The following is a 57671-nucleotide window of genomic DNA, read 5'->3' on the forward strand; positions in this document are numbered from 1 at the left end:
GGCGCCTCGGTCGGCTCGCCTCTCGAGTCCTGCCGCCGGTCGTCGTGATCAGCGCCTTGGCCGTCGCCCTGACGGTGAGCATTGCGCCGGCGTTGCTCGTGCTCATCGGCGGCGCGCTCATCGGCACCATCGCGCTCTTTTGGGCGAGCCTCCGTACGCTCGGCGGCGACGCTCCGTTGGCGGAGGACTTCGAAGCGTTGACGGTGCGCGTCGACAACCGGTCGGCGCTCGACGCCCGAAAGCGCTCGGCGCTCCGCGCGCTCAAGGACATCCAGCACGAGCACGCCATCGGCAAGATCGACGACGCCGACTTCGAGGTGCTCTCCGCGAAGTACCGCACCGAGGCGAAAGATCTCCTGCGCGAGCTCGACCTCGAGATCGAACCCTTCCGGGACCAGGCCGAAGCGCTGGCTCGAAAGCACCTCGAGAAGGCGGGCCTTGGTGCGACGGCGAACGCCGCCAAGGACGAAACCGCGGGCAACGCCAGCAAACCCGAGAAGGTCGCCGGCGACGCGAAGAAGGAGATGGCGACAGACGACGGCGCCGCCGACGCGCCCGCGTGCGCGACATGCGGGACGCGAAACGACTCCGACGCGGACTTCTGCAAGAAGTGCGGGAAGCGTCTCAAGGAAGAGAAGGCCGCTTCGGCCGAGAGTGACGATGCCTGATCGGAAGCTATTTTCCCGAGGTCTTCGCCTGGGCTTGGGCCTCGCCACCTTGTCCGTCACCGTGGGCGTCAGCGGCCTCGCCGTTGGCGCTGGCGACGCGAGCGCTCCGAAGAGCGTCGCCTCGAGTCGCCCCGCAAACAGCGACGCGGGTGCGGCCCCCAAGACGACAACGGCTTCGCCGGGCGAGAGCGGGCCGCCACGCGACGGCGTCGATCCCCACGGTGCCGGCGCTATGGACGTCGCCGACCCGCACGGCGGCGCCGATCCCCACGGCAGCGGCAACGCGGCTGGCGGACCCAAAACGCCCGCCGACACGGTGTCCGAAGATCCGGCGCTTCCCAAAGGAACCATCGACGTCGAGATCCGAGACGAAAACGATCGCCCGCGCGGCCAAGTGCCCGTCCTGCTCGGCATCGTTCAGAACTCCGTAGCCAAAGGAGAGAACCGTCAGCGCCTCTCGGCCTCCACGTCGGCCGACGGCCACGTGCGCTGGAACAACCTCGAAGGCGGAAGCCAAATGGCCTACCGCGTGTCGGTCACCGAGGGCGCGGCGCAGTTCGCGGCGAGGCCGTTTCAGCTCGACCCGACCAAGGGCACGCGCGTCATCTTGCACACGTTCCCGTCGACGAGCGACCTCGCGACGGCGCTCGTCGTCATGCAGTCGATCGTCTACGTCGAGCTCAAAGACGATCGCGTCCAGGTCCAGCAGGCCTTCAACATCTTCAACTTTGGCAAGATGGCCTGGGTGCCGAAGGACTTCGTCTTGCCGTTGCCGGCGGGCTTTACGGCGCTCACCAGCTCGCAACAAATGAGCGACCAAACCGTCGAGGCAGCGGAGGGTCGCGGCGCGAAGGTCAGCGGCACCTTCGGCCCGGGCCAGCACTCCATCGAGTATCGCTGGCAGCTTCCGTTCGGGGGCGAGCCGAACCTCGACCTCGGCATCGGCATGCCGGGCAACGTCGCAGCCGCGCGCGTGATGGTCGTCGCGACTTCGCAAATGAAGGTCTCCGTCGATGGCTTCCCCGCCATGCGCGCCGGCCGCGACGGCCAAGGCAACAACATCCTCGAGACGGAGCGTGAGATGCGCCGCGACGAGGCGCCCCTGCGCAGCCTACGAATCGTCTTGGCGGACATTCCCGGTCCGGGGCCGCTCCGCCTCTACGCGGCCGGCATTTCGACCGTGGGCGTCCTGCTCGGGCTCTCCTACGCGAGCCGGTCCCGCAAAGATCACCGCGGACGCGAGACCGACCGAAAGAAGGAGCGCGAGCGACTCCTCGCCGAGCTCGAGGAGCTTGAGCGCGCCCATCGCGTCGGTGAGCTGGGCCCGCGGACCTACGAAAAGAGCCGCCGCGAGCTCATCGACGCGCTCGCGCGGACGCTCGCCGCCGACGCCGCAACGACGTGAACGAAGGCCCTCTGACGGGCGCTTACGGGTGAGAAGAGCGCGCCCGCGAGAGGCGCCTTTCTTCGCACAAACGGCCTGTGGGTAAGCCTTGGAGTTGAGGGGGGAGCATCCCGTGGATTCCGGTGGGGGAAAGTCTCTTGACTACATCTGCCCCCATCCGCCCCCAGTCATCCCACCTTCGACTCCACATGACATACACGGTCGATGTTTCTGATGTTCAATGGGATTTCGTGGCTGTCCACATTTCCACAGGCTCTATCAACACTTCTAGGATTTAAATCTCTAAGAAGATCTGGAGAGAAGAGCACCGCGCCCTCTCGCCCGTGAGGCAGCTCCAGTGGAGCCAAAACATGGGGTGCCGAGGCTTGCGTCCCGCCCAAATCGCGACGATGTAGGTGAGCCCGTCGCGAGCTTCCAAGAGCCGCCGTCCTGTCTCCGTCTTGCCTGAGGGTCCCATGCTGGAATTGTCGGTTGCGAAGAAAGATCTGCTGAAGCTCGTGAGCCGCGTGCAAGGCGTTGCCGAGCGCAAAAGCACGATGCCGGTTCTTTCCAACGTGCTCCTCACGGCCGACAGCTCGGGCACACTTCGCCTCTCCGCCACGGATCTCTACCTGGCGATCTCCGGCAAAATCGCGGCCGAAGTTCAGAAAGCCGGCAGCGTCGCCGTCCCCGCGAAAGATCTCTTCGAGCGCGTGAAGATGATGCCCGACGGTCCCGTGACCATCGCGTCGGGCGACAACGCTGCGACGACGCTCAAGGCCTCCGGCAGCGCGCGCCGGTACACGTTGCGCGGCATGCCGGGCGATGACTTTCCGCCGTTGCCGGCCGCCGCCGAGGGCGCGCCGTCGCTCGCGCTCGACGTGGCCGTGCTCCAAGAGCTGATCTCGAAGACGCACTTCTCAATCTCCACCGACGAAACGCGCGCGCACCTCAACTCGGCGCTCTTCGAGTGGGACGGTGATGTCGTTCGCATGGTCACGACCGACGGACACCGCCTCTCGAAGATGGAGGTGAAGGTTCCCGGTCGACAGGCTTCGGCAACGATGCTCATCCCGCTCAAGGCCATCCACGAGCTGCGTCGCCTCGCCGACGACATGATGGGCGAGGCCGGCAAGGATCAAGACAAGCCGCAGATGCAGATCACGCAGAGCGGCTCGAGCGCGTTTTTCCAAGCGGGCACCACGAGCTTCAGCGTGAAGCTCGTCGACGCGCAGTTTCCGCCTTACGCCCAAGTCATTCCGCAAAACTCGGAGAAGCAGATCCGCGTGCCTCGCTCGGCCTTCGCCGACGCGCTCAAGGCCGTTGCCGTCGCCGCCAGCGAGCGCACGGGCGGCGTGAAGCTCTCGCTCGCGAAACACGCGATGCGAATCACCAGCGAGTCGCCCGAGACGGGCGATGGCTTCGATGAGATCGCGGTCGAATACGGCGCCGCGCCCATGACCGTTGGCTTCAACGCCAAGTACTTCCTCGACGTGCTCGCCGCGCTCGATGAGGACGAGGTCGTCTTGTGCCTCTCCGGCGAGCTTGACCCCGCCGTGGTGAAGCCCAACAGCGCGCGCGAGTTTCTGGCCGTCGTGATGCCGATGCGCATCTGACGATGGAGGCGGCTATCGAGATCGGTGACCGGCCGCTCGAGACGCGCGCCAACGATGGCGAGCAAAAGAGCCCGCTGATCATCGAGACGATTTCGCTGCGCGGCTTCCGAAACCTGAGCGACGTCGATCTCGCGCCGTCGCCGCGCTTCAACGTCATCGCCGGCGATAACGGTCAAGGCAAGACGAACATCCTCGAGGCCATCTACCTCGGCGGCACGACGCGGAGCTTTCGCACGACGAAGCTGGCGGAGGTCGTCGGGCACCACAAGACGCTCGCGACGTCGAAGCTCGTCGTTCGTGAAGGGCCTTCCGAGCACGACATCGCCCGAGAGCAGGTGGTCGGCCTCCAAGGTGGCGCCCGCTCGGTCAAAGTGGATGGCAAGAGACCCGCGTCGCTGGCGGCTTATGCCATCAAGACGCCGGTCGTCGTGTTTCACCCCGGCGAGGTGGCGCTCTCGCAGGGGCCCAGCGGAGAGCGACGTCGCCTCCTCGATAGAGCCGGACTCTACGCGGCGCCGGGCTCGTTGGCCGATGCCGATGCCTACGCTCGCGCGATCCGTGAGCGTCAACGCGCGCTCGAGACGCGCGGCGCCATGGCTCGCGATTTGGACCAGTGGGAGGCGCTCGCGGTGCGTCACGGCATGAGCATCATGGGCGTTCGTCGTCGCGCCAGCGAGGCGCTGCTCACCGCGGCGGAGCGCGCCTTCCGACGCATCGCCGCGCCCGACCTCACGCTCACGGGAGCCTTCGCGCCGAGCGCACCGGAAGACGAGACCGCGTACCTGAAGGCGCTCTGGGAGAGCCGCGCCGTCGACATGCGGAGAAAGAGCGCGAGCATCGGACCGCATCGCGACGAGCTCGCGCTCTTCATCAACGGGCACGCCGTTCGTGGGACCGCATCGCAAGGGCAGCACCGCGCGCTCGTGCTCGCGCTGAAGGCCGCCGAGATCGAGGTCATCGGGGATGCGCGTGGCGCGAGACCGATTCTCCTGCTCGACGACGTCTCGAGTGAGCTCGACCGGGAGCGGACGCGCGCGCTCATGGCGTTCTTGCGCGACCTCGAGGGGCAGGTCTTTTTGACGACGACGCGGCCGGAGCTCATCGTCCTCGGAGACGCCGAAGGTCTCTCCTTTGGCGACGAAACGCGGCGCGATTGGACCGTCCGCGAGGGCGCCATCGCGACGGCAGTAAATACCTGAAATCAAAGCCTAATTAGAGGGCCTTGGGGGTGGCCTCGAGGGGGGGCTTCGGGTATGCTCCGCGGCTCCTTCGAAGCGTGACTTTCCGCGCACGTTTCCGACGGCTTCGCATCACCGAGCCCCCATGACAGAGCCCATCGAAACTCCCCAGACGAACGCCCCCACCACGTCGAGCTACGGCAGCGACAGCATCACGGTGCTCGAAGGCCTCGAAGCCGTTCGCAAGCGGCCGGGCATGTACATCGGCGACGTGCACGATGGCTCGGGCCTTCATCACCTCGTATGGGAAGCCGTCGACAACGCCGTCGACGAGCACCTCGGCGGATTCTGTTCGCGCATGGACGTGACGGTGCACTTCGACGGCTCGCTCACCGTCGAAGACAACGGCCGCGGCATTCCCGTCGGCAAGCACCTCGAGGAGTCGCGCAAACTCGGTCGCGACATCAGCGCCGCGGAGCTCGTCATGACGAAGCTCCACGCCGGCGGAAAGTTCGACCACTCGAGCTACAAGGTCTCCGCCGGCCTCCACGGCGTCGGCGTCAGCGCCGTCAACGCCGTCTCCGAGTGGCTCAAGCTCGAGATCAAGCGCGAAGGGCACGTTCACTTTCAGGAGTTTCGCTGCGGCGTCCCCGTCGCTCCCCTCGAGCGCATCGGCGACAGCGACAAGACCGGCACGAAGGTTAGCTTCAAGCCCGATCACGACATCTTCACCATCACCGAGTTTCAATACGACATCCTCGCGAGTCGCCTTCGCGAGCTCGCGTTCTTGAACGCCGGCTTCCAGATCACCCTGACCGACGAGCGAGAGGTGACCGCCGGCAAGCCGCGTCAGGATCTCTTCTCCTACGGCGGCGGCATCGCCGAGTTCGTCGAGCTGCTCAACAAGGCCAAGGAGCCGGTGCACGATCAGGTCGTGAACATCAACGCCGAGCACACTCCCGAGGGCGCCAGCGCCGCCATTCAGGTGGAGCTCGCGCTCCAGTGGAACTCGAGCTTCAGCGAGCAGGTGTTCTGCTACACGAACAACGTCAACAACAAGGACGGCGGCACGCACCTCACGGGCTTGCGAGCCGCGCTGACGCGCGTCTTCAACGCCTACGGGCAGTCGCACTCGCTCTTCAAGGACGTGAAGAGCGGCCTCTCCGGCGAAGACATCCGCGAAGGCCTCACGGCCGTCATCAGCGTGAAGCACCCCGACCCGTCGTTCGATTCGCAGACGAAGTCGAAGCTCGTCTCGAGCGAGGTGAAGGGCATCGTCGAGAACGTGGTCGGTGAGCGGCTCGGACGGTTCTTCGAGGAGAACCCGCAGACGGCACGCAAGATCATGGAGAAGGCCGTCATCGCCGCGAAGGCGCGCGAGGCCGCCCGCAAGGCTCGCGAGGTCGTTCGCAAGGGCCAGATGGATTTCACGAGCCTGTCGGGCAAGCTCGCTGATTGCCAAACGCGAGATCCGCAACAAGCGGAGCTCTACATCGTTGAGGGAGACAGCGCCGGTGGCTCGGCCAAGCAGGGTCGCGATCGGAAGTTCCAAGCGATCCTCCCGCTCAAGGGCAAGATCCTCAACGTGGAGCGGGCGCGCCTCGACAAGATGCTCTCGTCGGCGGAAATCGGGACGCTCATCCAAGCGCTCGGCTGCGGCATCGGCGAAGGCAGCTTCGACATCGACAAGCTCCGCTACCACCAGATCGTCCTGATGACCGACGCCGACGTCGACGGCAGCCACATTCGCACGCTGCTCCTGACGTTCTTCTACCGTCAGATGCCGCAGATCATCGAGCGCGGATACCTCTACATTGCGCAGCCGCCGCTCTATCGAGTCCGGCGCGGCAAGAAGGACATCTACCTGAAGGATCAGCCGGCGCTCGATCGCTTCTTCTTGGAGCACGGCGTCGAGGGGCTCGCGCTCCGCGCCTCCAAGGGGCCCACGCTGTCGGGGGAGCCGCTGCTCCGCTTGGCCGAGCGCCTGCGCATGTTCCGCCGCGCGCTGTCGAAGATCGATCGCCGAGCCGACGCGAAGATCGTCGCGGCGGCCCTCCGCGCGACGGGCCTCGGCAAGAACGAGCTCCGCGAGCGTAAGCGCGTCGAGGCCGCCACGCCGCTCTTGAAGGCGTACCTCGAGAAGCGTTACCCCGACTGCGCGCCGATCTCGCTCGACGTCGGCTGGGAGGTCGAACATGGCGCCGCGACGATCCGCGTCGTACCGCGCCCCGGCTCCAACGCCCGCCCCACGGTCATCGACTGGGCGCTCGTCGAGTCGGCCGAATACGAGGAGCTCTACGCCATCGAGCAAGATGTCCGGTCCTTGGGTCCGGCACCCTACTTTGCGAAGACGATTCGCAAGCGCGACGACGAAGACGACAGCGACGCGAAGGAAACGGAGCTCGCCGACGCCGACGCTGTGTGGGATTTCATCGACGCGCGCGGCCGCAAGAGCACGCAGATCCAACGGTACAAGGGTCTCGGCGAGATGAACCCCGAGCAGCTCTGGGAGACGACCCTCAACCCCGATGCCCGCGTGATGCTGCAGGTGCGCCTCGACGACGCGGTGCAGACCGACCAAATCTTCAGTGTCCTTATGGGCGATCAGGTGGAGCCCCGCCGCCAGTTCATCGAAGACAACGCGCTCAGCGTGAAGAACCTCGACATCTGAGCGAGGCGCGACCCGCCCGGGTCGCAGTGTGGGACGTTAGGCGCAACGGCCCGGTGGCGTCAGATTCGTGACGCTTTCCCGCGGCGCCGCGCGATCGGCCTTCGCGGAATCAGAATGGCGTCGCGCATTTCGAGGCGCCCAGAGCGCCTTGTGTGCGCCTATTCGCAGACTTCACCTTCGGCCCGGGAGATGCTTGCATCGAGGGTGTGCGCTGGGTGATCGCCACGATGATGTCGGTTATCGCCTGCAGCGGCCAGGTCGACGACGAGTCTCGTGACGAACAGGCGAAGCTCGTGGCGCGCGGCGTGGAGCCACCGCCGGCGCCCGTTTACGCGAAGCAGGAGCAGCCGATCGCGACCACGCGCGTGACCAACCACGGCGGGCCCGTCCTCGCGAAGATGACGGTTCGTGTCGTCCACGTGGGCGACGTATCGGAGGGTGGAGCGTCGAGCGCCCAGCAGGCCGAACGCGACGCGCTCGTCGCCTTCACGCTCACGAGCGGCGCGGCCTACTGGGAGACTCTCGCTCAATATGGCGTCGGGCCAGGCCGGCTCGCGGGCGCGCAGCGCATCCCCAAAGCGCTCGCGTTTGCCGGCGCCATGGCGGCGGAGCCGCTCGTCAGCGTCGAGGCGCTCGAGGCGCAGATCAAGCTGCTGCTTCATCCGAAGAGCGGCGCGTCGATCGTTCCCCCAGCGGACGCCTACTTGTTCTTCTTGCCGAAGGGCACGGCCGTCTCGTTTGGCAATCGGGGGACCAAGGTGTGGAAGTCGTGCGTCGACGTCGGCGCCTACCACCGCCACACGGGCCTCGAGCCGTACGCGGTGTTTCCGCCGTGCGACCTCGGGCAGAGTCCCCGAGCGGTCTCGCACGAGCTCGCGGAGATGGCCACCGACCCGGTCGTTGGGACCGGCTGGATGAGCGACCGCGATCAGAACGTCGGCGTCGGCGAGATCGCCGATCTCTGCAACCAAGACGTGCCGACGCCGATCGGCGGCTATCGCCTCACGCAGCTTTGGTCCAATCGCGACGGGCGCTGCGTCCCCTTCTAAGTGGGCGTCGGGGCGCCTTCGTGGCCCAACGGCGCGCCACGAGCCGCGAGCCGGGGGATGGGATCGCCGCGACTGCAAGCTCCGCGCCCTTGCGCCGGCTCTTCGGCGATTTACCTTGGCGTGGGTCAGCGAGCGGCCTGCTCGCCGCGACCGAACCCGGTTGGGCCGGTGCGCAAGCGCCGACGACCACATTTCGTAGCCCACGTTTTTCGTAGGGAGCCGTACCCATGCGACCTGACCGTATGACCACCAACAGCCAAGCGGCATTCCGGCAAGGCGTCGACCTGGCGAGCCGCAACGGAAACCCAGAGCTTGTGCCGGAGCACGTCCTCGTGGCGCTTCTCGATCAAGAAGGCGGCGTCGGCGGGCCGCTCCTTCAGAAGGCCGGCGGCGATCTGAGCGCCGTTCGCGCCCTGGCGCAGAAGCGCATCGACGGCCTGCCCAAGGTGACCGGTGGCGCCGAACCGGGCATGTCGCGTCGCGTCCTCGAGATCATGCGCAAGGCAGAGGACGAAGCGAAGACGCTGAAGGACGACTTCGTGTCCGTCGAGCACTACGTCCTCGCCATGGCGAAGCACGACCGCGAGTGCCAAGGCCTCTTCGAGCAGAGCGGCGGCGTGAGCTACGAAAAGCTCCTGCGAGCCTTGTCCGCCGTGCGCGGGTCGCAGCGTGTGACCTCGAAGGATCCCGAGACGACGTTTCAGGCGCTCGAGAAGTATTGCCGCGACCTGACCGAGCAAGCGCGGAAGGGCAAGAGCGACCCGGTGGTCGGACGCGACGAGGAGATTCGTCGCGTCATGCAGGTGCTGTCGCGACGCACGAAGAACAACCCGGTCCTTATCGGAGAGCCGGGCGTCGGCAAGACGGCCATCGTCGAGGGCATCGCGCAGCGCATCGTCTTCGGCGACGTGCCCGAGAGCCTCAAAGACAAGAAGGTCGTCTCGCTCGACATGGGCGCGCTCGTCGCCGGCGCAAAGTATCGCGGTGAGTTTGAAGACCGACTCAAGGCTGTCTTGAAGGAGGTGGAGAGCGCCGCCGGGCAGATCATCCTCTTCATCGACGAAATCCACACGATCGTCGGAGCCGGCGCCGCCGAGGGCGCCATGGACGCGGCCAACCTGCTGAAGCCGGCGCTGGCGCGCGGCGAGCTCCGCTGCATTGGCGCGACGACGCTCGACGAATACCGCAAGCGAATCGAGAAGGACGCGGCGCTTGAGCGGCGCTTTCAACCGGTCGTGGTGGCGCAGCCGTCGGTCCTCGACACCATCGCGATCCTGCGCGGGCTCAAGGAGCGCTACGAAGTCCACCACGGCATCCGCATCCAGGACTCGGCGATCGTGGCCGCGGCGACGCTCAGCGATCGGTACGTGACGGAGCGCTTCCTGCCCGACAAGGCCATCGATCTCGTCGACGAAGCGGCGGCCAAGATCAAGATGGAGGTCGACAGCATGCCGTCGGAGATCGACGCCGTGCAGCGTCGCCTAACGCAGCTCCAGATCGAGCAGCAAGCGCTGAAGAAGGAGCGCGATCAAGCTTCGAAGGCGCGCCTCGACGTCGTTAAGCGCGAGCTCGCCGAGCTGGAGGAGACGGCCAACGGCATGCGAGCGCAGTGGCTTCGCGAGAAGGAGGTCATCGAGCAGATTCGCGCCATCCAGCCCAAGGTCGAAGACCTGCGCGCTGAGTCCGACAAGGCCGAGCGGGCCGGCGAGCTCGGGAAAGCCGCCGAGATTCGCTACGGCAAGCTGCCGGAGCTGGAGAAGCAGACGGAAGATCTGCGACGCGCCCTCGCGAAGGTGCAAGAGAAGACGTCGTACCTCCGAGAGGAGGTCACCGATCAAGACATCGCGGGAATCGTCGCGAAGTGGACCGGCATCCCCGTGAGCAAGATGTTGACCGGCGAGACCGAGAAGCTCCTCCAGATGGAAGAGGGGTTGCGTCGCCGCGTCGTCGGTCAGGAGTTGGCCGTCACGGCGGTGGCCAACGCGGTGCGCCGCTCTCGCGCGGGCCTCTCCGATGAGCGAAAGCCCATCGGGAGCTTCCTCTTCCTTGGTCCGACGGGAGTCGGCAAGACGGAGCTGGCCCGCGCCTTGGCCGAATTCCTCTTCGATGACGAGCGCGCCATGATTCGCCTCGACATGAGCGAGTACATGGAGAAGCACACCGTCTCTCGGCTCATCGGCGCGCCGCCCGGTTACGTCGGCTACGAAGAGGGCGGGCAACTCACCGAACCGGTTCGCCGCCGCCCCTACGCCGTGGTGCTCTTCGACGAGGTCGAGAAGGCTCATCCCGACGTCTGGAACACGCTCTTGCAGGTCCTCGATGACGGTCGCCTCACCGACGGCCAGGGCCGCACCGTCGACTTCAAGAACACCGTCATCATCCTCACCAGCAACGTGGGCTCGCAGGCGCTCACGGCCATCGAGGAGAAGAGCGGCCTCGAGCCGGACGACAAGCGGGAGCTCTTGCAACGAGCCGCGATGGAGGAGATCGGCAAGATGTTCCGTCCCGAGTTCGTGAATCGACTCGACGAGGTCGTGGTCTTCGAGCGGCTCCGCCGCGACGAGCTCCGCCGCATCGTCGACATTCAGCTCAAGCGCTTTGCCGAGCGCCTTGCCCGTCGCGAGCTCTTCGTGGAGCTGAACGATGCGGCGAAGGACTTCCTCGGCGAGGTCGGCTGGGATCCGCAGTTTGGCGCGCGGCCGCTCAAGCGCGCGATCCAGCGCCACCTTGAGGATCCGCTTGCGAAGCGCGTGCTCTCGGGAGAGTTCGCGCCCGGCAGCACCATCGTCGTCACCGCCTCGGGCGGCGCGCTGGCGTTCGCGGGTCGCGTCTCCAACTGACGCGAAGAGCGCGGCACGGGGGCCCCGACCGATTAGAGGCCGGGACCCGCAGCGCTCTCCGGGAGCTCGGCGCTGCGGACGGAGCGGACGCGGTCGGCGAACCGCTTCACGTCGTCGTCGGTGAGCGGGGTGTCACCGAAACGAGCGGCCAAGTATTGGGACGTCAGCGCGTGGACCTCGCCCGACAGCGGGTGCCGTTGCGCCACGAGCTCTTCCGCGTGCCGGAGCGGCGGTAGGGCCGGCGGTCGCCCGATGCCGTGGAGGAGCAGGGCGGTCTCGAGGTCGCGGTACAGCGCCGTCGCGGCTTCGAGGGCGCGCGAGGTGGCCTTCGCCGGCGGCGGCGACGCTTTCGTTGGCGCCGAGCGCCAACGCTTCCACACGAGGTACGCGATGAGCAAGACGCCGAGCGTGGTGCCGGCGAGGTAGGGCGCGCGCGTCCAGCGCTCCCAAGGTCCGCGGTCGGCGCCGAGGCGCCGCCGGAGCTCGTGGTAGCGGCGTTCGACGGCGTCGAAGATGCGCGACTGGGCGCGGCGATCGTAGCCGACGACGTATCGGTTCCAGCGCTGCGACATGGCGTCGAGCAAGTCGCGGACGTAGATGACGGCGCCCACATTGGGAACCAGCGGCTGCGCCGCCGCCGGCGGCGTCGGGTCGAACGTGAACCAGCCGGGCCGCGCCGGATCGTCGGCGATGTACGCCTCGACCCAGGAGTGGGCGTCGCCCTCGCGGACCGCGTAGTAGCGACCGAAGCGGTTGTAGGTCCCGCCCACGAACCCCGTCACGTTGCGCGAGGGCACGCCGGCGGCGCGTAACATGACCGCCATGGCCGTCGAGAAGAACTCGCAGTGGCCGCGCTTTGATTCGAAGAGGAAGTGGTCGAGCGGTTGAGGCGTCCCGCCAGAGGGAGAGCCGACGTCGTACCGGTAGACGGTGCGGAGCTTCTCCTCGAGGAGCTTGGCCTTCTTGTAGTCGGTGGTCGCGCCGCGGGTCCATTCCTCGGCGAGCGCGTGGATACGCTTGGGCAAGTCGGGCGGGAGCGAGAGGTACCGGCCGCGCTCGACGATGGGCTCGACGATGCGCTCCCCGTCCTTTGCCAGGATGACGTCGTAGCGGAGCCCGTGCGCGTCGGCGCCGGCGTAGCGGAGCTCGCCCTCGGGGCCCATGAGCAAACGCAGCGGGTCGCCGAAGACGGTCTGGTTGAGGGGCTTCAGCTCAACGGCGACGGCCGACGGAGGCAGGAACACCACCGAGGGCGCCGGGTCGATGGGCTCCAAGTCGAAGGCGATGCGTCGATCGCCTCGGCTCGGGTCCCGCGCCAAGGGGTAGACCGACGAGCCGAGTCGCGGGCGGGCCTCGCTGCGGTCCGTCTTTGTTCGAGACCAGGCACGGCCGTCGTAGGCGTCGAAGGCCGTGCCGCGAAGACGGAGCACCATGCGTGGGGGAGGAGGCTGAGGCAAGTCGGGCAGGTCGAAGCGCAGTGCCACGGAGGGATCATTGCGCAATACACCGACCTGCCCTAGGTCGACCTTGTCGGAGAAGCCGACCATGCGACCCGCGCGCGAGTGGTTGAGGAGCAGAAGAGACAGTCCCACGCGCGGGAAGAGCAAGAAGAGCGTCGCTGTGAAGAGAAAGATGGGAACGGAGATGAGGCAGGTCGCGCCCAAGAATCCGCGGCCCACGACGCGTCGACTTCGGAGGATGCGAGGCACGTCGACGGGGAGGCCTGTGCGGTCACGGGCGCCTTGGCGATAGTTGCCTTCGACCTCGCGCCGCAGGTGGCTGAGCACCAGGGCGCCTGGCGCGACGATGAGGAAGCCGAGAAAACACAACCCGTAAGCGAGGCCGCCACCGAGGACGGTTCCGGCGACGAGGTGCAAGAGCGCCAGGACGATGATCTGCTGGTCGTGGGCGGCGCCGCGTCGCGTCGCGATGCGCAACACCTGAAGCATCGCCGCGAACTCGACGGCGACCTCGAGGACCGACTCGCCGGCGAGCAGGCGCACGGCCTCGACGAGGAAGAGCACCAGCGGCGCGGCCGTCGAGAGGTGCCGCATGAAAGGTCGCGCCGACCAACCCTCGGGGACCGCGAGGGCCAGAGCGAGGCCCGCGAGGAGCCCCACGTTGGTCACTGTGCCGAGCGATGCGGTGCTCACCACGGCCAAGACGCCGAGCGCCGCCAGCGCGTCGGTCATGAGGCGGTGAACGAGACCGAATCGCATGGGTGTCTACTCGGCCGCCTTGACGGGGCGACCACCCTCGGCGCGAGCCTCGGAGGGTTGGATCAGGGCGAGGTAGCGAAGGATCGGGTCGGCGCCGGCAAGCCGATCGGCGCGGGCGGCGATGGCCGCTTGCGTGCGGATGGCCACCGAGTCACCGCGCTTCAGGTGCGCGACGGCGCGGGACGCGAGGTCTTTGATCTTGCGCTCGAAGAGGGCGTCCCACTCGGCGGTGGCCTCGCGAGGCCTCTCGAGCTCGAGCGGGAGCGTCACGTCGGGCCGAGCTTCCCGGGCGCGTTCTCGGATCACCATCTGGCCGGTTGCGCTCTTGCGCCAATAGATGTCTCGCGGATCGTCGCCTTCGCGCATCGCCTTCAGACCGAGGAAGTCGGCGCTGGTCCCGGCGCCCATGGAGCCGTCGCCCAGGGCGGTGCGGCCTCCGGTGGCCACCGGCAGCTGCACGGCTTCGACGGCGGGATAGATGATGAGCTCGCCGGAGGCCTGGAGCTCGCGCGACTTTTCGAAGAGACCGAATGGGAACCGTGTGGCGATGCGGAAGCCGACGTGAACGTCGCGACCGCGCTTCGTGGGCGTTCGACGGTAGGCGGCTACCTGCGCCGATCGCGGGCTTATCTTCAGGAAGAAGCACCGCTTGTCGGCCGGTTGCCCCGCGCGAAGGTCTTCAACCTCGATGGCGTAGGAGGGAACGCGGCCCTTGTTGTTGTAGACCTCGATTTCAACGAGGTGCGCTCGCCCGACCTGGGCGCGCTGCGGGAGCCGCCGCAAGACGCTCAGGTCTCGCAGCGACAGCTCGCTCATGACGCCGCTCACGACGATGAGCGCGAGCAACATGCCGAGCAGCAGGTAGAGAAGTTGTTGGCGGTGTTGATGGCGGCGAAGCCAACGCCCAACGTGATGCCGACGAAGAACTTCCCCTCGCGGGTGAACTTCAGCCGGCGCGGCGGCCGGATGAAGCGCCGGAAGCGAGCGAGGAGCGAGCGCGGCGCGGCCGCATCACCTTGCGAGGGACTTTCGGGCCGCGATCCAGCCATCTCTGTTGCTCACAAGGGAACGGGGATGCGGTTCACGAGCTCGCGGAGGGCGCCCTCGGCCTCGTCCCGCGAGGGCATGAAGCCGTCGGCCTGCGACGCCAGCCGAATGCGATGCGAGAGGACCGGCACCGCGAGATCGTGGATGTCGTCGGCGAGGCAGTACTTGCGCCCGCGGAGCAGGGCGCGAGCACGCGCGGCGTTGGCGAGCGCGATGGCCGCGCGCGGAGACGCGCCGAGCGACAGCGTCGGGGCGCTGCGCGTCGCCTGAACGACGGCCTGGAGGTAGTTGCCGAGGGCCGGGTCGAGGGAAACCCGGAGCACCTGTCGTTGCAGCTCCACGAGGCGCGTGGGCGTGAGCACCGTGGGGACGTCGCCGGCTCGGTCGGTTTGCCCCTCGAGCAAGAGCCGCATCTCGACTTGCGGCGGTGGGTATCCGATGCGGATGCGGAGCAGAAAGCGGTCGAGCTGCGATTCGGGCAGCGGGAAGGTTCCGGCGAAATCTTGCGGATTCTGCGTGGCGATGACGAAGAAGGGCTCCGGCAGCGGCAGCGTCTTTCCGTCGATGGATACCTGGCCCTCGTTCATGGCCTCCAGCAGCGCCGATTGGGTGCGGGGGCTCGCGCGATTGATCTCATCGGCCAAGAGGACGTTGCCGAAGATGGGGCCTTGCCGAAGAACGAACTCGCTCGTCCGCTGGTCGTAGACCGAGACGCCCAGGAGATCGCTCGGCAACAAATCACTTGTAAACTGCACGCGTCTCAGATCGCCGCCTACGGCGCGCGAGAGGGCGCGTGCGAGCGTGGTCTTGCCGACGCCGGGCACGTCTTCGATGAGCAGGTGACCGCGCGCCAAAAGGGAAACGAGCGCGAGCTCGACGGCTTCCTCCTTGCCCTCGAGGGCCATGGCGACGGCGTCTCGAAGGCGTTGAAGTGTCGAGACCAGCTCGTCTGCGATTACCGCGGCGGCTGCGGTCATGGACGCGAGCGTAGCACGATCGAGTGCCGTTCCTCGCCGCGCAACTTGCGCTGGTTTGGTGTCTCGAGGCACTGTCGCCCCCGCATGCCTGCCCCGCCGGCCTCCAACGTGATCACGCTCTCGGGTGTCTCGAAGACCTACGGCTTCGTGCGCGCGCTGACGAACGTGTCGCTTCAGCTGGCCCCCGGCATCACCGTGGTTCGCGGGGCGAACGGTTCGGGCAAGAGCACCATACTGTCGATTCTTGGGACGCTGACGCGGCCGACGGCGGGCGACGTGGACTTCGGCGCGCTCGGCCCAACGCGCGAGGATGTGAGGGCGCAGCTCGGGTGGGTGGGACATGAGCTCCTAGTGTATGCGGATCTGAGCGCGCGAGAGAATCTGACCTTGTGTGCCGCGCTCCACGGACTCGACGCGGAAGTGGTCGCGAAGGTCGCTGCGCGTTTCGGCATGGAGTCATTTCTGGATCGGCCCGTGCGGACGATGTCGCGTGGTCAGCGGCAGCGCGTCGCCGTGGCTCGCGCGGTCCTCAACGAGCCGCGGCTGCTCCTCTTGGACGAGCCGACGACCGGGCTTGATTCGGACGGCGTCGCGCTTCTTGAGCGAGTCGTCGGCGAAGAGGCGTCGCGCGGAGGTTGGGTGGTGGTCGTTACCCACGAGGTGGAGTTTCTTAGGCACGCTTCATCGGTCTGGATGGCGCGAGGGCGCCTGAGCAGCGCGCCAGGTGTTTCACGTGAAACATCTCCCGCGGCGACGGGTGGCGCGGAAGGCGCCTAACGAGGCGCTACGGGTGCCCGCCCGTGGTCCCGTCGCGAAGGCTGCGAAGAGACCAACGCCGCGGGTTGGACGCACAGTTTCAATGGTTAGGGCGCGACCGCCTGGGCGCCGAGCGGGTGTGTTGGCGAACCTGCTGCGCATGCGGCGCAGGTTGCACTCGCACAGGCGCTCGCCGTCGAGGGGGTGAGCGGCGGCCATGCTGGCGGGTGGGGTCACGGCGCGCCGCCGAGGGGGCGGTGGCAGGTCGAGGGGGGCGGTGGCGCCGTGCGCGCGGGGCCGGCCGGGCCGGCGCGGCGGGGGACGATGGTTAGCATGCACCGTGTTCACTCTGCCGCCCCCGGCCCGCTCCGCCCCGGCCCGCCCCGGCCCGCCCCGCCCCCCTCCCGCTGCCCGGCCTCGCTGCCCCCCACCGCCCGGGTCCTCCCGCTTTGGCTCGCGATCGCGCGGGCGTTCGACTGGGGTGGCCCGGTTCGGTCGGCACCCCCGGTGCGGCACCGCGGAGCCCGTGCGCCGCTGTGGGCCCGACCCGGCTGACCGTCATCCCGTGATCCGCGCCCGCGCCGCTCGCGCCCGCGTTCCCAACAAGTCCCCCACCTGCAGGTGCACGGCTTCAACGGGAGGCAGCTCGGCCGCGCACTTCATTGCGCCGCGGCGCGAGAGGCCTCGCGTTCGAGCCGCGCTTCGCAGCCCACGGGCGCCCGGCGAGTGCTGGCCAAGGCGCGCCACCGGAACCGGAGCGCCGTCGCCCGGTCCGCCCCTGCCGGGCCACCGTCGCGGTCTCGCGCCGCGCCCGTGGAGGCGTCGGCGTTGGCCACCGCGGGACCCTCTTGAGAAACGCGCTGGGCACCTCGTGGCGCACGGCGGAGACCGGGAGACGTTCCCGCTTTGCCGATCGTGGGCCCCGTCGCGAACGCCGGACGCCCGCGTTGAGCGGCCATCGTTGGGCTCAGCGCCCAGCCACGCCTGTGTTTCACGTGAAACGTTTGAGCACGGCGGCGGCCGCGGCGACGTCCTCGGCGGAGTGTCGGGCGCTCGCCGTAACGCGGAGTCGCGCAGTGCCCGTCGGCACCGTCGGCGGCCGAATCGCCTGCACGTGGACGCCCTCGGCGCGCGCCGCCTCCGCCGCCGCGATGGCGACCGCCGGGTCGCCAAGCACGAGCGGGATGATCGGCCCGAATCCTGGAGGTGCCCCCAGTGCGGCCCTCAGGGTCGTGGCGTTCTCGAGGCACCGCTCGCGGAGCGACGAGTCCTCTCGCGCCCGACGGACACACCGGGCCGCTGAATGCGCAAGCGCAGGCGAGAGGCCCGTCGAGAACACGAAGCTACGAGCCCGGTTCCACAGCCAGTCGACGAGCGCCTGGGCCCCAACGACGAACGCGCCTTGTCGGCCGAGCGCTTTGCCGAGGGTCCCGATGAGCACGTCGGCCTCCACGCCGGCTTGCGCCGTGCGCCCGCGACCCTCGGGCCCGAGCACCCCGAGCGCATGGGCCTCGTCGACGATGAGCCCCGCGCTATACCGATCGCAGAGCGCCCGGAGCGCAGCGAGGTCGGGGCCGTCACCATCCATGCTGAAGTAGCTCTCGGTCACCACCCAGGCGCGGGACTCCCGGCGAGCCACAAGGACCTCCTCCATGGCGGCCACGTCGAGGTGGTCGATGACCGCCACGCGCGCACCGCTCAACCGACACCCGTCGATGATCGATGCGTGGTTCAGTCGGTCGCTGACGATGAGGTCGCCGGCCTGGGCGAGGGCGCTCAGCGCTCCGACGTTCGCGGCGTAGCCGCTCGAGAATGTCAAAGCCGCATCGGCGCGCAGCCAATCCACCAACTCGCGTTCGAGCGCTCGGTGGCCGTCAGCCTCGCCCACCACGAGGCGCGAAGCTCCTGCGCCGCCCGGACCCTCGAAGCCGCCCGGGTCTTCGCCAAGGCCGAGGTAGTCGTTGCTGCAGAACGACGGCCGCGGCCCCCGGTAGACGGGAGGTCGCTCGCGCAAGAGGCCGGCCCCCGCGAGGCTCCGAAGCTCCTCGCGGAGGTGCCGAAGGGCAGGTGGCGGCGGCCGAGCGCTCACGGCCGCTCCGTCAGACGGCGTCGCTGGATTCGAGCGCGTGATCGATGCGCAAGAGGACGCGTCGCAAGAGATCGCGCGTGCGCCGTTCGAGCGTCTCCCGACGGCCGCGCTCTTCTTCGAGGTCGTGGGCCAACGCCAACGCGGCGAGCAAGATCGCTTGCGGCTGCGGCGCTCGGCCCTTGGGCGTCAGCTCGAGGATCTTCGACTCCACGATCCCCGCCACGCGGCCGAGCTCTTCGTCGCCCGCGGAGGTGACGACCTTGTAGCTCTGCCCACCGACGTGCAGCTGCACCGTCCGACGCTCCATCGACGAGAACGATAACACCCAAGCCTGGACCGTTGTCGAGCAATCACTGCGTTTGCGCCGGTAGCATGCATCATGCACGCATCTAGCGGGCCGCGCCCCAAACAAGCAGGAACGGGAGCGCCAGAACGCCCAAGTCGACCCGCGCCCCAAACAGGAGCTCTTGCGGTCGGCCGTCGCCGAAGGTCGAGCGGCCCTCCACGAAGAGGCCGTTCTGCATCGTGTAGAGGCTGTGGAAATTGTGACCGCGAAGGCCCACGAAGACCTGCGCCGCGGCGCCGACGCCAGCGCCGTCGCCCGCAGCGCCAAAGAACCCCGCCGACGGCAGAATCGCGAGCGTTTCGAAGCCCGGCACGAGCGCTGTCAGGCCCGCGCCCGCGAGTCCGCGTTCAAAGCCCACCGTGAGCAGCTCGACGTAGGGCCCAAGTGCGCCGCTCCGGTTCCGCTCGCGCAGGAAGAGCAGATCCCCGCGCAGGCCTAGGTGAAGCCCGCCGCCCGCATCTCCTAGCGAAAGTCCGTAGCCGCCGGTCGCGCCGCCGCTGAGCTCCGGGCTCGCCGCGGCCCGCGCCGCCGGGACTGTCGTCGCGAGGGCCGCAAGAAGCGCCCAAGCGGTTCGCGCCGTCACCGACGCTTGTTGGGATCGCAGATGTCGAGGGTGTTGCACAAGCGGCAGTCGATGAGCTCGTCCTGCCCCTTTACGCAAGGCTGCGGAATGGCCGTGGCCTCACCCGTGACGCGGCAATCCACCTGAGGAGTGGTGACGTCGTCCGCTTCCGGCGGGAAATCAACCAGGCAGCCCTTGCAGGCGTTGATGGGAAACTGGGATTCGTTGCTCTCGATGCTCTGCCCACCGAGCGTCTGCCCGAAGACCTTGAAGCGCGCGAGGAGGCGCTTGGTCTCACCGATGGGAATCTCCTCGCGGAGCTTCTCGACGAGCGCCGGATTGATCAGCGTGACCGACACCAGGCCATAGCCGGGCACGGTACCCGCGGACGGATTGACGAAGCCGGCCGCCAGCGTCGTGAAGCTCGCCCGCTGGTTGCCCTCGGCGTCCTCCACCGTCACGGTGGCCCCCTGAAGCGTGATCCGCGACGTCTCCGTGCGGAAGGCCTCGGAACGACCCTGCTGAATCATCTGGTTGCCCACCAGGACGAAGGGCCGGTAGGCCGCCAGGAACTCGACGTCGATGGTGCCCGAAACGAGGGTCGGCTGGGCCGGGTCGGGCTTGTAGAGGCAACCGGCTTGTCCGGCGCCACCCGTCGGCGGCGCCTGCACGCTCAGCACGAAGAGCGTGCTGTCGTCATGGGCACACGAGGCGACGAAGACGGCGCTCACGCACCCGAGCGCAGCGCCATAGTTAAGAAACCGCTTCATCCGAGGAACCTCCGGCGCGGCGCGCCACAAAAGGCGGGACGCAACACCAAGGAGAAGGGTACCGGCTGCGTTCGCCGAGAGCCAAAATTCGCGCGAAGTCAGTCCGAGAGGAGCGCCGCTTTGAGGGCGCTCAGGGCCACCGGCTCCACCGAGGCGGCCCCCACGGCGGAGACGACCGGCCACCTTACCTGTGCGCCCCTGCGCTTCTTGTCGGCGTCAATCCAAGGCAAAGCGGCTGCCAGATCCGCATGGCTGGCGGCGGTCGGGAGGTCCAACCGGCCCAAAAGGGCCGCGACGCGCCCCGCAAGCGCCGGGTCGGTCTTGCCCAACTTCGCGGCGGCGCGAAGCTCAGCCACAAGCCCGATGGCGACCGCCTCGCCGTGGAGCCACCGCGTGAAGGCGCCGTGAGCCTCGAGCGCGTGGCCGACCGTGTGGCCTAGGTTCAAAAGCGCGCGTTCGCCCCGCTCGGTCTCGTCGTTTCGCACGATGCGCGCCTTCGCGGAGATGGCCGCGTGCAAGACCGGGAGGAGCGCGTCCTCGTCGCCCGCCGCGAGCGCTTCTGCGGTCTCTTCCATGCGAAGAAAGAGGGAAGCGTCGGACGAGAGGCCAATCTTCGCCGCCTCGGCCAGCCCCGCCTTCCGTTCGCGAGCCGGCAGGGTTCTGAGGAGAGCCAAGTCGGCGACGACGCCGCTCGGCTGATGAAACGCGCCGACGAGGTTCTTTCCTGCCGGGTGATCAAAGCCTGTTTTTCCGCCCACCGACGCGTCGATGAGGGCCAGCGTCGTGCTTGGCACGGAGAGCCATCGCACGCCGCGGAGGAGCGTCGCCGCCGCAAATCCAGCCAGATCCAGCACCACGCCGCCGCCGAAACCCACGACGACGGCGTCGCGGTCGATGCCTGCACCGAGCGCCGCGTCCCAGATGGTGGACACGGAAGACACCGTCTTGTGCGCCTCGCCGGGCGCCAGCGTGACGTCGATCCGCGGCACCGTGAGCGGGCGAAACATCTCCGTCGCGTAGGCCAACTGCGCTCGTCGCACCCGCGCGTCGGCCACGACGACGAGCGACGACGGCCCCATGGTCGCGAGCCGGTCGGCGATGCGTGTAGAGTCCCCGCGAACGATCTCAACGGTGTACGAACGCTCGCCGAGCGGGATCGCCACCAGCGAGCGGCTGATCCACGGCACGATGCTGTCGGCGAGCTCGCTCGGCGTCGCGTCGTCGGTGGCGAGGGCGAGGTGACACTCGGCGTAGGCGGAGCGTCGCGCCTCGAGGAGGCGCGGAAGCTCATCCCCGTAGGCACCCGCGCCGCCCAAGAGCGGGCGGTCCTCACCGCCTTTGAGGCGCTCGCGAAGCGTCTCGGTGCGCGCGCTCAACGAGATCACGAGCGCCGCGTCCACCACGCGGTGCCGCAGCTCGCGGTCGACCAGCGCCCCGCCGCCCACGGCCACGACCTTCGGCTTCCCGTCGCGGAGCAGCGTATCGACGACCTCGCGCTCCATGGCGCGGAACGCCGGCTCGCCTCGCTCGCGCAAGAGCTCGCCCGGAGCCTTCCCCGACTGCTCGCGGAGCCGCTCGTCGGTGTCGAAGAAAGGGACGTCGAGCGTGGCCGCTAGGGCGGCGCCAACCGTGCTCTTGCCGACGCCCGGCGGCCCGCTGATGACGATCGTTTGCATCAATACTCCGTCAGTTGGGCGAGGTAGCCCGTGAAATTTCGCCGCAGCTCGCCCATGGAATCGCCGCCAAACTTCTCGAGCACCGCCTCGGCGAGGACGAGGCACACCATGGCCTCGCCGACCACCGACGCAGCCGCGACGGCGCAAATGTCGCTTCGTTCGAAGGCTGCGTCGAAGGGCTCCTTGGTCACGACGTCGACGCTCGCCAAGGCGCGCCGCAACGTGGCGATGGGCTTCATCGACGCGCGCGCCACGAGCACCTCGCCGTTGGTCACGCCCCCCTCGAGGCCCCCCGCGTGGTTGCTGCCGCGGACGAAGCGCCTCTTGGTCTCGTCGTAAGCGATGGGATCATGGACCTCGGAGCCGCGCTTCGTCGCCACCGACGCGCCGTCGCCGATGGCCACGGCCTTGATGGCCTGGATGCTCATGAGCGCCTGCGCGAGGCGCCCGTCGAGCTTTCGATCCCAGTGCACGTGACTCCCAAGGCCCGCCGGAACGCCCCGCGCCACGACCACAAAGGAGCCGCCGAGCGTGTCGCCGGCGTGGGATGCCTCCAGGATGGCGGCGCGCATGCGCGCTTCCGCCTCGGTGTCGGGGCACGCGAGCTCCGACGCGAGCGCCCGCGCGGAGATGTCCGCGAGCGAGCCCTCCGCCTTGGCCGTCACGTCACCGATGGCCTCGACCCAAGCCGAGACCTCGATGCCAAGGGCTTGAAGGAGCGTCCGTGCGACGGCTCCCGCCGCCGTCCGCGCCGCCGTTTCGCGAGCGCTGGCCCGCTCGAGGACGTCGCGCAGATCGTGACGGTCGTATTTGAGCCCACCGGCCAGGTCGGCGTGTCCCGGCCGCGGACGCGTCAGCGGCTCGGGCGCGGCAGCGAAGGGCTCGGCGCCCATCTTGTCGCGCCAATTCTCGAAGTCGCGGTTCTCGACGCTGAGCGCGACGGGAGAGCCGAGCGTGGCGCCGCCCCGCACGCCCGAGAGGATCGCGACGGCGTCGCGTTCGATCTTCTGCCGGCCCCCGCGACCGTAGCCGACCTGGCGCCGCGCCAAGTCACGGTTGATGTCGTCGGCCGACAGCGCGAGGCCCGCAGGGAGCCCCTCCACGATCGTCACGAGACGTGGGCCGTGCGACTCTCCCGCGGTGAGCCATCGGAAACGCGACATGGGTGAGCCCGGCAGGGTAGCAGAGGCGAGCGCCGCCTCGGCTCTCACGCTGACGGCCAAGGGCGCGGGCGTGGAATTCGAGGTGTTCGCCAAGCCCAGCGCGAAGAAGAGCGCCGTCCGCGGCCTGCGTGACGGGGCTCTCGAGGTGGCCGTCGCGGCGCCTCCAAAGGAGGGGGAGGCGAACGAGGAGCTCGTTCGGTTTCTCGCAGAGGCGCTCGGCGTCCCCCGTCGTGACGTCACGCTGGTTCGAGGGGCGAGCGCGCGCCGCAAGCGCGTGTGCGTCGTCGGCCTTTCGCTCGAGGAGCTCCGCGCGCGGCTGGCGCACGCTTGCTGACGCCGGCTACCATGACGGAGAGCATGACCCTCGCGCTGCCGTTCACGAAATACGAGGGCCTCGGCAACGACTTCGTGGTGGTCGACGTCTCGCTGGCGGACGCACAGGCCTTCGACGTCGGCCTCGCCTCGCGGCTCTGCGATCGCCGTCGTGGCGTTGGCGCCGATGGTGTCCTCGTCGTGTCGCCACCCTCCGCGGCGGGACACCTCGCGCGAATGCGCGTCATCAACGCCGACGGTTCGGTGCCCGAGATGTGCGGCAACGGTCTGCGCTGCGTGGCGCTCCATCTCGCGAGGCAGCGCGGCGCCTCCGCGCTGGAGGGATCGGTCGAGACGGACGCCGGGGCCCGACCCGTTGTCGTGCGCGGTGACGCGACCGCCGCGGAGGTCACCGTCGACATGGGCGAGGTGGGCCTTGGTGACGAGCGCTCGGTGGAGATCGCCGGCGAGACCGTTCGCCTCGTTGACGTCAACGTTGGCAATCCGCACGCCGTCCTCGTGCCGCTCGCGGCTGTGCACGAGCGAGCGCGAATTGAACGCCTCGGGCCCATCCTTGAGCGGCATCCGTCGTTTCCCGCGGGTGTGAACGTCGAGCTCGTAAGCCGTGAAGGCACCGCCCTTCGCGTCACCGTGTGGGAGCGTGGCGTCGGCTTCACGGAAGCCTGCGGCACGGGAGCTTGCGCCGTTGTGGCCGCGCTCACGGCGCGCGGCGACGTTGAAGGCGGCGTCGAGACCACGGTTCGTTTGCCCGGCGGTGAGCTCCACATCACGATGCAGCGGGGCCGCGCACGCATGCGAGGACCGGCACGCTACGTCTTTTCCGGGGTCTTCTCGTGACGCCGCTCCGCGTCCTCGTCGCGAGCGAAGAGTCGTCCTTCGTGGAGCTCGCCACGCGCGTCATTGCGTCGGCTGATCACACCGTCTTCGTCGCCAAGACGCCGGACCAAGCCGACGCGCTCCTCACGGCGACGCTCGTGGACGCCGTTCTCGCCGACGGGCGCAGCACGGCGGCGCTCGCGTGCCTTCCGCAGGTCGAGCTGCGAACGCCGGGCGCGGCGCTGCTCGTGGCCGTTGACCCTGACGATGGCAATACGCTTCGGGCGGCCCTCGGTCTTGGCGCGACCGGGATCGTCGCGTTGCCGCTCTCCGGCGATGCGCTCCTCGGCGCCCTCGCTCGCGTCGCCGAGACGGTGGCCCTTCGGCGCCGCGCGCCCGGCACCGACCGGCCCCCCGCGCCCGAGCCGTTGCTCCTCGTGCAGCGGATGGTCGATGGCGCCCTGCTGAGTGAAGAAGAGTTGGTGCGCGCCGCCCTCTTGACCATCGAGACCTTGGTCCGCGAAGTCCGTCCGCGCGTCGAGCTCCGCTTCGCGAACGAGCCGGTGACGGCGCCGTCGGCCGACGTTCCTCGGCTCCTCTTGGGCGAGATCGACGCGCGGGTCGCCTCGTTGGAGATCGAGGGGGGCGACAAGGACGCCCGCGGCCGCGCCCTCGCCATCGGAGGCATCTTGGCCGGCCTGCTCGCGCTTCGCGGCAGCCGCGGAGAGCGCGCACCAAGCGAACGCCGCGTCATCTCCGATCGCGAGCTCTTCGAGGCGTTGCAGCGCACGCTCTCGGTGCTCGGACCCCACAAGCCGGTCTCCGTGTTGGTCGTCCCCGACGACGGACGCGAGCGCGCGCCTGAGTCGTCGCGCACCGACGCGACCGCTTGCGTCGGCCGCGTCGGCGAAGACTTGGTCTTCGTGCTGGCCGGCGTGGGCGCCGCGGAGGCCGCTACCCGGCGCCGCGTCCTCGCGCCTGATGGCCTGGCCGGCGTGGCTTCGGCGCCGCAAGACGGTCGCGGCGCGGCCGATCTCGTTCGCGTGGCGAAGGCGCGCCTCTTGCGCGCGCGCAGCTCTCCCTTCCGCGCCGTCGCTCGCGCAGAACCGCTCTCGGCCGTGGTCGACGAGCTCTTGTCGTCCCCCTTGCAGGCCGCCGGTGCCTACGGCTGCTACCCGCTTCTCTTGTCGCTCGGCGGGCTCTCGGCCCTGGCGCGACAAGCGACCGACGAAGCGCTCCGGGCGGGCCCGTGCATTATGCACCTAGGCGCTTCCGCGGCGTCGCTCCACGAAGCGCTGGCCGACGCCGAGCGCGCCTCCGGCGGAAAGCTGTCGGTGCACGCGTCGACGGCGCCCGATGGCGTCTACGGCGTGGTGCTCGTGGGCGAGGCGGGCTCTTGGAGCTGCGTCGGCCGCGACGACGGCGAAGGCATCGCAGCGGTCCACGCCGCCGATCCGGTCCTCGCCGACCGCATTGCCCGCTCGATGGACGCGTCATGACCGATCGGCCCCCCAAAGACGGTTCCAAGAACGACGACGACCTGGTGGCCTCGGGATTCGTCGCGCAAGCGTCGCGCACGTCAACGCTGCGCGTGGTCTTCGCTGGGAGTCCGTCGCGCCTCGCGTCGCTCGGCGCCGTTCTCGCCGAGGGGAGCCTGCAGGCGCTGCCGACGTCGTTCCAGCACGAGTCCGGGGTGCAGGTCGTCCTCTGTCCGCTCGTCCCCGCGTACGCGCCCTTGTGGCCCGTCACCCTCTATGGCGCCGCCGTCGTGGTGCGCCTCGACGAAGCGGCGCCGGGCCTGCTGGAAGCCGCGGCCGACGCCGTCGACCTCACGGTCGTTCACGACACGGCGAGCGGTGATCTCGACGAGCTCGTGGCGCGGGCCGCCTCGCTCTCCGCGAGCCAGGGCCGCGACGCGGCAGGCTGACGGGGGCTGACGGCTCTCAGCCGCGCCGCTACCGGTAATCTTCGACGATCGTGCCGATGGGCTCGCCAAAGACCACGCGCTTGATGTTGCCGCGCGTGGAGAGCTTGAAGACGCGAACGGGCATGGCGTTGTCACGGCAGAGCGACGCGGCTGTCGAGTCCATGACGCCGATGCGATCGGCGAGGAACTGATCGAAGCTCATTCGGGTGTACATCTCGGCGTCGGGAAAGCGCACCGGGTCTCGGTTGTAGATGCCCTCCACCTTCGTGGCCTTGAAGAGCGCGTCCGCATGGATTTCCATGCAGCGGAGCGCCGCCGCCGTGTCGGTCGAAAAATAGGGGTTGCCGGTCCCGCCAGCGAAGATCACGACGCGGCCCTTCTCGAGGTGACGGACGGCGCGCCGCCTGATGTAGGGCTCCGCGACCTGACGAATCTCGATGGCCGTCATGACGCGCGAGGGGACGCCGCACTTCTCGAGGCCGTCTTGCAAGGCCAGCGAGTTGATGACCGTCGCCAACATGCCCATGTAGTCGCTCTGCGCCCGGTCCATGCCGGCGCTGGCGCCCTTCAGGCCGCGGAAGATGTTGCCACCGCCGACGACGATGCCGATCTGGACACCGACCGCGTGGACCTCGGCGAGCTCTTCGGCCACGTTCCGCAGGACCTCCGGCGCGATGCCGAAGCCGCCCGTTGAGCCGCAGAGCGCCTCGCCGCTCAGTTTGAGGACGATGCGGCGGTAAACCAGCTCCGGATCGGGGGCCGAGGGAGGAATCGTGAGATCGCGGTCGTCCGGATGGCGCATGAGGCCTTCGCATAGCGAAGTGGGTGGCCGGCCGCAATCTGCCGTAGTAATTCCCTGTCCTATGCCGGTCCGAGCGAACCTCCTCCTCTTCGCGGCACTCGCCTGGGCGCCCCTTGCGGGGTGCGGTCGCGGGCCCAAAGTCACCGGCGCCGACGCCGGGCTTGGCGCGACGACGCCCTCGTCGGCGGGCCTTTCGCCCGAGCAGGCAAAACGCGTCATCGTGAAGGTCGGTGAGCGCCCCATTACGCTCGGCGACTTCGCGGCGTCCCTTGAGCACATGGACCAGTTCGATCGGCTCCGGTACCAGTCGCCAGAGCGCCGCATGGAGCTGCTCGAAGAGATGATCCGCGTGCGACTCCTGGCCGATGAAGCGCTGGCCAAGGGGTACGACAAGGATCCCATCGCGGTCCAAGAGCTGCGCGCAGTGCTGCGTGACGCTGTGCTCGACGAGGCGAAAAAATCGTCTCGCGCACCGGCCGAGCTGCCGGTGGCCGAAGTTCGGGCGTACTTCGACGCTCATCGTGCAGAATACAAAGACCCGCAGCGTCGTCGGGCCCAGCTCGTCTCGCTGCGCGACGACGCCGCGGCGCAGGCGGTGCTCGACGCCTACAAGAAGGCGCCGACCGTCGAGACCTGGGGTGAGCTCGTGCGAAGCCGCTCGCTCGACGCGCAGGCGCGCGCTGACGTGCCGGCCGATCTGGCCGGCGACGTGGGCTTCTCCAGTCCTCCCGGCGATCCGCGCGGCTCCAACCCTCGTGTCCCCGAAGAGGTGCGTGTGGCGCTCTTCTCGCTCGCGGCCGTCGGCGACGTCTTCCCGCAGCCGGTGCGCTCCGGGACGAAGACCTTCGTGGTGCGGTTCTCGGGCAAGGTCGACGCGAGCGAGCGCAGCTTCGAGGAGGCGGAGCGCACGATCCGCGTGAAGCTCGCGCAAGACGAGCTCCGGAAGAAGGAAGGGGAGCTGCTCGAGAGTCTTCGCAAGCAGTACCCGGTACAGATTGACGAGGCGGCCTTCGCCGCCGTGAAGATCGACATGACGTCGGATGCGGGCACAAGCGGCGCCGGGGGCGCCAGCGTTGAGGCCGGGCGGAACTGAATGCGGGTCTCGCTGCCGCAGCTAACGAACGACGACGGGCCGTCGCGGGAGCGAGGCGCCGAAGGCGCGCGCCCGCGCCGCTCGCCGCGCGACTGGCAGTGGCAGATTCGAAACGCCGTGACGACGACCGCCGATCTGTCTCGCGCGCTCGCGCTCACGCCGGAGGAGATGGCCGGGGCGAAGCGCGCGGAGGCGGCCGGCCTCCCGATGGCGATCACCCCGTACTACCTTAGTCTCGCCGACCGCTACGATCCCCGCTGCCCCGTTCGCGTTCAATGCGTGCCCCACTCGGCCGAAGGGGAGAGCGTCGATGGCGACCTCGAAGATCCGCTCGGCGAGGTCGCTCACGAGGTCGCGCCTCACTTGGTGCAGCGGTATCCCGATCGAGCGCTCCTCCTCGCGACCGATCGCTGCGCCGTGTATTGCCGCTTTTGCACGCGCTCGCGCATCGTCGGAAGCGGCGGCGGCGCCACACCGCAGACGGCTCTCGAGCCGGCCCTCGCGTACCTTCGCGGCCATCCTGAGGTGCGCGACGTCATCGTCAGCGGCGGCGATCCGTTGGCCATGGCCACGCCGCGCGTCGTCCGCATCGTCGCCGCGCTCCGGGCCATCCCGAGCCTCGACACCATCCGCCTCGCGACGCGCGTTCCGGTCACGTTGCCGATGCGCATCACGGGGGAGCTGCTGCGCGCGCTCCGGCCGTACCACCCGCTTTGGGTCATGACCCACTTCAATCACCCGAAGGAGCTGACGCCCCAGTCGATCCGAGCTGTGACGCGCCTCGCCGACGCCGGCTTTCCGGTGATGAACCAGACGGTGCTCCTCCGCGGCATCAACGACGATGCGGCGGTCCTCGAGGCCCTGTTCCGTGGGCTCGTGCGGGCCCGGGTGCGGCCTTATTACCTGCTCCAGGCCGACCCCGTAAAAGGCACTGGGCACCTCCGCACGCCCCTCGCGAAGGGCATTGAGCTCATCGGGACCCTTCAGGGGCGCCTCACGGGCATCGCCCTCCCCAAGTTCATTTGCGACACCCCCGACGGCCGCGGCAAGGTGCCGCTCTTGCCTGAAAACATCGTGGCCCGCGAAGGCTCGCGCACCACACTCCGCACGTTCCGCGGCGAGCTCGTGGACTACGTCGATCCGCCCTGAAGCCTCGCTCTCCCCGTAAACGTGAACGTGCCCGTGCCCGTGGACGCTCTCCTCTGCTCTCCTCTCCTCTTCCTCCGCCGCACCGCCGCACTCGGTCTCATTTCTGGGCGAGACTCGCCGTAGGCAGCGAGCCGGGCATCTTGTACCTTGCGGCCGTGGCAAAGCTCCGCTCGTCCGCTCGTCTTCTTGCCGTTGTCGCCCTGGCCGCGAACGTCCTCGCGAGCGCGCCAGTTTTGGCTCAAGCCGGGGATGCGAAGGCGGCCCTGGCGTCGGCCGACAAGGCCGTCAAAGCGAAAGACTGGGCGAAGGCCCAGGCCGACTTTCGCGCGGCCCACGCCGCCTCGCCGAGCGCCCAGGCGGTGCACGGACTAGGCGGCGCGAGCTACGAGCTCAAGGCCTGGGCCGAGGCCTACGAGGCCTACGACGAGTTCTTGAAGTCCTACAAAGACGCGATGGGCGGCGGCGCCAAGGCGCTCGCCGAAAAGCGCTTGAAGGAGCTCGAGGCGAAGACCGGCGCCGTCACGGTGCTCGTCAACGAGGCCGGCGCCGAGGTCTTCCTCGGTGATCGCAAGCTCGGCGCGAGCCCCGTGCGGGCCCTCGTCCGTGTCGCGACGGGGCCGCACAAGGTTCGCGTGACCAAGGCCGGGTTCGCGGCCTTCGAGAAGAACATCGACGTCGCGGCGAGCGCCCGCGTCAGCGTCGACGTCGCCCTCACCAAAGAAGCGAAGACCGGTCGACTCGTCGTCAAAGAGAGTGGCGGCCAGGCGGTGCGTGTCATCGTCGATGGGGTCGACATGGGCCCCGCTCCCTGGGAAGGTGAGCTGCCCCGGGACCGCACGACGTCTCCGTTCGCAGCGCAACGCTCGGCTCGACGACGCAAAAGATCGAGGTGAACGCCGGCAAGACCGCCGAGGCGCAGATCACCGCGACGTCGGCCACGGGCCGCATCGAGATTCGCACCGGCGACGGCCTCGGCAACGTCTACGTCGACGGCAAGCTCGTCGGCGAGGGGTCCTACTCGGCGGAGGTCCCATCGGGGTCCCACCTCGTGAAGGTCACGCGCGAGGGCTTCATGCCCTTCGAAAAGACCATCGACGTGGCGGACAAGCAGGCCGTTTCCGAGACCGTCACGCTGCGCCGCGAGGGGCAATCGCTCCAGGCCGTGAAGGTCGAGGAAGAGCGGCCGTTTTTTGGGCTCTATGGCGGCTTTGGTCTTGCCGGCGCGGCGGGCTTCGGCGGGATGGGCAGCAGCCTCGAAGGCGAGTCGTGCAAGACACGCGGCGCGGTGAGCTGCGATACGCCTGGGCCCCTTGGTGGCGGAGCGTTTGGCTACGTCGGCTTTACCTGGCTCCCCGTCGGCTTCGAGCTGTTCCTCGCCGGTCTGTTCGACCACTCGGAACAAAAGGCCGAATTTGTGCAGCCCGACCCCACGAAGGTCGCGCTCCTCGGCCCAAGCCGAACGGAAACGTTCAAGGTGAATCGCGTGGGCGGCGTAGCGGCCCTTCGCGTTCGCGCCACCTACGACGCGAAGGTCGTTCGACTGAGCCTCGCAGCCGGTCCGGGCATTGCCTACAAGGTCCTCATCCTTGAACGAGAGGCCACGACCCCCACGGGCTTCAGCGACCGTTATGTGCCCGACGACGGCAAGACCAACGCCGGCGAAACGGAGGCCAACAAGCTCTCGTACGTCGGTCCGGCCCTCAGCGGTGACGTGTCGATGCACGTCCGCATCTCGGATTCGGTTGCCATCTCGCTCGGCGCCTTGGCCTGGCTCGAATCGGCCGGCACCGAGGTCGTCGCCCAGGGCGACAAGAACCGCTACATGGTGAACTCGGCGCAGCAAGGCTCGACGCCCATCGCCCTTCGGACCCCGAGCTACCAGCCCACGGTCGGAACGCAGTTCTTCCTCGGCCCGTACCTCGGCATGCAGTTCGGGCCCTGAGTCGGCGGCCGCTGATTGAAGCCCAAACGAAACGAGGGCGGCCTCCACTGGAGGGCCGCCCTCGATCGCTTATGCCTCGGCGCGCGTCAGTTCTTCTTTTGGGTCGCCGTCACGAAGAGGACCGGCGGCAGCGGGGCCGCGGCGGGCAGCGCGATCGTTGGGTCAACCTTCGCGATGAACTCGGACGCGAGCTTGCCGGTGCCGATGTTGCGCGAGTTGTTTCGCAGGGTCTCGCAGGGCGCGCCGCAGATCCGGATCAGCGACTGTTGGGCGCCGGCGAAGTTCCACCCGTCGACCGGTGCGCCGTCCTTGCAGGCCTCGTTGAAGACGACGTCCGGTTGACCCAAGATCGACAACGTCGTCTTGCTGCCGTCGGTGATCGAGCCGGGGCGATCGTAGAGGCAGCTCGAGAGGTCGCTGACGATGCGCCCTAGCGCTTCGGCGGCCGGGCCACCCTTGCCGCGCGAGTCGTCGAAGCAGTTCTCCTTGCGTCCAGCCGCCGTGGTCACCGCCTCGCACTGCGCGACGCGTTCAATGCGAAGCGGGCTCGCGTCGTCGGCTTGCTTGATCGGCGGGTTCGCCGGCGGCGCAGTGGGATCGTCGCCCTTCTGGCCGAGTTGGATCACGTAGGTGAGGATGCCCTTCTTGAACGCCTCGCCAGCGGCCGCGGCGATGGCGCCGGTCTTGGCGCTGCTGCACGACTCACCGACGGGGTTGTTCGTCAGGATCACGACCGCGCGAAGGTTCAGCTTGTCCTTGTCATCGAGCTTGTCGAGCATGTCGTAGACGCCGCCGCCGCTGAGCGCGTTCTCGACGGAGCCAACGGGGGCGCGCGCCGGCGATGAGCGGTCCTTGCCGACGAGGTCGGCGATGGCGTCGCGCGCTTGCAAGGCCGGCACGAACTTCACGTCGAGCGCGTTTCGGTCGGCGAAGCTCGCCGCGGGCAAACAGGCGCTCGCCCCGGCGGCCGCGTCGGTGAGCCACTTGAAGCCGACCTGCGTCGTCGAGAAGACTGCGTCGTCGAGCGAGAGGCTCAAGATGAGCTGGACCGGATCCTTGGTGGGGTCATTCGAGTACAGAATCCCCGCCATCGGCGCGGAGCGGTCTAGCAAGACCAGCAGCTTGCTCGGCGCCGGAATGAGCACGTCACCGTTCTCGTCGCACAGCGGCTGCTCCGGCGGCTTGGGCGGGCAGGAGCGGCTCGCGGCGAGGGCGAGGATCTTCTTCTTCTTCGGATCCTTCGTCTTGGTGAGCTCGCAGAGGCCCGGCGCGAGGCGGAACTTCCCGGGGCCGGTGATCGTGTAGCCCTCTTGGTGCTCGGCGAGGTCCTTCTCGACGGCGGCCTTCTCTTCCGGCGAGAGCTCCGCGAAACCGGGGACCGACGCCGCCGTGATGTCGACGTCCAAGACCTCGGTGACCATGCCCTCGAAGATGGCGCGGACGTTCATGCCCTCGAGCGAGCCGGGAACCGAATAGGTGCACGTGGCCGCGTCGTCGAGCACGGGCGCGACGGCGTCCGTGAGGCAACGCGCGAGCGAGAAGCACGTGCTCGAGTCACCAAACGCCAGCTCGGCGGAGTAATCGTGGAAGATGTGCGAGTCGCGCTGCGGATCGACGCAGTTGCCACCGACGCAGACCTTGTCGTCGGGGCACTTCTGATCGAAACACGCGTACTTGAGCGGCATGGGCAAGTAGAGGATGCGCCCGTTGCGGTAGCTCTGCCGGCTGCGTCGCAAGATGCGCGCACCGAGCGGGTTCTTGCCCGAGGCGTCGCTCTCGCCGAGGCCCGTCTCCGACTCGCAGTCGGTGCCGCGCGCCAGGGCTACTTCCGCTTCCTCGGCTCGGTAGGCGACGACGTTCACCATGACGGCGGGAGCGTCGGTGTTGGCCTTGTGCACGCCGAGGGTCTTCGGGAGGCGCGCCTTGCCGTTGATGACGGCCACGCGTGCACAATCGGTGACGACGCCCACGGGATCCGTCGCCGAATACGCACGGACGCTGTACTCGAGCGTCTTGAACTCTTTGGGGACCTGGACCTGCGTGCTGAAGCCCGCGACGTATTCCGTGGCCGGCTCGCCCTTGGAGCAGCCCATCCCCCCACCCACGGTGGCGCAAACCAACGACGTCCCAACGAGAACCTTAAGAAGCTTCATGAGCAACCTTCCTGACGAACCTGACGAATCTGGCGAAGACGGTGCGCCGTTCAGCGGCGGAGCCACGTCGGCATGATGCCGTTGTCCGGGTTGGTGACCGTGCCCCGGACCGGCTCGCCGTCTTTCGAGCGAGCCACGAAGAACGCGGTCACGCTTCCGCCAATGACCACAAGAGCGGCGCCCACGGCCCAGATGACGGCGCCGCGGGAGACGTCCTGCCGGAGGGTGGTCTCCACCGTGCGCACCTGATCGCTGGCGACGCCGATCTCCTGCTGGTACGTGATGTAGCCGTCCTTCTTGATCGTGACGTTGTGTCCGCCCGAGGGGAGCACACCCTCCCACTTGTCGACGCCCACCAGTTTCTGATCAATCTCGATGACGGCGCCCGCAGGCCTGGCGATGATCGCCACGCGGCCTTCGGAGCGTGACTCCGAGAGGCGGAGCACGATGTTGAGCGGCTCTTGCTTCGTGACGTCGAGGCTCTGCTCGGCGGTCGCGTAGTTCGGCGCGTAGGCCTCGAACTTGTGACGCTTGCCGACCTCGACCTGGCCCTTGAACGGCGAAGGGCCCATCTCGACGCCGTCGATGCGAACGTTGGCCTTCGGCCCCGCGCCCCTTCGGGGCCCCGGTGACCGTCACCATGGTCATGAGCCGCTCGGGCACGAGCTCGAACTTCGCGACGGCCGGCGTTCCGCGCGCCACCGAGACACGCCTCGTCTGCGCGCGCCAACCGTCCTTCGAGACCACGATGTCGTGATCGCCCACGGCGACGTCGACGGCCTTCGCGAGCGGAGACCGACCGACGTCTTCGCCGTCGACCGTGACCGCAGAGCCCGGCTCGTTGACTTGGATCTCGATCGTCGACACGAGCGGCTTGAGGTCGGTAATCGCCGCGTTGATTTCAGCGACCTCCGCCGGTGACAACACCGTCGCGCCCTCGGCGAGCGCGCGCTGGTAGAACACCACCGCTTTGGCCGCCTTCTTGTCGTCCTGGTAGGCGCGGCCGATGTTCTTCAGGATGCGCGGGTTCTTCGTCGCGTCGTAGACGCGCTGGAACTGCACGATGGCGCCGCGGAAGTTTCCGTCGCCGAAGAGCGTGAGCGCCGCGTCCCAATCCTTGCGGAGCTCTGCGGGCAGCTCCTCGCGAATCGTCTTGGGCTTCTTACCCTGGGCCGACGCCGCCTTGGGAAGCATCACCGTGACGGGCACGGCGAGGTTGAGCGAAACCACGAGAGAGAGCCAGCGAGCAATCGGACGCATCGCGCCCATGGTACCGAAGGAACGCGCCCCCGCCCCGAGATTTCTCCGCGGCACCTACTGCTGGACCGGAGGCCTTCGGGAGCCCGAAACCGGGTTCGGGTTATGGCCAGGTGACGTCGTCGGCCCCGGCGTCTTGGCCGTCGCCGACGCGCTCGGTGCCGGTCCCGGTGTCGTCGTCATCGTCACGGCCGTCGGCGGAGCCGACGGCGTCGGTGCCGCGGTCGGGGTCACCGGCGGCTGCGCCGCAAGCACCGTGGTCGCCGACATCGGCGGCGAGGGATCACTCGTGACGGTGGGCTTGCTGAACATCTTGAACCCACCGAACGCGAGCGCACCGATGAGGCCCAGCGGAACCAGGGGCGCGAGCACCAGGAGGCCCGCCTTCGATTTCGGTTTCTCGGCGGCCGTGTCGGCCGAGACGCCCATGCCCGTCTGGACCGCGTTGCCCGGCCCCGACGCCTGCGTACCGGCGATCGCAGCCATCTGCGGCGATTGCTGCGTCGGCGGCATCGGCACGTTGCTCGGCAAGGCCTGCGTTCGCGCCGCGAACTCTTGCGGCGTCTGCGCCATGGCCGGGCTGTGGGCTGTGACCACTTGCACCTGCACCGCCGAGTGCTGCATGCCGAGCTGCGAGAACGCTTGCTGCATCGAAGGCATCGGGGCCGGCATGCTGCCGCCGGGGATCGGCTCGCTTCGCTTCTCGATGCCCGCCCGAATCTGGCGAATGACCGTCAGGCTTCGCTCGTCGGCGTAGGGCGCCAGCGCCTCGGCGAAGTCGAGGGCCGTGGAAAACCGCGTGTCGCGCTCCCGCGCAAGGCCGTGGTGCACGACCTCGGCGAGCCCTTCCGGGAGGTCCTTTCGGATGTCCGAGATGGGCGTCGGGTCTTGCGTGAAGAGCTTGAAGAGGATCTCCGTGAGCTCGCCGCTCTCGGCGAAGTGCGGCGTCCGCCCCGTGAGAAGCTCGTAGAGAATGCACGCGACCGAGTAGAGGTCGCTTCGGAGGTCGACGTCGCGCGGCGACTTGGCCTGCTCCGGCGACATGTAGAGCGGCGTGCCGAGGGCCGAGTTCGTCTGCGTGAGCGAGGCGGCGCCGGGCTGCTGCACCTTGCTGATGCCGAAGTCGACGAGCTTCACGAAGTCGCGCTCGCCGTCCTTCTTGATGACGAAGGCGTTCGACGGCTTCAAATCGCGGTGGATGATGCCCACGGCGTGCGCCGCTTGAAGCGCCCGAAGCACCTGCAACACGAAGTGCACGGCGCGCGGCACATCGATGCCTTGCGCGCCTTCGTGCTCGATGAGGTGCGAAAGGTCGCGCCCCTCGAGGTACTCCATGACGAGATACGGGGCGCCGCTCTGGAGCTTGCCGACGTCGTAGATGGTGACGACGTGCTGGTTCTCGATTTGTGACGCGGCGACGGCTTCGTTCAGGAAGCGCTCCACGGCTCCCGGGATCGTCAGCACGTGCGGCGCCATGAACTTCAGCGCGACCGGCGCGCGCCGGAGGATGTGGTGCGCCTTGGCGACGGCACCCATCCCGCCCTCGCCGAGCATGTGGAGGACCTGGTATTTGCCGTCGAGGATTTCGCCCTCAGCGGGATAGGCAACCACCTGAGACGGGCGCATGAGTCCGACTAGTCTACCGCGGCCGCGGCGAGAACGGGAGAAGGTGGCGGCCGGCGCGAAAACGCATTCATTTCCAGCAAGGGCGCGCGGATGGCGAGCCGTCGCGTGACCTTCTTGCTATGGTCGGGCCCATGTTCGCCCGCGTCATCGCACCCGTCGCCATCGGCCTTTCGCTCACCGCGCTCGGCTGCAACCGCAACGCCTCCGCAGACACGGCGGGACCGGCGGCTTCAGCGGCTCGCCCCAACGTCTACCAGGCCAAGGGGGTCATCAAAGCCTTCGGCGAAGGCAAGAAGACCGTGAAGATCGCCCACGAGGACATCCCTGGCTACATGAAGGCCATGACGATGCCCTTCGCTGTCGCGCAGCCGTCGGTCCTCGATGGTCTGAAGGAGGCCGACTCCGTGGACTTCTCGTTCACGGAAGAGTCCGACGGACGCATGCTCATCCAGTCGATCAAGAAGCGGTAGTTCACTTCTCGCCACTTCGCTCGGCATGACCACCCCGCTCGACGAGTTGATCGCGCTCCTTCGCGTGGCGGATGGAGCCGGCGACCGGTTCGTCGGCCGCAGCGAAGACCTCGGCTGGGGCACCGTCTACGGCGGTCAGGTGCTCGGCCAAGCGGTCCTCGCCGCGTCGAGAACCGTGGGGACCGAGCGCGCCATGCACTCGCTGCACGCTTACTTCCTCGAGCGCGGCGACGTGGCGCAGTCGGTGGAATACGCCGTCGAGCGAATCCGCGACGGCGGCGCCTTCACCACGCGGCGCGTGGTGGCGAGTCAGGCGGCGGGACCCATCTTCAACCTCGCGGCGTCGTTTCAGCGCGCCGAAACCGGCTTCGTTCATCAAGACGAGATGCCCGCCGCGCCGCCGCCCGAGTCTTTGCCGACGGAGCTCGAGCGACTCGCCGCCCGCGTCGCGACCTATCCGCCGAAGATGCGCGAGCGCGCGCTCCGCGAACGACCCTTCGATGTGCGCGCTGTGGAGTCACCCGCGGAGGAGGGCACGAAGCGCCCCCCGTCGCGGCTCCTGTGGTTTCGCGCTGCCGGTCCTTTGCCCGACGACACCGCGTTGCACACGGCCCTCTTGGCCTACGTGACGGACTACGCGTTCCTGGGCACGGCGCTCCTTCCCCACGGCGTTACGTGGCTCACGCCCGGCGTGCAGGCGGCGAGCCTCGACCACGTGATGTGGATTCACGAAGCGCCGCGCGTCGACGCCTGGCACCTCTACGCCATGGAGAGCCCCGTCGCGACGGGCGCGCGGGGCCTCGTGCGCGGAAGAATTTTTCGCGCCGACGGGAAGCTCGTGGCCACCACGGCGCAAGAGGGGCTGCTTCGCATTCGTCGCGCCTGACGCGACCGACCGCGCGACCGGCAGGGCGACGCCGACGCGACGCATGAACAAACGTCACGTCGCGCGCGGCTGAGGTGTCGCTGAGGAAAGGCGCGCTCGATTTGTGCCGCCGTCGTCGTTCGCTCGGATAGATTGGGCCGGCTCGCGGGGCGTAGCCCCGCCAAACATCGAGCCGTGAACACGAGACTGGTGCTCCCGACGGGAGCTGAGGGGAAGCAGGCGCGAAATGGAAGAGAAGGTTCGCTTCGGGATCTTCGCCCGACTGTGGCTCGTGATGATGATCATCGCGCTCGCGCCCGTCGGCTTGCTTGGCTACGCCTCGTACCAGCAGGGTGTTGGCTTCATCAGCCGCAGCATCGACGACAGCCTCGGCAAGGTGTCGTCGGCCATCGTCAACTACACCGAGCTTTGGGTCGACAACATCGCCGCCTCGCTGACGCAGGGCGCGGTGCAGCCGGACATGGTCGCCGGCGACGCGAAGGCCAAGGAGAAGGCCGACCTCAGCAAGCCCGCCGGCAAAGACGACAAGAAGCCCGACGCCAAGGCCGCCGACAAGGATGACAAGAAGGTCGAGAAGAAGGCCGAGGAGCCCAAGAAGGCGGACGCCAAGGACGACAAGAAGGGCGAGTCGAAAGACCCGACGCCCATCGCTGGCGATCCGCGAAAGTCGATCCTCGAGTCCATCGTCGCGTCGCACGACTACCTCCGCGCCACGTACTTCATGCGCGGCTCCGACGGCTGGCAGACGGTGCGCAGCGACGACACGAAGCTCCTGATGGTCGGTGACCGTCCCTACTTCCGCGACGCCATGCGAGGGCAGACCGGCATTCAGGTCATCATCTCGCGCACGACCAAGCTGCCGGCGCTCATCGTCGCGGTGCCCGTCAAGGGCAAGGATCAGTCGATCATCGGCGGTCTCGCCACGGCGTCCGAGTTGACGATGATCTCGGCGCAGATCGCCAACGCCAAGTTCGGCAAGACGGGCTACGCGTTCATGCTCGATCGCGACGGCAAGGTCGCCGCGCATCCGAACAGCGAATACACGACCGAACAGAAGGATCTGAGCGAGCATCCCGCGTACGTGGCGCTTCGCCGCGGCGACAAGATGCCCGTCATGTTCAACGACCAAGGCAAAGACGTGGTCGCCTACGCCGGCCAGACGAAGCACGGTTGGACCATCATCGCGCAGCAGGACAAGGAGGAGGCCTACGCGTCGCTTCAGGCGACGACCGACGCCGCGGAACGTTTCCTCGCCGTCGCCGCGTTCCTCGTGACGCTCATGTCGCTCATCGTCTCGCGATGGTTCACGCGACCGATTCAAAACCTTACGTCGGTCGCTGACCAGATCAGCCGCGGTGAGGTCGGGGCGCGCATCGACGAGACGTCACGCTCCGACGAAATCGGCGCCTTGGCCCGGGCCATCGACCGCCTCCAGACCAGCGTTCGGCTCGCGCTCGACCGCCTCAAGAAGGCTTGAACGAGGAGCGTGGGGGCGACGCCTACCGCGTCTTACCCCCGCGCAGTGGCGGGGGACGCACGTTCGAGCAGAGCCAACGCATCCTTGCGGTACACTTGCTGTTCTCGCACTGAGGCTTAGGGGGCGCCGGCGTTCGATGGACAAGGAGAATCTGCAACGTATCGCGTGGACGGTGCCTGACTTGCGCACCGCCGTCGTGATCAACGAACGCGGCGTGGCCACGCAGGGCATCGGTGGCGACGACGTGTCCGCGCTCGCGCAGAAGGTAGACCGAGCCGTCCGCACCCTCGACCGCGTCGGGCGCTCGCTCCGTCTAGGTCGTGTTGCGGCTGTTGGCGTCGTCGGGCGCGGCGCGAGCGCCTTCGTGGACGCGACCGATCAAAGACGCGTCGTCGCGCTCCTCGGCGGTGAAGTCCGCGACCTCGAGAGCACGCTCAGCACCATGAGCGAGCTCCTGAACAATCCCCGATGATCGACCTCCTCGACAAGTTGACCCGCATCGCCGAGGTGCGCGGCTGCGCTGTCATCGACATCGCGGCGCACGCGCCGTTGGTCTCGTGGCTCCGCGATGGCAGCGATACGGCGCCACTCGAAGCGGCTGCGCGCGACGTCTACGATGTCTCCTCGTCGCTCATGGGCGACAGCGACGGACCGTCGCTCTCGGCGCGCTTCGAGAACGGTGCCCGCCTTCTCGCGCGCCGCTACGGCAACCACTTTGCCATCGTCGTGTGCGAGGCGAAGGCCGACCTCGTCAACGTCCGCGTGGCGCTCCAGGGGCTCGCCCTCAAGATCTCCCTCCATCAGCGAGCCCTTTCGCTCTCGGGCGCCGACCCGTCGCCGTCGGCGAGCGCCTTTCAGGCCTCGCGCGAGAGGCCGTCGGGCGGCGCGGCGGCGGCGCCCAAAGACCGTCCGTCGGGAGGCTCGTTTCCGTCGTCGACCTCCTCGCCGGCGTCGAAGGAGCGCTCCTCAAGCCCTGACGCTTCGACGGACCGCCCTTCCACGCCAAGCCAGAGGGCGGCGCCCGGCCGCGGGCCCGAGTCGAGCTCGTCACCGCCGTCGCGGTCTGACCGCCCGTCGTCACCGGCGGCCAAGTCGCCGTTGCCGCCGTTGCGAGGGAGCAACGAGCGGTCCATCGGAGAGGCGAAGATGCGAGAGGAGCTCGTGCGCCTCTTCGCCGGCCAGTTGGGACCGCTAGCGCCGATGCTGCTCGACGAGCAGATCAAGGCGCATGGTGGCATGTCGAGCTCGTCGGTCGCTCTCGCCGTTGGCGAGGCGCTGCTGCAACACATCCAGGGCGATGATCTCCGGGCCCGGGTCCGCAAGGAGCTTGACCGCGTCGTCCGCGGTGCGCTCGCCGCCCCGGCGGCGCCAGCGCGCCCCTCTCCCTCCGCGCCGCCGCCCACCAGTGAACCCTATCGGTCGATGCCCGATCAAATCGACGACAAGCGCATCAGCTCCTTGGGTCAGCTGTTCGTCGAGTTCGTCGGTCCCATCGGCAAGGTCGTCTTCGCCGAAGAGCTCGCGGCCGTTCGTACTGGACCGCTGCTCCTCAAGGTCCACGTGCGCACACTCCTCGCGGGCCTCGCGCAACACGTCCCGTCGTCGTCGCGCAAGAGCTTTCTGGACCGCGGCGAAAAACTCATCGGCTGACGTGGTTCCACCGCCGCGCCGGTTCTAGTAGGAGGCTGGGTATGGCTGAAACCTCGCCGTCGATCCCCGCACCCCCGTCGCGAGAAGCGCTCGTCCGCCGTCTCGATGAGCTCAACTCAAAGGCCCTCGAAGGTGGGGGCGCGGCGCGCATCCAGAAGCAGCACGAGGCCGGCAAGCTCTCGGCCCGGGAGCGAGTTGACCTGCTGCTCGACCCGGGGTCGTTCATCGAGATTGGGCGCTTCGTCACGCACCGATGCACCGACTTCGGGATGGAAGACCAGAAGGTCCTCGGTGACGGCGTCATCACTGGCTACGGCACCATTGACGGTCGCAAGGCCTTTGTCTTCGCGCAGGACTTCACGGTCTTCGGCGGCTCTCTTTCGGGCGCGTACGCACAGAAGATCTGCAAGGTCATGGACCTCGCGATGAAGGTCGGCGCGCCGGTCATCGGCCTCAATGACTCGGGCGGGGCGCGCATCCAAGAAGGCGTCGAATCGCTCGCCGGCTACGCAGACATCTTCTTGCGGAACACCATGGCGAGCGGTGTCGTGCCCCAGATCAGCGCCATCATGGGCCCGTGCGCCGGTGGGGCCGTCTATTCGCCGGCCATCACCGACTTCATCTTCATGGTCGAAGGCACGAGCTACATGTTCATCACCGGGCCCGAGGTCATCAAGGCCGTGACGAACGAGGAGGTCACAAAGGAAGATCTCGGCGGCGCCCACACCCACGCGGCCAAGAGTGGCGTCTCACACCTCACGGCGCCCGACGACCGGACGTGCCTCGCTCATGTGCGCGAGCTCCTCTCGTTCTTACCCTCCAACAACCGGGAAGATCCGCCGCTTCGGCCGAGCCAAGATCCGCCGACACGTGAGGTGCCCGAGCTCGACACGATGATCCCCGTCGAGTCCAACAAGCCCTACGACGTCAAAGACGTGATCGGCGCCGTCGTGGACGACGCCAACTTCTTCGAGATCCAACCGGACTACGCGCCGAACCTCGTCGTGGGCTTCGCCCGCGTCGGCGGTCGGCCCGTCGGCATCGTCGCGAACCAGCCGAACGTCTTAGCCGGCGTCCTCGACATCGACGCGTCGATGAAGGGCGCGCGCTTCGTGCGCTTCTGCGACTGCTTCAACGTGCCGCTCGTGACGCTCGTCGACGTCCCCGGCTTCTTGCCCGGCACCGCGCAGGAATACGGCGGCATCATCAAACACGGCGCGAAGCTCCTCTTCGCCTTTGCCGAGGCGACCGTGCCAAAGGTCACCGTCATTCTCCGAAAGGCCTACGGGGGCGCCTACGACGTCATGGCGTCGAAACACATTCGCGCCGACGTCAACCTCGCCCTGCCGACGGCGGAGATCGCCGTGATGGGGCCCGACGGTGCGGTCAACATCATCCGGAAAGGTGAGATCGCCAGGGCCGACGACCCCGCGAAGACGCGCGCCAAGTTCATTGCGGACTACAAAGAAAAGTTCGCCAACCCCTACAAGGCGGCCGAGCTCGGCTTCGTCGACGAAGTGATCTACCCGCGCACGCTCCGGCAGCGGCTCCACCGCGCGCTCGAGCTCCTGAAGGACAAGCGGGACCAAAACCCGCCGAAGAAGCACACCAACATCCCGCTCTGAGCCCAACCCGACCAGGGCTCGCCAGGCGCCCATGGCGGGCCTTTATCGTGTTCCGTGGGTCGACGGGGATCCCGATGGGACCCATGCCGATCCATCCGTCGGCGCAGCGCGCGCGAGGTGCCGCGAAAAGGCGCGCTTCGATCTCGCGGTCCCTGGCGCGCCCGTTGCTCCGCAGCGCATCGATGCAGAAGGCTCCGACGGTGGTTTCGGTCGCGACGGCACTGCTTCTCTCTGCGTGTGGCTCCGGCAAGACCCTGCCGGACCTACCCTACGACGTGCCCGCGGCCGAACGTCCCGCGCCCCCACCGGAGACACAGACGTCCGTGCTCCCGGGCGCCGTCGATGCCGCAGGCGAGACCAGCGCCGCGAGCGTCGCGGCCCCCGAAGCGGGTGCGCCGGAGGTCGACACGCTGCCGCCCGCGTGCGCGCGTGTTGTCGCACCGGGCATCACCGTCGCGGATGTGGTTCGCCGGGCCTACGAGCTCGCGTACGGGAGGGCGCCGGAGCGCTACGAGTTGGTGCTCCACGCGCTCGAGATCGACCAGGGCAAGCCCCGCATAACCCTGCTGCATGAGCTCGTGCGCGCGCCCGAGCTCGAGACGACCACGGTGGGCCTGACGAACGCGCAATTCGTCGTCGTCGTGATCCAGCGCTTCTTTCATCGCGCGCCGACCGGCGACGAGGTGTCGTCGGGCACGTTCGCGCTCTCACGGCACTTTGCGTCGCGGCCCCAATATGCCGACTCGCTGGTAGGGGCTGCGGAGTTCGCCTTGGCCAGCAATCCGGAGCACGCGTACTTCTTCTAGAAGCGCTGAAAAGGCGCAAGAACGGCGCGGATCGTGCCATTCTGGCGGATGCCATGACCTTGTCGTTCGCCCAAGCGATGAAGACGCTCGCGGCCGCGGGCACGGAGCAGAACCGGGCCGTCTACCGCCGCCACGGCGCCAAGGGCGACGTCTTCGGCGTCGGCTTCGCCACGCTCGATGGGCTCGCCAGAGAGCTCGGCCGCGACGCCAAGCTGGCGGCGGCCCTCTGGAAGAGCAAGAACGCCGACGCCCGCCTCCTGGCGACTCGCGTCGCCGACCCGAACGTCATGACGCCGTCGCTGCTCGACGCCTGGGCGAAGGAGGTCGACTGGTACGTCGGCGCCGACGCCCTCGCGAAGCTCGCGACGGCGTCGCCGCACGCGAAGACCATCGCGCAGAAGTGGCTCGCGTCGAAGGGTGAGTGGACCCTGCGCGCCGGCTGGCATGCGTTGGCGCTCCTGACGCGCGATCCGTCGCTCACGGACGCGTTCTTCGAGCCCTTCATCGCCCGCATCGAGCGGGAGATCGGGAGCGCGCCGAATCGCGCCAAGGACGCCATGAACGCGGCGTTGATCGCCATCGGGATCCGGAACGCCGCCTTCGCGAAGCTGGCGACTCGCGCCGCAGCGCGTATCGGCAAGGTGGATGTCGACCACGGGGCTACCGCCTGCAAGACGCCGAACGCTGCGCTCTACATCAAGCGGGCGAGGGCCTGGCTCGAGGCGCAGGCCAAGAAGCGTCAGGCGAAGGCGAAGCGGGCGGCGAAGAAGACAAAGGTCGCGGCCCCGTCGCCGCGCAAGGCCGGCAGCGCCGCGAAGCGCGTGAAGAAGGCGACGAAGGTGACGGCGAAGAAGACCTCGCTCACCAAGGTCAAGGCGCGCCGCTCCGCGCGCTGACATCACGTAGGGCGATTCGCGCGGGTCCGCTCCAAGCGCAAAACTTGGCCCCGCGCGCTCATCCTCCGTATTCGAACCTCAGACGGTCCGGATCCCCATCGCGCGAGCGAGCGCGCGAGTGGTGCCGCGAGGAGAGAGGCGACCATGTCGAGCCTGGAGCACAACGAGGAGCAGCACACGGCGGACAACGAGGCAGGCGCCGCCGAGGCGAAGCGCGCGCGGCTAACGACCCGCATTCCCTTCGACGGGGTCGTTGAGGTCGGCGGCGAGCTTGGGCCGCCCTTCGAAGCCCAAGCCGTCGACGTCTCGGGGACGGGCATGCACCTGCGCACGGCGTATCTCCCGGAGGTCGGGCAGGCGCTCTCGTGCCGCTTTGAAGCGGGGCGCGAGACCGTCGTCGCCACCGGTGAGGTCGTCTGGCAAAAAGAGGCCGGGCGCGGCGGCGAGTTCGGCCTCCGCTTCGTGGACCTCGACCGAGAGAGCGCCGCCGCTCTCGAGCGCATGACCGACCGCGCTCGTCTGCGCGTGCCGGGCGCGAAGGTGCGCCTTCACATCGACGGCCTCGGCGCGCCGATGCGGGCGCGCGTTCGCGGGACCGACCGCTCTGCCCTCACCGTCGGCAGCGACCTCGCGTTCTTGCAGGTCGGAAAGCACATCGACCTTGAAGACGCGGAGAGTGGGAGCCGGCGACCGGCTCTCATCGATCGCGTCGATGTCGAAGTTGACCCGAGCTCGCGGGTGCCGCAGCTCGTTGTGTCCCTCAAGTACGAACAGAGCGATCGCGACTGCGAAGCGGAGGAGAGTGCCATGGCCGACACGCAACACAATGGAACCGACACTCCCGTTGATCCGGCCCACAACGAGATGCACGCCGCTTACAACGTGAGCGAGGAGCACGCGGCTCACGAGACGGACGTGGCGATCTCCGAGCCGCAGCCGGGCGTCCAGGCGCCTGCCCGATCGTCCTCCGCCGCCGATGACGTGATGCGGGAGGAGCTCGAAGCGAGCGCCCGCATGAAGGGCCCGGTGGCCCGCGCCGCGTCGAAGGTGACGCCGGCCCTTGAACGTTTCGCCAAGCGCGCCCGGACCGCGACGATGCTGCTCGTCGAAAAGGCCAAAGCGCGCAGAAGCGGCGACGCTTCGCCGATCCGGCGCACGACGGCGCCGGCGCCCGGCGGAGGCCTCCACACGGCGGGCCGCAAAGTCGTGCGCGGCGAATCCATGGGACCGACGGAGCACGCTACGGCGCAGCTCGGTGGGATCATGTCTGACAAGAAGAAGGTCGCCGCGATCGGTGTCGGCGCCGTTTTGCTCATCGCCATCGGTGCGGCAGCGCTCAACAAGAAGAGTGCGACTCCCGAAGCCACCGCCGCGAACACGGCGGCGGCGCCTGCGACGCCAGACCCGGCAGCCGCGCCGGTCGCCGCGCCCGTCGCGCTGCCGCCCGGTCCCGCGCCGGTTCCCGTCAGCGGCCCCATCGAGGTCACGTCGGGCCCCGCACCGGGCGCCATGCCGCCGCCGGTCGCGACCGAACCCGCGACCCACGAGCGCCCGTCCGCCGTGCACGAGACGAAGAGCGCCTCGAAGAAGCCCATCAAGGTCACGCCCTTCGCCAACGGGCACGTGAGCCGCGGCAACCTGCTGCGTCTCAAGATGGACGGCGCCATCGACAAGATCCAAGGGGCGCAGCAACCGACGGGCTTCACGGTCCACATCCCCGGTCGTCGCTCCCTCGAGCCGGCCGCCCCGCTGGCGGCCCGCGACGCGCGCATCGGGGCCATCAAGGTCGCCAACGACCAAGGTGGCGCCGAGCTGTCGGTCACCTTCAAAGACGGCGTCCCGAACTACCTCGTGAGGGCCAAGGGCGATCAGCTTGAGATCGTCCTCGCGTCACCGTCGGCGGGCAAAGAAGCGCCGCAGAAGAAGGACGCGAAGCCAGGCGCCGTCGCCAAGCGCGGCCACGGCAAACACGGCAAGCACTGACGCCTGCGGCAAGCACGAAGGGCCGCGCTTCCAAAAGGAGGCGCGGCCTTCTTGCGCGTTCGCAGCGCGGCGCTCAGCGCTTGAGGCCGTCGCGAATCTCCGAGAGCAGCTCGATCATCTTCTCTTCCGGCTTCTTGGCCGGCGGCGGCTCCGGCGGCTTCTTCGCGTTGACGATCTTCGAGACAACGAGGAAGAGCACCAGCGCGACCACGAAAAAGTCGACGATGGAGCCGAGCAACGCGCCGTACTTGAGCGCGACGTTGTCTTTGGCGTCGGGCATCGCCTTCAAGACGTGAGCCGCCTCGCGCCAGTTGCCCCCTGGCAGCGCCATGGACACGAGCGGCATGACGAGGTTGTCGACGAGGCCCGAGACGATCTTGCCGAAGGCGCCGCCGATGATCACGCCCACGGCGAGATCGACCACGTTGCCCTTGAACGCGAACTTCTTGAAGTCTTCGATGAAAGCCATGGCGCCGAGTTACCACACTCGGATGCGCGCGCCGGGGACTTTGTGCGGCTTGTACCCGCCCCTCGAGTACTAGCGTCTTCCGCGCCCTTTCCGCGTCGCCCGCGCCAACGAGGTCGCGCTCGTGGCCTTGAGCGTGAGCCCGTCGCGCTCGCCTCGCAGGAAAGCCTGAAGCCCCGCGTAGGCGATCATGGCTGCGTTGTCGGTGCAGCTCGCGGGCGGTGGCACGTGGGCCACGAGGCCGTGCTTCGCAGCGAGCGCCGCCGTTCGAGCACGGAGCTCGCGGTTGGCGGCCACGCCGCCGGCGAGCACGACGTCGACGGCACCCTCCGAGAGCGCCGCGGCCACGAGTTTCTCCGACAACACCTCGGTGACGGCGGCTTGAAACGAGGCGCAGAGATCCTGGAGCTCGCTCTCGCTCTTGGGCAAGCCGCGCGCCTCCACGTCGCGCGCGACGCGCGTCTTTAGGCCCGAGAAGCTGAACTCGAAGGTCTTCGTGTGACGCATCGGCGCTTCGAGGCGGAAACGAGCCGCGTCGCCGCGCTCCGCGAGCCGATCGATAACGGGGCCTCCGGGATAGCCAAGGCCCAAGAGCTTGGCGACCTTGTCGAAAGCCTCGCCGGCGGCGTCGTCGCGCGTGGCACCGAGCTCGGTGCATGCGGCGGCGTCGGGCGCGTGCACCGAGTAGATGGCCGTGTGGCCGCCCGAAGCCAAGAGCGCCACGAAGGGGTACCGCGGTACGGAGGGCGGTGGCGCACCGGCGCGGCGAAGAAAGACCGCGAGCAAGTGGCCGAGCAAATGATCCACGCCGACGAGTGGCTTTCCGCTCGCCCAGGCCATGCCCTTGGCGGCTTGAACCCCCACGAGCAAGGCCCCCACGAGGCCGGGCCGGCAGGTGACCGCGATGGCGTCGAGGTCTTCCACCTTCACGCGGGCTTCAGCCAGCGCCCGCTCGACGACGGGCATCACGTTGCGCGTGTGGTCTCGCGAGGCCAGCTCAGGAACGATGCCGCCGTATTCGGCGTGGACCGCCTGGCTCTGAACGACGTCGGAGAGCACGAGTCCGTCACCGTCAACGACGGCGGCACCCGTTTCATCGCACGAGGATTCGAGTCCGAGGACGATCACGGCGACCGAAAGGAGCAGGGCCCCTCTTTCTTCTGGAGCGCGAAGACAGCGAAGACGCCGCTGTCGGTCGTCGACGGTCGCAGCAGGCGAACCTCCGCGTCGCCCGAGTCCATCAACGACACGATGGCCAGGACATCGGACGCGCCAGCGTCGCTCTCAGCGCGCACGGCAAAAACGAGGTTCTTGCTCCGGTCCGCCCCAAAGGCCAACAGCGCCAACGGATCGTGCGCCAAGGGAGCGATGGGCACGAGGGGAGCGGCGGCGAAGCGCCCGTCGGAGGAGGTGAGTGAGCCAGGTCGATCCTCGAGGTGGCTCGCGTCGAAGGTGAGGCACATCTTCGTGCTCTCGGCGATTCCGGCGCGGACGAACGACGCGTTGGTGACGCTACCCTCGTAGCGTCCGTCGCCGGAAGACCAACGCTCAAGATCGCGGCATCCCCATAGAGACGCGAGGACCGCCACGCCCGCGAGCAACTCGGGACGCGTCACGGCGCCCTGCCGAGGAGGCTACGGGCCGTCTCGCGAACGCGCGGCTCGGCGTCCGACGACGCCATCACGCGGGCCAGCCGTTCTTGCGTCTTTCCGTCGAAGGCAAGCGCGCGCAGCGAGGCCTCGCGCACGATCGCGTAGGTGTCGGAGCGCGCCGCTCGTTCGAGCGTGGCCGCGGCGCTCGGAGCCCCGCTCTTCCCCAGGCGCCCCAGCGCTTCGGCGGCCAAGACGCGAATGGCCCACGAAGGGCTCCCCTCGACGACGCGCGTGCACGTCGCCACCGCCGCTGACGATGCGTGACGACCCACGGCCGCGAGCGCCATGCGTTGCACGCCCTCGTTGGGATCGGTAGCGGCGCGCAAGACCACGCTCGTCGCCTCGTCGGAGGTCGAGCCTGCGAGCAGCTGCAGGGCCTTCGCGCGCACCGCCGGCTCGGGGTGTCGCACGAGCCCGACGACCGACGGCTCAAGCGCCTTGGCCATCGCCCGCGCGCGATCGCGGGCCGCGCCAAGGGCGTCGCTCTGCTCCGTGGAGAAGAACGGACGAAGCGAGCCGTCGCCGCTCGAGAGCGCGTCGAGTACCAAGAGGGCGCGCTCGCCAGAGGTCCGAAGGGCCGCGCTGGCCGCCTCGGCGATGGCGTCCCCGAATTGCGTCACGGCGCGCCCGCGTTCGGCAGCCGTGAACTCCGTTGGAATGAGGCGGGCGAGCACCCCGTCGAGGTCGACGCGACCGTCGACGAGGTCGAGCGCGGCGGGGGACCTCTTCGCGCTCGCCGGCGACGCGAGCAACATCATCGACGCCGCGGCAGCCTTCGGCAGCGAGTTTCGGCCGCCCTCGCCGGGCGGGCCGTCGAAGAGCGACGCCGCGAGCGCGCCCACGACGGCCTTCGTTCCCGCGCCGCCGTCCCCCTTGGCGGCCGCGGCGCGGCCGAGCGCCACCAGCGCCGCTTGTCGCGCCACGACGTCGGAGCCTTGGGCCAGCGACAAGAGGACGGAGGCCGCTTCGCCCTCCGGCGAGAGCTCGCCTAGCGCTTGAGCGGCGGCGGCTCGCGCGACGCTGCCGACCTCCACGGACCGCGCGAGGGCGACGAGATCCGGCGTGGCCGCGCGCTCCTTGAGCGCCCCCAAGCCCAACGCGGCGAAGCCGCGCATCTCGGGCCCGCCGCGACGCAGGAGTATGCGCAGCGAAGCCCCGGCGCGCTTGTCGTCCAGCTTCGCGAGCGCGAAGACGGCGGCGACGGCCACGCGATCCGACGGCGTCGCCTCTTCGCTGCGCGCGCCATCGGGCAGGAGGAAGGCCTCGAGCTTGGGTCGCATCACCGCGCTTCGCAACATGCCGCAGGCGACCATCGCCCGCGTTCGCAGGTCCAGGTCACCGTCGCCCGTCGCAAACGCGAAGAGCGCCGGCGCCGCGTTCTTGTTCTCGACGTGAGAGAGGACGTCGATGGCGGTCCGTTGCTGAGTGGCTTCGTTTGATGCGAGAGCGTCGAGGAGCGGCTTGATGGCGCGCGCGCCGATGCGCGCCAACGCCTTTTGCGCGGCGTCGCGCTCAGCGTCGCCGCCGCTCTTGGCTTGCTCCACGAGGCCGAAGGTCAAGCTCCCGTAGACCTCCATGAGCAGCCGTCGATAGATGAGCTTCTGCGGATTCCCGATGGCCATGGGGAGCAAGTCTTGCTCCAGCGACTCGAGCGAACCGCGGCCGAGGTTCACCTGAATGGAGAGGCGGGCGGCGCGAGAGACGAGCTCCTCGTCGGGCGCCGAGCGAAGGACGCGGCGGAAGAGCCGGTCGGCTTCGTCGGTTTGCCCGCGTGACAAGAGGAGGTCCGCCAAGTCGAAATACGCGAGGAAGAGCCGCTCATTCTTCGAGATGGCCGCGCGGTACTCGAGGATCGCCTGCTCGACGTTCTGCCTCGCGCGGTACATGTCGGCGAGGTGCCGGTGTCCTTCGGCGTCGTCGGGATTGAGCTCGACGGCGCGAGCGAGGTATTTCACCGCGTCGTCGTCGCGGTAGATTTCCGCGGCGTAGCGCGCCATGCGCTGATAGACCTCGCGCGCGCGTTTCGGCTCCACCGCCAGCAGCTTCTCGAGCACTGCGATGGCGTCGGCCTTCTTGCCAGCTTGGTAAAGGACTCGCTCCAAGACGAGGTACCCGTCGCTGTCGCCGGGCGCGAGCTCGACGAGGCGCCGCAACGTGGTCTCGGCATCGCCGAGGCGACGCAGGTGGAGCTGCACCTCCGCGAGGGTCCGTCCCGCCTCGAGGTCCGGCGGCTTCGCCGAAAACGCCGTCGCCAGGTTCGGGATTCGATGCTCAAGGCTTCGCTCGAGGGCCCAGAGCGTCACGAGGTGCGAGCGGACCTCGCGTGCGAGGAGCTTGTCGCCGAGCTTCCGCGCGCGTTCGCCGATCTCGGTCCACAGGCCCTGCGCGTCACGGTACGACTTGGCGCGCTCGTGCGCCGCCGCCAGTTGCTTCTTGTATTGCACGTTGTCGCGCTCGAGCTGGACCGCTTCCTTCAGCGCCGCGAGCCGTCGGCCAACATGTCGTGTTCGAGCAACACTTCACCAAAAGCGGCGAGGGCGCGCGCGCGCGGTGTCACGGTCACCAGGATGCGTCGCCATGTTTGCATGGCGAGCTGGTGGTTGCCGTCTTGGAAATAGCGCGCGCCTAGGTCGACCAGGTGGCTCGGATCGTTGGTCGCCACCTGAGCGAGGCGCGCGAGGATCTTCAGCGCGCGCTCGCCTTCGCCGACGCGACCATAAAATTCGGCGAGGCGACCGAGAACGTCTTCGTCGTGCCCGGCGCGCGCCTCAAGCTCCGTGAGAAGGCGCAGCGCGCGTGGCCGGTCGCCCCGCTGAAGGAGAGCTTCGCACTGTTCGAAGACGAACTGCGGATTGTTGGGCGCGGCGCGAATGAGGCCTTCGTACTCGCGAATCGCGGTGTCGAGCTCGCCCTGCGATTGGAGCAAGCGCACGAGCTTGAGGCGCAGGTCGACGTGCCTCGGCTGAATGGCAAGCGCGAGCTTGTAGGTCTTAATGGCGCCCGGCGCGTCGCCGGTCTCTTCGTAGAGGCCGCCTAGGAGCGAGAGCCTCGCGAAGTCCCTCGGGTGCTCCGCTTCGAGCTCCTTCACGAGCTCCGGCAGTCGCTGCTCGGCTCGGTAGACCTCCGTGATGATTTCGTAGATCTCGGACCGCACGGCGGCCTCGCTGCCGGCCGTCTTGAGGGCTCGTCTTAGCGTCGTGAGCGCGGCCTCGCGCTTCAGGGCCTTGGCCTGGGCGCGGCCGAGGTCTTTGAGCGCTGGCGCGAGGGCGCGGTTGTCGCCGCTCGCCGCTTGGACGAGCTCCAGGAGCTCGCGTTCCGCGCGCTCGTATTCGCCGCGCGTGAAGAGCTCCCGCCCGAGCTCCCCGCGGACGAAGAGGCTCGCGGGCTGCAACTTGACGAGCTTCTCGTGGTACCCGCGTGCCGCGTCCCAGTCCTTCGCGTCGAGCGACAACGTCATGAGCGCACGCAACGTTTGCTCGCGATCAGTCGTCGCCGTCTGAAGGACCAACGCCTGTTCGTAGCGCGCTCGTGCCGCCGGCACGTTCGCCCGGTCTTGGAGCAGTCGCGCCAACGAGAGGAGCGCCGCCGGGTCCGTTGCCTTGAGCAGGATCGCCTTCTCGAAGGCCGCGATAGCCTCGTCGGCGCGCCCGTCGACCTTGTAGATGCCTGCGAGGCCGACCGTCGCCGCGTAACGAGCCGGCGAGTCTTGCTTCGCGCGCGCTTCGAAATCGCCGACGAGCGCTTTGAGGTTTCCGTCACGCTCGCGGTAAAGCTGCACGAGGCGCTGCAGCGGGAACGCTGCGCCCGGCTGCGCGAGCACGATGGCGGTGTACCGATCGATCTGGCCGGCTTCGTTGGGGGGCGCCGCGACGTCGGGTTTCTTGGGCGCCTCGGGGCGCGGCGCGCGCTGCGTGTCGGTCGGCTTCCGGCCCGGCTGCGGGCGAACCGGGCCCGGTTTGGGGCGCCGCCCGCGCGGGTCGAAGTCTTGCGCCGCGACGGCCGACGAGCCGAAAACGATGGCCAGGAGCCACGCCAACGCGAAGGAGCCGCGCCTCACCCCCCGAAGGGTAGCTGAGAACACGGCTCCTCGCCGAATCGCCGCAAAGAAGCCACCAATTCGTTCAGTAGCAGGTGCCGCTCGAGCAATATTGCGACGACGGGCAGACCTTGCCGCATTGTCCGCAGTTGTAGCGGTCCGAGAGGACGTTGGTGCAGACAGCGGTGCCGCCACTGGTCGGTGCGCAGCGCTTCTGTCCTGTCGCGCAGCCCTGGACGGTGAACGTCTCGGTCGACATCGTGGAGAGCCGCAGGAAGCCGACGGGGGGCAAGTCTGCGATGTCGCCCATCGTCTTCTTGTCCTTGCGGACCTCGGTCTTCGAACGACCCACGGAGATCGAAAGGGACGGCGTCGCATAGCTGGAGCCGTCGTCGGCCCAGACCTGCCGAATCACCTTGCGCGTGATGTCGAACTTGCCGCTGGCGTCGTCGCCGACGCAGACAGCGGAGCCCTTGTTGCCGCTCACGGTAATACGAACTTCGTCGGCGCCGGGCTTCCAGCCAACGGGGACCGGCCCCGTCTCCTCGAAGACGACGGCGGGATCGAGCTTGTGGAGCGCCGGTGAGGTCTGGATGAACGTTGTCGTCTTGAACGTGTCCTTGAACTTCTCGAAGCCGGCTTCCGTCGCGCCCGACGCCGAGATTTGGATCTCGCCCTCGGGAACGAACGGGCTGTCACCAGACGCCGAGTAGGAATAGGGAGGCCGCAGCGTGACGGTCTTCGACACGCCGTCGCCGCTCAGCGTGATCACGCCCGCGTTGAACTCCACCTTGGCGACGCACTTGGACTTGGTGCCGCTGAGCTTGCACTCCTCGTCCTCTGCGCACGACGGACTGCACTCGGGGACGGCCTTGCACACCGACTTGCAGTTTGCGTCCAGGGTGCAGACCTCGCCGACGTCGCAGCCGCTCTCGTAGCCGTAGCCGGCGTCGCCGCCCGAGCAGTCGGCCTTCGCGAGGATGGTGCAGCCGTCAACGGTCTTGCCGCAGGCCTCGGCGGCGGCGGCACCGGCGTCGGCGACGAAGCCAGCGCTGACGACAGGGCTGGAACTGGAGGTGGAGCCAGCCGTGTGCACTTCTCCGAGGGAGATGATCCCGAGCGCGTGCGGCGGATCGTTCTCCGACTCGCCCGTCGATGCGGCGGCTGCGTCGGCGCCACCGTCACCGCCAGCGCCTCCGCCGGGGATGCCCGTGTTGATGGCGTTCGCGCACGCCATCGAGGCGCTTGCGGCGAAGAGGGCGATGGCGACGGGGAAAAGACCAAGCTTCATGGAATCCTCTGCTTCTCGGAAACGGCATACGCCCCTTGGGGGCCCACTCTCCCCTTGGGCGGGGCGAGAATCGGACGGCCTTTGGGAGCAGCTATTCACCCCTTCGAGCCTCGAACTTCGTGGATGTCGCAATTTGGCCACGCAGCGCGCGCTGCGGACCCTGGCGTTAGCGCAGGAGACCACGCGCGCAAGGGCTCAATTTCCACTCCCCCTGTTCGCGCTAGGATGGCGCCATGTTTTTCCAGCCGCCGCCCCGTCTGGCCGACGCCTACGTAACGGATCGCCTGCTTCAGGCCTACCTGCGGCGTGTGCTTCCCAAAGACGCGCTCCTCGAGGTCGCCCCCGATCTCGCGCAGATGGGCGCGCTGATTCCCGCTCTCTACGAGCGCCGCGTCACGGAATACGCCATCGAGCCGCGACTCGTCTCGTGGGACGCCTGGGGTCGGCGCGTCGATCGCATCGAGGTTTCGCCGCTGTGGCAGGAGGCCGCGCGCGTCGCCGCCGAGCGCGGCGTCGTCGGTGTGGCCTACGAGAAGAAGAGCGGCGCTTTCTCCCGGGTCCACCAGTTCGCGCTCGCGTACCTCTTCGACCAGGGAACAGCGGTCTACACGTGTCCGCTCGCCATGACCGACGGCGCGGCGCGAACGCTGATCGAAATGAACCATCGTGCGCTCATCGAGCGGGCCGTGCCCCGCCTGACGGCACGTGATCCTGCGCAGGCCTGGACGAGTGGCCAGTGGATGACCGAGCGAACGGGCGGCTCCGACGTGGCGCTCTCCGAGACCGTGGCGCGCGTGGCGGAGGGGGGACAGCACCGCCTCTACGGCACGAAGTGGTTCACCTCCGCGACGACCGCGCAGATGGCGCTGACGCTCGCGAGGCCCGAGGGCAACCCGCCCGGCGGCAAAGGGCTCGCGCTCTATTACGTCGAGACGCGGCTACCCGACGGCTTGCCCAATGGCATCGCGATCCATCGCCTCAAGGACAAGCTCGGGACGCGCCAAGTGCCGACCGCCGAGCTCTCCCTCGACGGTGCCTTGGCGGAGCCCGTCGCCGGTCTCTCCGACGGCGTGAAGAACATCACGCCGATGTTGCTCATCACGCGTACGTGGAACTCGATCGCCGCCGTGTCGATCATGCGCCGCGGCCTCGCCCTCGCGCGCGACTACGCCAAGAAGCGCATTGCCTTCGGTGCACCGCTCGCCGACAAGCCGCTGCACGCCGACACGCTAGCGGCGGTTCACGCCGAATACGAGGGCGCCTTCTTGCTCACGTTCCGTCTCGTGGAGCTCCTCGGTAGAGCGGAGGCGCGCGAGATCAATGAGCAGGAAGAGCAGCTGCTGCGCGTGCTCTCTCCCATCGTGAAGCTCACCACCGGCAAACAAGCGGTCGCCGGCGCCAGCGAGCTCGTCGAAGCCTTCGGGGGCGCCGGCTACGTCGAAGACACAGGGCTGCCTTCGCTCGTGCGCGACGCGCAGGTCCTCCCGATTTGGGAGGGGACGACGAACGTCCTCTCGCTCGACCTCTTGCGTGCGCTCTCGCGCAACGCGTCGGTCTCCGTGGTGGCCGCCGAGGTGAGCCGCGCTGTCGCCAACGCCGACCCGTCGCTCAAAGCCGCTGCGTCGCTCGCCAGCGGCGCCGTCGCGTCGGCTGAAGCCTGGCTCGCGCGCGCCCGCGAGCGCGGCCCTTCGGCGCTCGAGGCCGGCGCCCGTCGCTTCGCGCTCACGCTCGGCCGGGCCCTCGAGCTCGCGCTCCTCGTCGAGCACGCGTCATGGTGCCTCAGGCAGGGCGAGCGTGCGTCCGCCGCCGCCGCGACGCTCTTTGCCGCCGCGCCCATCGACTTCGTTCGTGCCGTGGATCACGAGGAGGAGGCCAAGCTCCTCGTTCGCTACGACGACTGAGGCCCCGAGCACCGAGACTCAATCGCCGGCGTAGAGCACCAAGCCTGCGAGCATCAAGTAGGCCAGGCAGGCGAGGCTCGCCAACATGATCACCGCAAGCCAACGCGGCGTCGTGTTTTGCCTCAAGACCGCCTCTTCGGGCATCTCGTCGACCCTCCGCTTGGGCTGCCTCATCGCCGACCAGATCATCAGTCCCGCGAGCGCGATCCCGAGCGTCAGCGAAAACATGGCGAGCCGCGTGCCGCTCCGGCGCGTCTCTCGCGCCGCCTCGTAGCGGCGCACGAAGCCATCGAGGGCGACGCCTCGCGCAAACGATGGCGGCTCGAAGAGGAGCCGGTCCGCGCTGGCGTCGCAGCCGGTCGCCGTGGCCTCGGGGACCGCTTCGCCGACGACGAAGGCGCGCGACACCGCCGTGCCTTGAACGAAGCCGTCGGCGCGGCTCGAAACGACGGCGAAATAGCGCCCCGCGACTGCGGAAGGCACGTCTACGGACGCCGTCGGCATCGCCATCGGCGCGCCGGGGACCGGCGTCAGCTCCTTGGTCGCGGCGGCGACGCGTCCAACGTCGTCGTAAAGCTCGATGTACACGAGCGGCTTGGGCGTCGGGCTCTTGACCACGAGCCTCAGCGGCGCGCCAGCCGCGGGGCGCGGCGGCTCGATCGCGATCTCGTCGCCGCCAGGAACCACCGGGAGCGCGCCGTACCAAGAGCTCGCCGTGCCGTCTTGGGCGGTGGCCGTCGCGCGGAGCGCGAGCAGGTGGCTTCCGGCTCGCACCGGCACCTTCACCCGGCCTCCGGCGCAGGGCACCACGCTGGGCACGGCGATTTCGAGTCCGGCCTCGCCCTCCAGCGCGACGCGCGCTCCTTCGGCGCCTGGGCCCGCGACGCGCAGCCAGATCGCCGAGTCGAGCGCCGGCGGCACGCCGCCAATGGGCGCCGTCAGCACGATGGAGAGGGGGCCATCGGCCTTCGTGGCGACGAGCGCCGGTGCCGCTCTCGGCGCTACGCCCGCCGGAACCGCAACGACGCCCTTAGCAAGGAGCGTTGCCCCACTTCGAACTTCGATGTCGACGGGATCGCCGGCGGCGATCTGTGCAAAGTGCAACTCCGCTTCCGCGACGCCCTCCAGGTTGGTCGTGCCGCTCCACGTGGCGCGCGTTCCGCGGGCCAGCGCCACCACGTCGAGGGGAACGGCAGGTGCGGCGTCCCGGATGCGGCGCGCCTCGCGCAACACGCGGACCTGCCAGACGATGCGATCGCCGGTCTTTGGAGCCGGCGCTGGCAAAACGAAGGCGGCCATGCCCGGAGACTCGGCCCCCATGCGAAGCGCTGTAGCCATGGTCCCGAGGATGAGCAGCGGCGCGACTGTGGTGGCCAGCGTGCGAACGTATTTCATGGCGCGCTTCGCTCTGGCGAGCTCGCGCTCGGGGCGGCCTCGGGCACGACACGCACGTCGACGCTCGCAGGAACCTCCTCGGCGCGCTCGACTCGCAACGGCTTCTTTTCAGGGCCCGTGTCGGCCCCGGCAGCGAAGGGCGCTCCGAGCTCGACGCTGCGGACTCCAACGGCACGCCGAATGACGATGCGCGAGGCTTCGCGCTCAACGTCGATGAAAGCGTCGCCCTTGCCAGCCCTGACGATGCGCACGCCGTAGGCGGCTGTGTCGCCACTTCGAACGCTGCGGAAGGTCACCCGCGAGGGGGCGCGAGGCCTCTGTGCGCTCGCGGCCTTCTCGACGACCGCTCCCGCGAAGCGCGCCACCAAGCTCCCATCGTGACCGGCTCTCTCGACCTTGTCGAAGCGTGAGCGAAACCCGCGCTCGCGTAGGGCGACGTCGAGCATCGCGCTCTGCGCCACAGGCGAGACGCGATCGGCGTCACCGTGGATGAGCCAGACATCGAGGTGCCGCGCGTTGTCGACGACGTCTAGGGCGTTGACGCGGTGCGCGCCCGCCTCGTCGACGAGAATGGGCCGGACGTAGGTGCCGAGATCGTATTTCGAATCGCCGAAGAGACTCACCACGGCCGCGAAACGATCGGGCCGATGAAAGCCGATGGTCGTGGCTCCCGCACCCCCCATTGACGCGCCCCAGATCGATACGCGAGTGTCGTCGATGCGCTGCGTCTGCGCGAGCGCGTCCATCGCGCGCACGACCTCGTTCTCAGCCTCTTCCGTGTAGAGCGAGTTGCCGAGCCCGCTCGGGAACAAGAGCACGACCGAGCGCGCGTCGGCGGCGGCCAAAAGCTCGGCGTAGGCGGCGTAGGTCCACGCGTCCCCGCCCCACGGGTGCGCCCCCACGAGCAGCGGCGCGGGCTTCTTGCGATCGAGGCCGCGCGGCACGTAGACGACGGCCTGACCGCCCCCGCGGGCTGAGCTGGGGAACGTCAAGAGCGCGAAGCCGCCGCTGGCGTCAGCCGGTGACTT

General features: G+C 68.6%; 46 protein-coding genes and 1 pseudogene (2 of these 47 cut by a window edge). 26 read left to right on the plus strand and 21 right to left on the minus strand.

Going from position 1 to position 57671, the window contains the following annotated elements; all coding sequences use genetic code 11:
• The 7 genes from IPG50_22535 to clpB all read left to right on the plus strand — a co-directional run.
• Nucleotides 1-668: the 3' portion of a zinc ribbon domain-containing protein gene (locus tag IPG50_22535; protein MBK6694962.1), read on the plus strand. 106 nt of this gene lie to the left of the window's left edge; the window shows 668 of its 774 coding nt (coding positions 107-774); the start codon falls outside the window, past its left edge; its stop codon occupies nucleotides 666-668.
• Nucleotides 661-2073, plus strand: coding sequence for a hypothetical protein (locus IPG50_22540; protein ID MBK6694963.1), 1413 nt, complete (start codon nucleotides 661-663; stop codon nucleotides 2071-2073). The genes IPG50_22535 and IPG50_22540 overlap by 8 nt, the downstream gene beginning before the upstream one ends.
• A 458-nt stretch (nucleotides 2074-2531) precedes the next feature.
• Nucleotides 2532-3668, plus strand: coding sequence for a DNA polymerase III subunit beta (gene dnaN / locus IPG50_22545; protein MBK6694964.1), 1137 nt, complete (start codon nucleotides 2532-2534; stop codon nucleotides 3666-3668).
• Nucleotides 3669-3670: 2 nt separating this feature from the next.
• Complete coding sequence (gene recF, locus IPG50_22550; protein ID MBK6694965.1) at nucleotides 3671-4867, plus strand: DNA replication and repair protein RecF; 1197 nt, start codon at nucleotides 3671-3673, stop codon at nucleotides 4865-4867.
• A 124-nt stretch (nucleotides 4868-4991) separates the two neighbouring features.
• Nucleotides 4992-7517, plus strand: a complete 2526-nt coding sequence (gene gyrB, locus IPG50_22555; GenBank protein ID MBK6694966.1) for a DNA topoisomerase (ATP-hydrolyzing) subunit B — start codon at nucleotides 4992-4994, stop codon at nucleotides 7515-7517.
• Nucleotides 7518-7744: 227 nt separating this feature from the next.
• The gene (locus IPG50_22560; GenBank protein ID MBK6694967.1) at nucleotides 7745-8566 is read left to right on the plus strand and encodes a hypothetical protein; all 822 of its coding nucleotides are present in this window, start codon (nucleotides 7745-7747) and stop codon (nucleotides 8564-8566) included.
• Between the two features lie 227 nt (nucleotides 8567-8793).
• Entirely contained in the window at nucleotides 8794-11406 is a 2613-nt protein-coding gene (gene clpB / locus IPG50_22565) for an ATP-dependent chaperone ClpB (protein ID MBK6694968.1), read from the plus strand.
• A 32-nt stretch (nucleotides 11407-11438) separates the two neighbouring features.
• On the opposite strand, the gene IPG50_22570 is transcribed toward clpB, so the two are convergent.
• The 3 genes and pseudogenes from IPG50_22570 to IPG50_22580 all read right to left on the minus strand — a co-directional run bounded on the left by IPG50_22570 (nucleotide 11439) and on the right by IPG50_22580 (nucleotide 15649).
• Nucleotides 11439-13625: a DUF3488 domain-containing protein gene (locus IPG50_22570; GenBank protein MBK6694969.1), complete on the minus strand. Its 2187-nt coding sequence runs from the start codon at nucleotides 13623-13625 to the stop codon at nucleotides 11439-11441.
• Nucleotides 13626-13631: 6 nt separating this feature from the next.
• Nucleotides 13632-14674: pseudogene (locus IPG50_22575) on the minus strand (DUF58 domain-containing protein).
• A gap of 9 nt (nucleotides 14675-14683) precedes the next feature.
• Nucleotides 14684-15649, minus strand: a complete 966-nt coding sequence (locus tag IPG50_22580) for an AAA family ATPase (GenBank protein ID MBK6694970.1) — start codon at nucleotides 15647-15649, stop codon at nucleotides 14684-14686.
• A gap of 84 nt (nucleotides 15650-15733) precedes the next feature.
• On the opposite strand from IPG50_22580, the gene ccmA reads away from it, so the two are divergent.
• Nucleotides 15734-16426 carry a heme ABC exporter ATP-binding protein CcmA gene (ccmA, locus tag IPG50_22585; protein ID MBK6694971.1) on the plus strand — a complete coding sequence of 231 codons (693 nt, stop codon included), beginning with the start codon at nucleotides 15734-15736 and terminating at the stop codon, nucleotides 16424-16426.
• 970 nt (nucleotides 16427-17396) lie between these two features.
• On the opposite strand, the gene IPG50_22590 is transcribed toward ccmA, so the two are convergent.
• From IPG50_22590 to aroC, 6 genes are all read right to left on the minus strand, one after another.
• The gene (locus tag IPG50_22590) at nucleotides 17397-18494 is read right to left on the minus strand and encodes an 8-amino-7-oxononanoate synthase (GenBank protein ID MBK6694972.1); all 1098 of its coding nucleotides are present in this window, start codon (nucleotides 18492-18494) and stop codon (nucleotides 17397-17399) included.
• 10 nt (nucleotides 18495-18504) lie between these two features.
• Nucleotides 18505-18801, minus strand: coding sequence for a cell division protein ZapA (gene zapA / locus IPG50_22595; GenBank protein MBK6694973.1), 297 nt, complete (start codon nucleotides 18799-18801; stop codon nucleotides 18505-18507).
• Between the two features lie 82 nt (nucleotides 18802-18883).
• The gene (locus IPG50_22600; GenBank protein ID MBK6694974.1) at nucleotides 18884-19423 is read right to left on the minus strand and encodes a hypothetical protein; all 540 of its coding nucleotides are present in this window, start codon (nucleotides 19421-19423) and stop codon (nucleotides 18884-18886) included.
• Nucleotides 19420-20172, minus strand: a complete 753-nt coding sequence (locus IPG50_22605; protein MBK6694975.1) for a hypothetical protein — start codon at nucleotides 20170-20172, stop codon at nucleotides 19420-19422. The genes IPG50_22600 and IPG50_22605 overlap by 4 nt, the downstream gene beginning before the upstream one ends.
• Nucleotides 20173-20270: 98 nt before the next feature.
• Nucleotides 20271-21848, minus strand: a complete 1578-nt coding sequence (gene aroB, locus IPG50_22610) for a 3-dehydroquinate synthase (GenBank protein MBK6694976.1) — start codon at nucleotides 21846-21848, stop codon at nucleotides 20271-20273.
• Complete coding sequence (aroC, locus tag IPG50_22615; GenBank protein MBK6694977.1) at nucleotides 21848-23011, minus strand: chorismate synthase; 1164 nt, start codon at nucleotides 23009-23011, stop codon at nucleotides 21848-21850. Before aroC ends, aroB begins: the two co-directional genes overlap by 1 nt.
• Here aroC and IPG50_22620 point away from each other — a divergent pair.
• Genes IPG50_22620 through IPG50_22635 form a run of 4 tightly spaced genes read left to right on the plus strand, consistent with a single transcriptional unit; the run spans nucleotide 23010 to nucleotide 26087 of the window.
• Entirely contained in the window at nucleotides 23010-23345 is a 336-nt protein-coding gene (locus IPG50_22620; protein ID MBK6694978.1) for a DUF167 domain-containing protein, read from the plus strand. The two genes, aroC and IPG50_22620, sit on opposite strands and share 2 nt — an antisense overlap.
• An 11-nt stretch (nucleotides 23346-23356) precedes the next feature.
• Nucleotides 23357-24181, plus strand: a complete 825-nt coding sequence (gene dapF / locus IPG50_22625; protein MBK6694979.1) for a diaminopimelate epimerase — start codon at nucleotides 23357-23359, stop codon at nucleotides 24179-24181.
• Complete coding sequence (locus IPG50_22630) at nucleotides 24178-25659, plus strand: hypothetical protein (GenBank protein MBK6694980.1); 1482 nt, start codon at nucleotides 24178-24180, stop codon at nucleotides 25657-25659. Before dapF ends, IPG50_22630 begins: the two co-directional genes overlap by 4 nt.
• Entirely contained in the window at nucleotides 25656-26087 is a 432-nt protein-coding gene (locus IPG50_22635; protein MBK6694981.1) for a hypothetical protein, read from the plus strand. Before IPG50_22630 ends, IPG50_22635 begins: the two co-directional genes overlap by 4 nt.
• Before the next feature lie 28 nt (nucleotides 26088-26115).
• Here the strand turns inward: IPG50_22635 and IPG50_22640 are convergent, their stop codons facing one another.
• Complete coding sequence (locus tag IPG50_22640) at nucleotides 26116-26889, minus strand: UMP kinase (GenBank protein ID MBK6694982.1); 774 nt, start codon at nucleotides 26887-26889, stop codon at nucleotides 26116-26118.
• 61 nt (nucleotides 26890-26950) lie between these two features.
• Between IPG50_22640 and IPG50_22645 the strand changes: the two genes are divergently transcribed.
• From IPG50_22645 to IPG50_22660, 4 genes are all read left to right on the plus strand, one after another.
• Nucleotides 26951-27982: a peptidyl-prolyl cis-trans isomerase gene (locus IPG50_22645; protein ID MBK6694983.1), complete on the plus strand. Its 1032-nt coding sequence runs from the start codon at nucleotides 26951-26953 to the stop codon at nucleotides 27980-27982.
• A complete protein-coding gene (locus IPG50_22650) occupies nucleotides 27983-29131 on the plus strand; it encodes a KamA family radical SAM protein (protein ID MBK6694984.1) in 1149 nt (382 codons plus the stop codon). It begins immediately after the preceding gene.
• A gap of 155 nt (nucleotides 29132-29286) precedes the next feature.
• Nucleotides 29287-30024: a PEGA domain-containing protein gene (locus IPG50_22655; GenBank protein MBK6694985.1), complete on the plus strand. Its 738-nt coding sequence runs from the start codon at nucleotides 29287-29289 to the stop codon at nucleotides 30022-30024.
• Nucleotides 30021-31073, plus strand: coding sequence for a PEGA domain-containing protein (locus IPG50_22660; GenBank protein ID MBK6694986.1), 1053 nt, complete (start codon nucleotides 30021-30023; stop codon nucleotides 31071-31073). Before IPG50_22655 ends, IPG50_22660 begins: the two co-directional genes overlap by 4 nt.
• Nucleotides 31074-31159: 86 nt before the next feature.
• Here IPG50_22660 and IPG50_22665 read toward each other — a convergent pair whose 3' ends face one another.
• The 3 genes from IPG50_22665 to IPG50_22675 form a co-directional block, all read right to left on the minus strand.
• Nucleotides 31160-33226 (minus strand): hypothetical protein, encoded by a 2067-nt coding sequence (locus tag IPG50_22665; GenBank protein MBK6694987.1) that lies wholly within the window; start codon nucleotides 33224-33226, stop codon nucleotides 31160-31162.
• A 50-nt stretch (nucleotides 33227-33276) separates the two neighbouring features.
• Nucleotides 33277-33798, minus strand: a complete 522-nt coding sequence (locus IPG50_22670) for a PEGA domain-containing protein (GenBank protein ID MBK6694988.1) — start codon at nucleotides 33796-33798, stop codon at nucleotides 33277-33279.
• 742 nt (nucleotides 33799-34540) lie between these two features.
• Nucleotides 34541-36109, minus strand: a complete 1569-nt coding sequence (locus IPG50_22675; GenBank protein MBK6694989.1) for a protein kinase — start codon at nucleotides 36107-36109, stop codon at nucleotides 34541-34543.
• A gap of 131 nt (nucleotides 36110-36240) precedes the next feature.
• Here IPG50_22675 and IPG50_22680 point away from each other — a divergent pair, with 131 nt between their 5' ends.
• The 9 genes from IPG50_22680 to IPG50_22720 all read left to right on the plus strand — a co-directional run bounded on the left by IPG50_22680 (nucleotide 36241) and on the right by IPG50_22720 (nucleotide 45902).
• Nucleotides 36241-36579: a copper-binding protein gene (locus IPG50_22680; GenBank protein MBK6694990.1), complete on the plus strand. Its 339-nt coding sequence runs from the start codon at nucleotides 36241-36243 to the stop codon at nucleotides 36577-36579.
• 25 nt (nucleotides 36580-36604) lie between these two features.
• Entirely contained in the window at nucleotides 36605-37465 is an 861-nt protein-coding gene (locus tag IPG50_22685; protein ID MBK6694991.1) for an acyl-CoA thioesterase II, read from the plus strand.
• A gap of 226 nt (nucleotides 37466-37691) precedes the next feature.
• The gene (locus tag IPG50_22690; protein MBK6694992.1) at nucleotides 37692-38942 is read left to right on the plus strand and encodes a cache and HAMP domain-containing protein; all 1251 of its coding nucleotides are present in this window, start codon (nucleotides 37692-37694) and stop codon (nucleotides 38940-38942) included.
• A 136-nt stretch (nucleotides 38943-39078) separates the two neighbouring features.
• Nucleotides 39079-39414, plus strand: coding sequence for a hypothetical protein (locus IPG50_22695; protein MBK6694993.1), 336 nt, complete (start codon nucleotides 39079-39081; stop codon nucleotides 39412-39414).
• Nucleotides 39411-40592, plus strand: a complete 1182-nt coding sequence (locus IPG50_22700) for a hypothetical protein (protein ID MBK6694994.1) — start codon at nucleotides 39411-39413, stop codon at nucleotides 40590-40592. Before IPG50_22695 ends, IPG50_22700 begins: the two co-directional genes overlap by 4 nt.
• Before the next feature lie 41 nt (nucleotides 40593-40633).
• Nucleotides 40634-42217 (plus strand): acyl-CoA carboxylase subunit beta, encoded by a 1584-nt coding sequence (locus IPG50_22705; GenBank protein MBK6694995.1) that lies wholly within the window; start codon nucleotides 40634-40636, stop codon nucleotides 42215-42217.
• Between the two features lie 200 nt (nucleotides 42218-42417).
• On the plus strand, nucleotides 42418-43023 hold the full coding sequence (locus IPG50_22710) for a hypothetical protein (protein MBK6694996.1): 606 nt from the start codon (nucleotides 42418-42420) through the stop codon (nucleotides 43021-43023).
• Between the two features lie 77 nt (nucleotides 43024-43100).
• Complete coding sequence (locus tag IPG50_22715; protein MBK6694997.1) at nucleotides 43101-43919, plus strand: DNA alkylation repair protein; 819 nt, start codon at nucleotides 43101-43103, stop codon at nucleotides 43917-43919.
• A gap of 144 nt (nucleotides 43920-44063) precedes the next feature.
• Nucleotides 44064-45902 carry a PilZ domain-containing protein gene (locus IPG50_22720; protein ID MBK6694998.1) on the plus strand — a complete coding sequence of 613 codons (1839 nt, stop codon included), beginning with the start codon at nucleotides 44064-44066 and terminating at the stop codon, nucleotides 45900-45902.
• A gap of 73 nt (nucleotides 45903-45975) precedes the next feature.
• Here the strand turns inward: IPG50_22720 and mscL are convergent, their stop codons facing one another.
• The 6 genes from mscL to IPG50_22750 all read right to left on the minus strand — a co-directional run bounded on the left by mscL (nucleotide 45976) and on the right by IPG50_22750 (nucleotide 53347).
• Nucleotides 45976-46371, minus strand: a complete 396-nt coding sequence (gene mscL, locus IPG50_22725) for a large conductance mechanosensitive channel protein MscL (protein ID MBK6694999.1) — start codon at nucleotides 46369-46371, stop codon at nucleotides 45976-45978.
• A gap of 69 nt (nucleotides 46372-46440) precedes the next feature.
• The gene (gene tsaD, locus IPG50_22730) at nucleotides 46441-47496 is read right to left on the minus strand and encodes a tRNA (adenosine(37)-N6)-threonylcarbamoyltransferase complex transferase subunit TsaD (protein ID MBK6695000.1); all 1056 of its coding nucleotides are present in this window, start codon (nucleotides 47494-47496) and stop codon (nucleotides 46441-46443) included.
• The gene (locus tag IPG50_22735; GenBank protein ID MBK6695001.1) at nucleotides 47493-47984 is read right to left on the minus strand and encodes a hypothetical protein; all 492 of its coding nucleotides are present in this window, start codon (nucleotides 47982-47984) and stop codon (nucleotides 47493-47495) included. The genes tsaD and IPG50_22735 overlap by 4 nt, the downstream gene beginning before the upstream one ends.
• Complete coding sequence (locus IPG50_22740; protein ID MBK6695002.1) at nucleotides 47981-50464, minus strand: HEAT repeat domain-containing protein; 2484 nt, start codon at nucleotides 50462-50464, stop codon at nucleotides 47981-47983. Before IPG50_22740 ends, IPG50_22735 begins: the two co-directional genes overlap by 4 nt.
• A 29-nt stretch (nucleotides 50465-50493) precedes the next feature.
• Nucleotides 50494-52077 carry a tetratricopeptide repeat protein gene (locus IPG50_22745; GenBank protein MBK6695003.1) on the minus strand — a complete coding sequence of 528 codons (1584 nt, stop codon included), beginning with the start codon at nucleotides 52075-52077 and terminating at the stop codon, nucleotides 50494-50496.
• 64 nt (nucleotides 52078-52141) lie between these two features.
• Nucleotides 52142-53347: a hypothetical protein gene (locus IPG50_22750; GenBank protein MBK6695004.1), complete on the minus strand. Its 1206-nt coding sequence runs from the start codon at nucleotides 53345-53347 to the stop codon at nucleotides 52142-52144.
• A 233-nt stretch (nucleotides 53348-53580) separates the two neighbouring features.
• Between IPG50_22750 and IPG50_22755 the strand changes: the two genes are divergently transcribed.
• A complete protein-coding gene (locus tag IPG50_22755) occupies nucleotides 53581-55248 on the plus strand; it encodes an acyl-CoA dehydrogenase family protein (GenBank protein ID MBK6695005.1) in 1668 nt (555 codons plus the stop codon).
• Between the two features lie 18 nt (nucleotides 55249-55266).
• Here IPG50_22755 and IPG50_22760 read toward each other — a convergent pair whose 3' ends face one another.
• Nucleotides 55267-56643, minus strand: a complete 1377-nt coding sequence (locus IPG50_22760) for a hypothetical protein (GenBank protein ID MBK6695006.1) — start codon at nucleotides 56641-56643, stop codon at nucleotides 55267-55269.
• Nucleotides 56640-57671: the 3' portion of a prolyl oligopeptidase family serine peptidase gene (locus tag IPG50_22765; GenBank protein MBK6695007.1), read on the minus strand. It continues 432 nt past the right edge of the window; only the last 1032 of its 1464 coding nucleotides appear in the window; the start codon falls outside the window, past its right edge; its stop codon occupies nucleotides 56640-56642. Before IPG50_22765 ends, IPG50_22760 begins: the two co-directional genes overlap by 4 nt.

The organism is Myxococcales bacterium, from assembly GCA_016703425.1.
Classification (GTDB): Bacteria; Myxococcota_A; Polyangia; order Polyangiales; family Polyangiaceae; genus JADJCA01.

Bases quoted from the DNA above. Each gene is read 5' to 3' on its own strand.
- IPG50_22540 (MBK6694963.1), top strand. From the start codon at position 661: ATGCCTGATCGGAAGCTATTTTCCCGAGGTCTTCGCCTGGGCTTGGGC.
- recF (MBK6694965.1), top strand. From the start codon at position 3,671: ATGGAGGCGGCTATCGAGATCGGTGACCGGCCGCTCGAGACGCGCGCC.
- gyrB (MBK6694966.1), top strand. From the start codon at position 4,992: ATGACAGAGCCCATCGAAACTCCCCAGACGAACGCCCCCACCACGTCG.
- IPG50_22560 (MBK6694967.1), top strand. From the start codon at position 7,745: ATGATGTCGGTTATCGCCTGCAGCGGCCAGGTCGACGACGAGTCTCGT.
- clpB (MBK6694968.1), top strand. From the start codon at position 8,794: ATGCGACCTGACCGTATGACCACCAACAGCCAAGCGGCATTCCGGCAA.
- IPG50_22570 (MBK6694969.1), bottom strand. From the start codon at position 13,625: ATGCGATTCGGTCTCGTTCACCGCCTCATGACCGACGCGCTGGCGGCG.
- IPG50_22580 (MBK6694970.1), bottom strand. From the start codon at position 15,649: ATGACCGCAGCCGCCGCGGTAATCGCAGACGAGCTGGTCTCGACACTT.
- ccmA (MBK6694971.1), top strand. From the start codon at position 15,734: ATGCCTGCCCCGCCGGCCTCCAACGTGATCACGCTCTCGGGTGTCTCG.
- zapA (MBK6694973.1), bottom strand. From the start codon at position 18,801: ATGGAGCGTCGGACGGTGCAGCTGCACGTCGGTGGGCAGAGCTACAAG.
- IPG50_22605 (MBK6694975.1), bottom strand. From the start codon at position 20,172: ATGAAGCGGTTTCTTAACTATGGCGCTGCGCTCGGGTGCGTGAGCGCC.
- aroB (MBK6694976.1), bottom strand. From the start codon at position 21,848: ATGCAAACGATCGTCATCAGCGGGCCGCCGGGCGTCGGCAAGAGCACG.
- IPG50_22620 (MBK6694978.1), top strand. From the start codon at position 23,010: ATGGGTGAGCCCGGCAGGGTAGCAGAGGCGAGCGCCGCCTCGGCTCTC.
- aroC (MBK6694977.1), bottom strand. From the start codon at position 23,011: ATGTCGCGTTTCCGATGGCTCACCGCGGGAGAGTCGCACGGCCCACGT.
- dapF (MBK6694979.1), top strand. From the start codon at position 23,357: ATGACGGAGAGCATGACCCTCGCGCTGCCGTTCACGAAATACGAGGGC.
- IPG50_22635 (MBK6694981.1), top strand. From the start codon at position 25,656: ATGACCGATCGGCCCCCCAAAGACGGTTCCAAGAACGACGACGACCTG.
- IPG50_22640 (MBK6694982.1), bottom strand. From the start codon at position 26,889: ATGCGCCATCCGGACGACCGCGATCTCACGATTCCTCCCTCGGCCCCC.
- IPG50_22645 (MBK6694983.1), top strand. From the start codon at position 26,951: ATGCCGGTCCGAGCGAACCTCCTCCTCTTCGCGGCACTCGCCTGGGCG.
- IPG50_22650 (MBK6694984.1), top strand. From the start codon at position 27,983: ATGCGGGTCTCGCTGCCGCAGCTAACGAACGACGACGGGCCGTCGCGG.
- IPG50_22665 (MBK6694987.1), bottom strand. From the start codon at position 33,226: ATGAAGCTTCTTAAGGTTCTCGTTGGGACGTCGTTGGTTTGCGCCACC.
- IPG50_22670 (MBK6694988.1), bottom strand. From the start codon at position 33,798: ATGGGCCCTTCGCCGTTCAAGGGCCAGGTCGAGGTCGGCAAGCGTCAC.
- IPG50_22675 (MBK6694989.1), bottom strand. From the start codon at position 36,109: ATGCGCCCGTCTCAGGTGGTTGCCTATCCCGCTGAGGGCGAAATCCTC.
- IPG50_22680 (MBK6694990.1), top strand. From the start codon at position 36,241: ATGTTCGCCCGCGTCATCGCACCCGTCGCCATCGGCCTTTCGCTCACC.
- IPG50_22685 (MBK6694991.1), top strand. From the start codon at position 36,605: ATGACCACCCCGCTCGACGAGTTGATCGCGCTCCTTCGCGTGGCGGAT.
- IPG50_22690 (MBK6694992.1), top strand. From the start codon at position 37,692: ATGGAAGAGAAGGTTCGCTTCGGGATCTTCGCCCGACTGTGGCTCGTG.
- IPG50_22695 (MBK6694993.1), top strand. From the start codon at position 39,079: ATGGACAAGGAGAATCTGCAACGTATCGCGTGGACGGTGCCTGACTTG.
- IPG50_22700 (MBK6694994.1), top strand. From the start codon at position 39,411: ATGATCGACCTCCTCGACAAGTTGACCCGCATCGCCGAGGTGCGCGGC.
- IPG50_22705 (MBK6694995.1), top strand. From the start codon at position 40,634: ATGGCTGAAACCTCGCCGTCGATCCCCGCACCCCCGTCGCGAGAAGCG.
- IPG50_22715 (MBK6694997.1), top strand. From the start codon at position 43,101: ATGAAGACGCTCGCGGCCGCGGGCACGGAGCAGAACCGGGCCGTCTAC.
- IPG50_22720 (MBK6694998.1), top strand. From the start codon at position 44,064: ATGTCGAGCCTGGAGCACAACGAGGAGCAGCACACGGCGGACAACGAG.
- mscL (MBK6694999.1), bottom strand. From the start codon at position 46,371: ATGGCTTTCATCGAAGACTTCAAGAAGTTCGCGTTCAAGGGCAACGTG.
- IPG50_22750 (MBK6695004.1), bottom strand. From the start codon at position 53,347: ATGAAGCTTGGTCTTTTCCCCGTCGCCATCGCCCTCTTCGCCGCAAGC.
- IPG50_22755 (MBK6695005.1), top strand. From the start codon at position 53,581: ATGTTTTTCCAGCCGCCGCCCCGTCTGGCCGACGCCTACGTAACGGAT.
- IPG50_22760 (MBK6695006.1), bottom strand. From the start codon at position 56,643: ATGAAATACGTTCGCACGCTGGCCACCACAGTCGCGCCGCTGCTCATC.